Source organism: Sphingobacterium tabacisoli, from assembly GCF_017908035.1.
GTDB lineage: Bacteria > Bacteroidota > Bacteroidia > Sphingobacteriales > Sphingobacteriaceae > Sphingobacterium > Sphingobacterium tabacisoli.
Map to the genome: position 1 here is coordinate 1 of NZ_JAEQMU010000002.1, position 57,671 is coordinate 57,671.

Genomic DNA, 57,671 nt, shown 5'->3' on the forward strand with positions numbered 1-57,671 from the left:
CTACCTCTTCCCATTCCGAACAGAGAAGTCAAGCCCGCCAGAGCCGATGGTATTGCCGTAACAGGTGGGAGAGTAGGTCGGTGCCTTTTTTAATACGAAGCCCCTTCAGGAAACTGGAGGGGCTTTTGTTTTGTGCGTACTTTTCGAGAGAACGCACTGGCCGATAGTATTATTGAAGCCCCTAACTACCTACCTTGCAAAGGCTTTTCGCTGTATTGTGAGAGCTCAGAATGTACTAATTGAAACATAATATTTCTCGCGAATCCAGTAACGTAGAAGGTCTAATTGAAATTGGGGTTTTAAACTAATTGAGATTTGTACCTATTATAATAACAATTTTACATGTTTTATAGGGCAATATAACTTATCTTGTAAGAGGAGTATGAATAAACTACAAACTCCCCAGTAAATTATGAATCGAAAAGTTGGAGTATTTCTATTGATTTTATTTGTTATAGTCGCTGGCTTGGTCAGTTATCGATTATTAAAAAATAAAGAAAAGCAAAGCAGTAATCAAAAAGGTGACGGTTCCGGTCGTACTGAGGCTAAAGTGTATGGAATGGTGGTCAGTGGAAAGCCTTTTTCGGATTTTCTCTCGTTGACTGGTGGTATAGAGGCTAATGAGATAGTAGATTTAAGGGCTGAAATTTCAGGACTTGTAGAAAGTCTGAATTTTGAAGAGGGGGGAAGTGTAGGTGGAGGCCAGGTATTGGTTAAAATTAATGATTCAGAACTTAGAGCGCAGTTGGAACAAGCGCAAACGAGAAGTAATCTTGCGCAAGAAAATGAACGTAGGGCACGATTGCTCTTAGAAAAGGAAGCCATAAGTCAGGAAGAGTACGAAATTGCAAGTGCTGATTATCGTACAGCTAAGTCACAGATACAGCTTATTCAGGCTCAGCTTAATAAGACTTTAATCAAAGCTCCTTTCGCTGGAAGGATTGGGCTGAGAAGTATATCAAAAGGAAGTTATATTACACCAACAACAGCAATTGCGCAGTTGGTTAATTTGTCGCGGATAAAGCTACAGTTTTCTATTCCAGAGAAGTATGCCGTTAAAGTAAGAATAGGTGAACAGGTTCGGTTTACGGTGCAAGGTTCGGATGAGGTGTTTGTTGCCAAAATTTATGCATTGGAACCCTTGATTGAAGAAAGTACCCGTACCTTGCGGGTGCGTGCAATAGCCGATAATGGTAATAATAGATTGATTCCCGGTTCTTTCGCCAATGTGACTTTTCCGTTGGAGACCATTAGTGATGGATTATTAGTGCCTACTGAAGCTTTGATTCCTATTCAGAATGGGAAGAAGCTGTTTCTTAAGAAGAATGGGAAGGCAAAAGAGACATTAGTTGAAACGGGAGGAAGGACTGATTCAGTTGTCTTGATTACTAAGGGAATAGCTGATGGAGATACCGTATTGACATCAGGCGTTATGTCATTAAGAGATGGTAGTCCAGTGAAAGTGACATTGAGATAAGAGATCATATGAGTTTATCAACCTTAAGTATCAAAAGACCTGTATTAGCAATTGTGATGAACCTGTTGCTGATTTTGTTTGGCATCATTGGTTATACCTTTTTAGGTGTTCGGGAATTTCCTTCTATTGATCCAGCTCAGATATCCGTTAGAACTAGCTATGCAGGTGCAAATGCGGAAATTATAGAGTCTCAGATTACGGAGCCTCTAGAGAAATCAATAAATTCCATCGATGGGATACGTAATATTTCTTCTTCTAGTAATCAGGGGACAAGTAATATTACTATAGAGTTTAACCTAGATAAAAATCTTGAAGAAGCTGCAAATGATGTTCGTGATAAGGTATCTCAAGCTCTGCGGAGCCTTCCTCAGGATATCGATGCTGCTCCAGTCGTTTCTAAAGCTGATGCTGATTCAGAACCGATAATCACAATGACGGTGCAGAGCGCTACAAAGAATGTACTTGAGTTGTCTGATTATGCAGAGAATGTAATTGCACAGCGGTTACAAACTATTCCTGGAGTAAGTTCTGTGCAGATTTGGGGGCAGAAGAAGTTTGCTATGCGTCTATGGATTGATCCCATCAAATTGGCTTCTTACGGATTGACAGTTTTGGATGTGCGCACAGCTTTAAATAGCCAGAATGTCGAACTACCATCAGGCAAGCTTACTGGAGCGAATACTGAACTAGCAGTAAAGACTATTGGTAATCTTTCTACTGAAGAGGGATTTAATAATATAGTGATACGTGCCGAAGGAAGCCGTATTATTAGGCTAAGTGATGTGGGACAGGCCACATTAGAAGCGGAGAACTTTGAAACGAAAATGTCAGACTCGGGTTATCCTATGGTAAGTCTAGCAGTGATTCCTCAACCAGGAACTAACTATCTGGACATTGCGAAAGAGTTTTACGAGGAGTATGACCGTTTGAAAGTAGATTTACCTGAAGGTTTTGAAATCAACGTGGCGATTGATAATACCCAGTTCGTCAAGCGCGCCGTATTAGAAGTGGTAGAGACTTTGTTGATCTCTATTGTTTTGGTTGTTATCATTATATATATATTCTTCCGGAATTGGAGTATTGCATTCAGACCATTGATTGATATTCCTGTGTCATTGATTGCTACGTTTTTCATCATGTATCTCTGTGGGTTTTCAATTAATGTATTGACGCTGTTGGCCATTGTTTTGGCGACAGGACTTGTAGTGGATGATGGAATTGTAGTAACAGAGAATATCTTTAAGAAGGTAGAAGAGGGGATGTCTCCAATTGAGGCTGCTATCAAAGGTTCTAATGAAATATTTTTTGCAGTTATCTCCATCTCTGTAACCTTAGCGGCAGTTTTTCTTCCGGTTATATTTTTGGAAGGATTCGTGGGAAGACTGTTTCGAGAGTTCGGTATTGTCATTGGATCGGCCGTGCTGATATCTGCATTTGTATCTTTATCGCTGACCCCAATGTTGAATGCCTACCTCATGAAAGGTGGTGAGCAGAAGCGTTCAAAATTCTACGATAGAACCGAGCGATACTTTGTAGCTATGAATAAAGAATATGAAGGTTCTTTGCGTAGTTTCTTAAATAGAAAGTGGTTAAGTGTTGCTATTATTGGTGCTTGTTTTGTTCTTATCTACTTTTTCTATCAGCTTTTACCTAAGGAGACAGCACCCTACGATGACCGTAGTTATGTCTCGTTACGAGCCACAGCTCCAGAGGGTGTATCTTACGATTATATGAATCGATTTATGACGGAGTTGACCATGTTGATTAATGACTCTGTCCCTGAAAAAAAGGTTAGTTTAGTAATCACTTCGCCAGGATTTGGTTCTTCTTCGGCTAATAGTGGTTTCGTGCGTTTGGGGCTTGTACAGCCTGGAGAACGCGAACGAACGCAAGAAGAAATTGTCAATCAGCTTTCAAGGTTGACAAGGCAGTATTCAGAAGCTCGGGTTGCCGTCTCCCAACAACCTACAATTGCCGTAAATAGAAGAGGAGGATCTCCGATTCAATACATTATCCAAGCTCCTAATTTCCAAAAATTGGAGGAGAAGATTCCTGAGTTTATGGAAGAATTGTCAAAGGACAAGACATTCTCTATGGTAGACGTCAATTTAAAATTTAACAAACCTGAGTTGTATGTACATATCGATAGAGAGAAAGCTCAGGCATTGGGAGTTTCGGTATTAGACGTTGCTCAAACTTTACAAATGTCCTTGTCCGGTCAACGATTCGGTTACTTTATGATGAACGGTAAGCAGTATCAGGTGATGGGACAGTTTGACCGAAAGGATCGCGCTACACCAACGGACCTAACTTCTATTTTTGTAAAGAATAAAGAAGGAAAACTGATTCAGCTCGATAATATAATAGAAGTACAGGAGCATAGTAGTCCTCCTCAGCTCTATCATAATAATCGGTATATGTCTGCTACAGTATCAGCATCTCTAGCGCCAGGGCAAAGTATGGGAAAGGGAATTGAGGCTATGGATGCGATCAAAGAAAGGGTATTGGATGATAGTTTTACGACTGATTTGGGTGGTGAAGCACGTGATTTTGTAGAAAGTGGATCCAATACAATGTTTGCTTTTGGTCTTGCTGTGCTTCTAATATTTTTGATTTTGGCAGCACAGTTCGAGAGTTTTGTAGATCCTATTATTATATTGCTGACAGTTCCTATGGCGGTAGGAGGAGCATTATTTTCTTTATGGCTTTTCGATCAATCATGGAATATCTTTAGTCAGATCGGTACCATTATGCTCATTGGACTAGTGACGAAGAACGGGATTCTGATCGTCGAGTTTGCTAACCAGCTTCGAGAGGAAGGACATGAGAAATTTGAAGCAGTGGTTCTTGCCGCTGAGGCCCGTCTAAGACCTATTTTAATGACTTCTTTTGCGATTGCTTTGGGTGCCTTGCCGATTGCTCTTTCTTTTGGGGCTGCGTCTACTAGTCGTATTGGTATGGGAGTTGTAATTGTTGGAGGGACGCTCTTTTCTTTGTTGTTGACCTTATATGTAATTCCAGGTTTTTATTTGATGTTTTCCCGTAAGCGTAAACATCGTCCAGAATTTGATCAAATAGATGGCTAGTATGAAGTATTTAGCATTATTTTTTATGACTTGGACATCATACAGTCTAGGTGTAGCACAGGAGTTGTTGACTGTCCAAGATGCTGTTGAAGTAACTTTGGTAAATAACTATGATATCAAATTGTCCGAGAACGACCTACAAGTGGCAGCAGAGAATGTGACCTACGGAAACGCGGGAATGTTGCCTTTGGTATCAGGAAATTTTACACAAAACAATAGTATACAGAATTCTAAACAGACCCAAAATGATGGTAATATCCGCGAATTAGATAACGCTAAGAATAATAATATGTCTTACGGTGTCAGTCTGGGATGGACCATTTTTGATGGTTTAGGTATGTTTTCTAGGTATGAATCGTTAAAAGAGCTAGAAAGATTAAGCAGTGTTGAGGCCAAGCGCACACTTGTCATAATGGTATCTGATGTAATTCGGACTTATTATAGTATAGTCGAACAGCAGAATTTGTTAGCAGCTCTAGATTCTAGTATACTGATTTCAAAAGAGCGATTGCGCACCGCTGAAAATCGTTTTTCTATAGGTAAAGCTTCTCGCTTGGAGGTCTTGAATGTACAAGTCAATTTAAATGAAGATGAATCTGCACGCTTGCGGCAATTGGATCTTGTAAATAATCTCAAAACGGCTTTGAATGGTCTGATGGCACGACCATTACTGACTGAATTTAGTGTCATCAGGGATGTGAACATTGATCAATCAATGATATTGACTGATTTATTGAACAAAGCGGCTGTGCACAATCCTGATCTGCTAAGGGTAGGAATCAACAAGCGGATTGCCGAGCTGGAATTGAAAACTGTAAAAGCGAATCGCTATCCTACGGTTAGATTGAATGGAGGATATAATTTTTCGGAATCAGAATCGAGTTTAGGTTTTGTTGCCAAATCTAATGCTAGAGGACTTAATTATGGTGTTACCGCTTCTGTTAATATTTTTGATGGTTTTAATCAGAGACGTAATGAGCGAGTTGCAAAGTTAAAGATAGATAACGCTGATTTAGTAATACAGCAACAACGGAATGTCATAGAGACGGCCTTGACGCAGGCTTTTCAGAGCTATCAGACGAATTTGGCTTTAGTGCATATCGAGGAAGGAAACGAACGTATTGCGAAACAAAACTTAAATATTACGTTGGACAAATATCGTATCGGAACAATTAGCGCAGTAGAATTTAGGGATGCACAGCAAAACTTTATCAACGCAGTCTCCCGATTTAATACAGCTAAGACCCAAGCGAAGTTGTCTGAATCCTTGTTAAAGGAACTCGTGGGGACAATCGATTTCTTATAGTAACGATTGTGTTAAGCAAACGTTTTCGCAATTTAGGTCAAACGTTTGCGTTGTTTTTTCATTTCTTATTATGGTATTTATAGATTATTATTGTGATAGATAATATGAAGTAAATGTCGTTATCTATAACCAATAACCCTTTAATAATAAATTGGTTATTCGACAATAGACTGTTTAGTTTGTTTTAAAATAGGTGATTTTAAAGGGGGCTTTGTGTCCCCTTTGATTTTTGATGAAATAATAACCCTAAGATAGATATGAGTTCAAATAGAAGAGATTTTTTAAAGAAAGCATCGTTCCTTTCTGCTGCAGCTATTACCTTACCTGCATTGAATAATGAAGCATTAGCAGCATCATCTTTTAACATGTGGGGATATGCCGCTCCCAAGATTGACAAAGTACGGATAGCCGTGATCGGTTTGGGAATGAGAGGCCCTGGTGCGGTCGATCGTTTATCTTATATTGAGGAAACAGAGATTGTAGCGTTATGTGATAGACATGCAGACCGTGTTGATAAGGCGCAGAAAATTTTGACCGGTAAAGGTTTGAAAGAGGCGAAATCTTATTCTGGAGATAATGGATGGGAGAAGCTATTGAAAGAAGAAGAGTTGGACCTTGTTTATATTTGTACTCCTTGGGAATTTCACGCACCTATGAGTATTGCGGCAATGAAAGCTGGAGCTCACGTAGCGTGTGAGGTTCCAATTGGTCTAACAGTAAAAGAATGCTGGGAAGTTGTGAAAGTATCGGAAGCAACTAAAAAGCACTGTATGATGTTGGAGAATTGTTGTTATGACTTTTTCGAAATGCTGACTTTAAATATGACACGTCAAGGTATGTTTGGTGAGTTAGTACATGCGGAAGGAGCTTATATTCATGATTTATTGGATTTGAACTTTAATAGCAAAAATGGTTATGATAATATGTGGCGCTTGCGTGAGAATATCAAAATGAATGGTAATCTTTATCCAACTCATGGTCTCGGTCCTATTGCACAATGTTTGAATATTAACAGCGGAGATCGCATGACTCACCTTGTAGCTATGCAGACTGCTGATTTTATGATGGGTGAAACCGCTCGGGAGATGGCGGCTAAAGATTCATTTTACCAAGAGTTTGTAGGTAAGAAGTACCGTGGAAATATGGATACTACTCTGATCAAGACAGAGAAAGGTAAAACCATGATGTTGCAACATGATGTTACTTCTCCTAGACCTTATTCACGTCTTCATTTGCTGAGCGGTACTAAAGGTTTTGCACAGAAGTATCCGAAAGAAGGTATTGCCTTTGGACACTCTTTTGTGAAGGAAGAGGAGATGAAAGGCCTGTATGAAAAATATACACCACAATTAATCAAATTTATCGGAGAGCAGGCAAAACAAGTAGGGGGCCATGGTGGTATGGACTTTATGATGGATTGGCGTCTGATTGACTGTTTGAGAAATGGCTTACCAATAGACCAGCCTGTCTATGAAGGGGCTTCTTGGTCAGTAGTTGTGCCGTTGAGTTGTGAATCTGTCGCTAAGAACAGTAGAACGGTTGCTATCCCTGACTTTACTAAAGGAAACTGGAAAACGAATAAACCTCATGATATTACGTTGAATGGAGGTGGGAGTACAAGGATTCGTCCAAAGGTATCTAAAGATCAAAGTAAACAGTTAAAAATAGATTAATAGGGTATTTCATACCTAAACTCATTTGATGGGAAGATTTCTGAGGATATCTTCCCTTTTTTGTGCCGAATGGGAGAGAGGATCATATACTACTTTTGTGTTATACTTTGGAACTTGCTTGAAGCCTCTTTTGGGGTACAGCCGTAATAACTTTTAAAAACCTTTATGAAATGGGAAACGCTATGATAGCCCAGCAGTACGGCTAATTCATTCACATTATAGTTCTGTAACAGAAGCTTTTTAGCTTTTTCCATTCTTAACTGTACGACATAGGCGTACAGTGTAGTGCCGTAGGTAGCTTTGAAACTTTGCTTAAGCTTCTTTTCGTTCATAAAAAATTTCTTTGCCAGTTCTGCACTTGAAGGTGGGGTGTCTAGATTTAGTGTAAGGTAAGATTTTATTTTTTCTAAACTGTCGGATGGTTGGGATGCGATTTCAGGAATATTTTCTCCATATTGTGTCTGTTGATGTATGGTAAATAGGAGCTCCCGCAACTTAAGTTTAAAAAAGTGATATCTATGTTCAATTATATCCTTACTGTTTATCATATCCTCCATAATCTGTAGCATCTTAAGATTTATGGAGAGAGTCTCATTGGGTCTGTTCTCTGGTGTTCCAGACAGTATATATTGATGAAAACTATCTTCATTTATCCAATCTTCATATTTTATGAGATCAATATAAAAATCGATAGACATTTTTATTATTATATAATGTAACGCCTCTCCTGGTTTCACAATGAGGACGCCCCCACCTCCTTCTGTATCTAAGAAATTTCGTTGTAGCATTCCTGTTCTATGTGTATAAGACTCATTACCTGCTCCATTTTTTACACAAGAATTACCCCCGAGATAGAAAAAAAATCGAACGTGTGGAGTCTCTGCAGACCAGTTATTGGTAAGAATAGTAGCAGTATCTATTTGGGCCTCGACAATATGTAATCCCACTGAATGAAAGATGTCACAATGTATCGACACTTGATGCTGTTTGTAGCTGAAAACTCTATGCATCAATACATCTTCCTCTATATGAGTCTTTTCAACTATATCATCATGTATTATTTTGTCTATCTCAATAATTTCTGATCTCAATCGCATGCCTCTATTTCGCTATTTTTTGTCCTGTTTATCACTATTTGTTAATGGGGTTAGTAACTACATTTGCGAAGTTATTTATAATTAATCTAAATACCAATAGGGTTATCAAAAATGAAAATAGATTTATCTGAAATCAAACAAGTGGTTTGCATATCCTTGATCTTTTCAATATTATTTACAAGTACTTCACTTTTTGCACAATCATTAAAAAGAGACGGAGCAAAGATTATCGGATATGTCAAGGATGCAGATGGAAATGCTGTGCCTAGTGCGACTGTCTATGTTTTAAATACAAGATATAGTACTCAAGTTGACAAAGATGGTCATTATGTCCTGATGGTAGCTTCAGGAGAATATGAGGTAATGAGTTCTGCAGTTGGATTTATAGCGGAGAAGAAAAAGGTATCTATAAGTCGAAATGAGAATAAATATTACCAATTTGTTTTGAAAGTAGACCCGAATACAGCGATAGAGCAGGTCGTAGTCAGTGGTAAATCTGCAATTCAAGAGGTCAGGGAGACTCCTTACAACGTTGCTGTATTGGACGCTACGAAATTTCATAACTCTTCTATGGAGCTTTCAGATTTATTAAATAGAGCTTCGGGGGTTAAAATTCGACAAAGTGGAGGATTGGGATCTGCGACGTCTGTTAATTTGAACGGTTTTTCTGGCAGACATGTGAAGGTATTTATTGATGGTGTACCTATGCAGGGAATGGGATCCGCATTTCAGCTGAATAATATTCCTGTTAATTTGGCTGAACGTATTGAAATATATAAAGGGGTGGTTCCGATTGAATTGGGCTCAGATGCTTTGGGAGGAGCAATCAATATTATTACCAATAAACGTAATAAATCCTATGCAGATGTATCCTATTCTTATGGATCGTTCAATACGCATAAGACTAATATCAATGTTGGATACGCAGCTAAGAATGGATTTACGGTCCAATTAAACGCTTTTCAGAACTATTCAGAGAATAACTATCGAGTTTATACACAAATTAAAGACTTTAAAACCAGCAATTTTACGATGGATAGTGTATGGACAAGGGCCTTCCATAACAAATACCATAATGAGACAGCTATTTTAAAGACTGGCTTTGTGAATACGAGCTGGGCGGATCAATTTCTTATTGGTGTGACTCTTGGTAAAGAATATTCTGATATTCAAAATGCCAACACTATGAAAATAGTATATGGCGAAAAATCGAGAAATGGTAATACTGTAATGCCTTCGTTAACCTATTCTAAGAGAGGGTTGTTAACTGAAGGATTGGACGTCATATTAACAGCTAATTATAATCATAATTATAATCAAAATATAGATACAGCATCAAGAGAATACAACTGGCTCGGTGAATATCGAGAGACTAAAAATGTTGGTGAGGGGAGTAGATCGTTAGCCAAGTTTTACAATGACAATGCTGTTGCGTCATTAAATGTGATCTATAAAATAAATCATCAGCATAGCTTCTCATTTAATGATAACTGGTCAACTTATGAACGTAAAAATGCAGATAATGTAGCGATCAAAGATGAATACTCTAAACCGGAGGATAAAGCAAATAATTATAAAAATGTAGCTGGTCTATCTTATAAATTTAATTACAATAAACGATGGGTCTCTACTATTTTTGGGAAGCACTATAAGCAGAAGACATCAGGAGTAGTCAATGCGGGGGAAAGTGAATCGTTTCCAACATGGAAAAGAGTAACCGCAGAAGCTAGTGCTTTTGGCTACGGGGTGGCAACTACTTATTTTTGGAAAGATTTTCAATATAAAATTTCCTATGAAAAAGCATTACGGATGCCCTCCGACTCTGAGATTTTAGGCGATGCGCTATTAGAGCGAGCGAATGCGGAGCTGAGACCAGAGAGAAGTAATGGCGTAAATATTGGTGCATCTTATCAAAAGGATTTTAATGAAAATCATGCTATTTATATTGATGCGAGTGGTTTGTATCGTGATGTCCAGGATTTTATTCGTCGTACTATCGTACAACGAACCGGAGAAGCACAAAATGTAAATCACGGGAAAGTTCAAAATTTAGGGTTGAATTTTGAAGGTAGGTATTATTATAAGCGATTTCTATCAGTAGGGGGGACCCTAACCTATCAAAGTCTTATCAATAAAGAATTGTATACTAATTATGGGGATAAACAGTTGTCTGCGACTTATAATGACCGTGTGCCTAATCAGCCTTATCTATATGGTAATGGTGAAATTGAAATGCGCTTTCAGGGTATTCAAGAACCTACAGATTTACTAACCATAGGCTATAATTTAAACTATGTTCACTCCTTTTATAGAGAATGGCCAAGTTTAGGGGATGTCAATACTAAACATACAATTGATGGTCAATTATCTCATGATTTTACAGCTTCCTATGCTATGAAAAATGGACGTTATAATATCGCATTGGAGGCAAGAAACTTGAGCGATCAACGCCTATATGATAATTATAGTCTACAAAAACCGGGACGTAGTTTTGGTGTAAAACTTCGATACTTTTTTATGTAATCTAATAAATAATTGAAATTAATAAATTATAATATGATGAGTTCTAAAAACAATGTATTCAGAGGTGCTATTGCATTATTATTGTGCGGCAGTATAATTAGCTGTTCAGATAAGAAAGTTTTCGATGAGGAGCGTGAGTCTAATGATGTCGAGTTCTTTATTTCAGCTTCTGAAAGTGAAACTGCTAGCTATTTATTAGCTGTGCCAGATATCACCGCAAAAGAAAAGTTAACTATTAAAGGTAAAGGGATGGAGTCTGATGCATATGGCTCTTGGTTATTCCCAACGCCTTACGTTGGTATTGGACTACAATACCGAAAGGGCGATCCAGGTATCGGTATCGGTATAGCTTTAGGGCCCAACGGTAAAATTATAAAAAGTGGTAGCGAGTTTCAGATTGTTTCAAGATTTACAACTTATGGTGTCTTTCAAGAAAAAGTATTATCTGTTGTTGAAGGAATAGTTCAGCGAGATGATAAAGGTAATATGGATAATACCAAGTTGTATTCTACCTTCAATTTTATCAACCCGGCTAATAATAATGCGGTTACTACGATAACGAAAAGTACAACAAACTTAACTGGTAATGGTGAGTATTCAATTTTATCAGGAGTAGTTCAATTTGGTGCCAATAACTTTTTAACAGCACTTGTTCCGAGACAATTTAAAGAAGGCTTAGATAGGAATGGAAAGCCTACATTAGTGATGAGTGATACGCAATATCCGGACTCCGTTTGGATCGCATCATTTGACAAAGATCTCAAGATGACCAAATTGTATGGAGATGATCGGATTAGTTACGCTGCAGGAAGACACCGCTCACAATTCTATAATACAATAGGTGGGGATGACGAGGGAAATCTTTATGCCTTCGCTCCCAAGAATGCGATAACATCGAAGGCAAGCGGTGTGCTTAAAATCAATAAAGGCGCTTCAGAATTTGATAAAAATTACTACTGGAATCTTGATGAAGAGGTTGTGAAATCTGGTATATCAAGTAGTCCTTCTTTTAATAGAATACACCATGTAAAGGGAGATTACTTTATTGTAGAATATCTTATAAAGGGCAGTAACCCTATCGAAGGTGATGTACCTAGCTCTAATGCACTCGCAATTGTCAATGTCCGTACAAAAGAGTTTAAATGGGTAAAAAATATCCCGGATTACAATTACTATCCTAAATTCCATACGCCAATTGCCGACGGTGGTAAGTTTTATGTACCAGTAAAAGAAGTGGATAAATTACCTGCAATCTATATTATTGACCCTGTCACAGGTCAAGCAACCAAAGGTCTAGAAGTAGATGCTAAAGATATTAATGGTATCGGCAAGCTTCGTAAAAAATAGGTAGTTCCTTAGTAAATGAATATTACAAATAGAAGGAGTACACCTTCTGTTTGTAATATTCATTTTATAAAACCCACAAGAATATTAATTATGAAACGTCATTTTCTTATAGCCCTATTTTTAGCGGCTTGTTACTTCAATACATCTGCTCAAGAGGCAGTCACTTTCAAACATTCTAAAGGTGAAACCAAGGTTGCAGCAAATCCAAAAAAAGTGTTGATTATGGATTTGGGAGCCTTAGAGACCTATTATGAATTAGGTATCCCTGTGTCTGCTACAGTTGACCAGGTTCCGGAATATTTAAATGAATATAACGATACAAAGTATATACGGGTTGGGAATGTTAAAACGCCAAATATGGAAGCGGTCGCTGCTCTAAAGCCAGATTTTATCCTTATAGGAGGAAGAATGGGGAATTACTATGATTCCTTGTCTATGGTTGCACCTACCGTTATTTTTGGCACGGACGAAAAAGATTTTTGGGGTTCTTTTGAGCAGAGCGTACGTGATATCGCAAGATTGCATGGAAAAGAAAAGATTGCAGAAGCGAAGTTAACGGCGCTACGTCAGAAAGCTGCGAAAGTACAAGAAAAAGCAAAGGCTGATCCCAAGAAAGCAGTGCTGGCTATGCACATGAATGGACGTTTGATGCCTAGCGGTCCTAATTCTCGTTTTGGATTTTTGTATGATGCCTTGGATCTAAAACCTGCGTATATACCAGATCCAGAATCTTCAAATGCTCCTAGAGGTGGTGATCGTCCCCAAGCCCCGAAATTAGCCGATATAAATCCAGATTATTTGTTTGTTTTTGATCGTAACACGGGGATTCAAGGGGTGATGCCCGATCCTAAAGATATCATTAACGACGATATTAAAGCTACTGCAGCATATAAGAACAATAAGGTGTTCATACTTCCTGGATGGATATGGTACCTTTCAGGAAGCGGTTTAACTTCTGTTGATCAAAAGATAACTGACATTGGCGAGAAGCTCTATGGTATTAATTTTTAGAACTAACTTTGTCATAAATAAAAAGCCCGCTATTAGCGGGCTTTTTATTTTATTGAGCATTTAAGAACATTGATTTCTTTAAAACCAATTCTCTAAAATAAGGATCCTTTAAGTCTTTGATGAAACGTATTGCTTCACCTGTTGACTTCATTTCAGGGCCTAATTGTTTATCTACTTCTGGGAACTTAGAGAAGGAGAACACAGGCTCTTTTATAGCCCAACCTTCTAGTTTACGTTCGATTGTAAAGTCTTTTAACTTATTAGCACCTAACATTACTTTGGTTGCGATATTGATATAAGGTACATCGTAAGCCTTAGCTATGAATGGAACAGTACGTGATGCGCGAGGGTTAGCCTCGATAACATATACATTTTCTCCTTTTATAGCAAACTGAATGTTTAAAAGTCCTCTTACGTTTAGTGCTTTAGCAAGTTTGATTGAGTATGTTTCCATTTTATCCTGTACAGCTTGAGAAAGCTCAAAAGGAGGTAATACCGCGTATGAATCTCCAGAGTGAATACCTGCCGGTTCAATATGCTCCATCATCCCGATGATATGTACATCTTCCCCATCCGAAATAGAATCCGATTCTGCTTCTTCTGCACGATCCAAGAAATGGTCAATTAATATTTGATTTCCCGGAAGGTTTTTAAGTAGATTGACAACTGCTTTTTCTAAGTCTTCATCATTGATGACAATACTCATTCCTTGTCCACCTAATACATAAGAAGGGCGTACTAAAACTGGATAACCGACTTCGTTTGCCACTTTGATTGCCTCTTCAGCAGATGTAGCAACACCATACTTTGGATAAGGGATTTCAAGCTCTTTTAATAGATCTGAGAAACGGCCACGGTCTTCAGCAAGGTCCATATCTTGGAAAGAAGTACCAATAATTTTAACTCCTAATTTTTCTAGACGTTCAGCCATTTTCAATGCCGTCTGACCACCTAACTGTACGATTACCCCTTCTGGTTTTTCTAATTCAATGATTTCGCGTACATGTTCCCAGAATACAGGCTCAAAGTATAACTTGTCAGCCATGTTAAAGTCTGTTGATACAGTCTCGGGGTTACAGTTGACCATGATCGATTCGTAACCACATTCTTTCGCAGCCAATAAACCGTGTACACACGAATAGTCAAACTCGATACCTTGTCCGATACGGTTAGGTCCAGAACCTAATACAATGATTTTCTTTTTATCCGAAACAATTGATTCGTTCTCGTCTTCAAAAGTAGAGTAGAAGTAAGGAGTATGTGCCGGGAATTCTGCAGCACAAGTATCTACCATTTTGTAGACACGGCTAATTCCTAATTCTTTACGACGGTCATAAACCTCGTCTTCTGTTACATTGCCTAACAACCAAGAGATTTGCTCATCCGAATAACCTTTTTGCTTCAAGGTCATGAAGAAATCGCGTGGAATATTGGATAGTTGGTAGCGACGTAGTTCTTGTTCTAATTGAACTAGTTCTTGAATCTGTACTAAGAACCATTTGTCAATATGCGTCGCTTTACGGATGGATTCTAGAGGAACACCTAGTTCAAAAGCGTCTTTTACGTGGAACAAGCGGTCAGCACTTGGATGCTCTAAACTGTGCATGATGTCATCTAGATTGCGCAGTTGTTTGCCATCTGCACCTAATCCTGCACGGCCTGTTTCTAGAGACTGACAGGCTTTTTGTAGTGCTTCGATAAATGTACGGCCGATAGCCATAACTTCGCCCACAGCTTTCATCTGAAGACCTAGTTCTTTGTTCGCTCCTTTGAATTTGTCGAAGTTAAAACGCGGAACCTTTACGATTACGTAGTCTAATGTAGGTTCGAAATATGCTGAAGTTGTTTTAGTAATTTGGTTTTGTAACTCATCTAAGTTATATCCGATAGCCAATTTAGCAGCTATTTTCGCGATAGGGTAGCCAGTTGCTTTAGAGGCTAACGCTGACGAACGTGATACGCGAGGGTTGATCTCGATTGCGATGATATCTTCGTTTTCAGGATTTACCGAGAACTGAACATTACAGCCTCCAGCGAAAGTTCCTATCGAACGCATCATCTTAATCGCCTGGTTGCGCATATCTTGGTAGCACTTGTCAGACAATGTCATACCTGGAGCGACTGTGATAGAGTCACCAGTATGTATACCCATTGGATCAAAGTTTTCGATTGTACAGATGATGATTACATTGTCGTTTGTATCACGTAGCAATTCTAATTCGAATTCTTTCCAGCCCAATACTGCCTGTTCTACTAATACCTCGTGAGTAGGTGATGCGTGTAAGCCTCTGTTTAAAGCCGCATCGAAATCTTCTTTCTTATGTACGAATCCACCTCCTGTACCTGCTAACGTATAGGATGGACGGATTACCAATGGGAAACCGATTTCCTGTGCTGCTTCTTTTCCTTCAAGGAAAGAGTTTGCGATTTTTGAAGGAGCTACACCTACACCGATATCAATCATCAGCTGACGGAATTCTTCGCGGTTTTCTGTCTTCTCAATAGCTGCGACATCGACTCCGATCACTTGAACATTGTATTTTTCCCAAAGCCCAATATTTGAGGCTTCAATACATAGGTTTAAGGCCGTCTGTCCACCCATAGTTGGTAATACGGCATCAATCTTTTGCTCTTTTAATATTTGCTCGATACTCTCGCAAGTAAGAGGTAATAGATAGATGTGGTCTGCTACAACCTTATCGGTCATAATTGTTGCAGGGTTAGAATTAATTATGGACACTGTGATGCCTTCTTCTTTGAGAGATAAGGCAGCTTGAGATCCTGAATAATCAAATTCACACGCTTGTCCGATAACAATAGGACCAGAACCTATGATTAAGACAGAGTTAATGGAGGTGTTTCTAGGCATTATTTATGAAATCAAAAAATTAAAATACGAACTAGTTGCTGTTTACAAAGCGGCGAAAATGCCTTTGCTAAAGAAGAGTATTCCGACTGCTTTGTCGGAGTGCAAAGTTATATTTATTTTTTGATATAGGCAAGTATGTTTTGTTAAACATGCCCCCGATAAATAGGAGTTTTTGAAATATGTACTGGAATGGTACATTATTTGCTTTATCTTCGACAAAATTTTCAAAAAACTATAAATACAACTTTATGAAAAAATTTACTTTAGCATTAGTAGCATTATTAGTAGCTGGAGCTTCTCAGGCTCAGGATTACAAGAACTCTATCGGTATCCGTTTAGGTTCTGGTTACTACGATGTAATCTCTGCGTCTTTTAAGACATTTATTAAGCAACCTGCTGCTTTGGAATTTAACTTAGGTTTTGATTCTGATAAATTCGCTGGAAAAAGTTTTACAAATTTAGCACTTTCTGGTGCTTACCAACATCATTTCCCTATCGGAAATATCGATGGATTCAAATGGTTCGTAGGTGGTGGTGCAGTATTGTCCAATACTTTCTCTAATATTGATGAGGTTAAGGGATTCAGTGCAGGTATCTTCCCTACGGGTGGTGTTGATTACAAGTTGAAAAGCGCTCCTTTCGCATTTTCGGCGGATATCAGACCTACTATCCATGTTGTAAATGGTGCAGGACACTATAACGGTTTCTACGCTAATGGTGGTGTAACAGCTCGTTATACTTTCTAAGCGAAAAGAACGATAATAAAAAGGGACTGCAATCTGCAGTCCCTTTTTTATTTACATAGGATTTACTTCTTCAGGTGTAGATCAAAATACTTTGCGATTTTATCATACATATGGATTCTATCCCTGCCACTTACATTGTGTTCGTGTTTTGGGTATAAGAAATAGTCAACTTGTTTTCCTGCTTTTATACATTGTTCTACAAAGTCCATACTATGTTGTTGTACTACTACAGGATCTTGAGCGCCATGGATTATCAGGAGATGACCGTTTAGCTTGTTTGCTTTATTTAGTAGCGAGGTCTTTTTGTATCCTTCAGGATTCTCTTCTGGTGTGTCCATATAACGTTCGCCATACATCGCTTCGTAGTATTTCCAGTCCATTACTGGACCTCCGGCTACTGCTGTTTTAAAGATGTCGTTGTGTTTGGTCATTAATGATGTGGTCATGAAGCCACCATAACTCCAGCCGAATATTCCCATATTGTTACTATCTACATAAGGGAGAGATTTAAGGTATTCTATACCGACCATTTGATCCGCCATTTCAGCCTCCCCTAGGTTGCGATGCGTCACGCGGGTGAAGTCCCTGCCTCTAGCTTCGGAGCCTCTGTTGTCCAAAGTGAAGACAAGGTATCCGTTCTGTGCCATGAACATGTCAAAATAACCTACACCTCCGAGCCATCTGTCTGTAACGAGTTGAGCATGTGATCCTCCATAAAGATATAACATAACCGGATATTTTTTTGAAGAATCAAAGTTTGCAGGATATGTTATTCTAGCGTTTAGAGGTGTTTTTCCATCCGGAGAAACAAATGTTTTGAATTCAATCTTCGGGATGTTTATCTGCCCTGTAAAAGGATTTTCAGCTGTTAGTATGTTAGTTGATTTGCCGTCCTTTTTTGTGATTACGTCTATTTTATTAGGAGTGTTCAGGTTGCTGTATTGGTCAAGAATGAAATTCCCGCTATCACTGATCGAAGCATTATGCGTACCGTTTGTCTGAGTCAGTTGTATTGTTTTACCACTTTTTAGCTCAACTTCAAAAAGCTGACGCTCCATTCCATTATTGGTTGTGCCTATATAATAAGCTTTTGTTCCTTTGCTGTCAAACCCCTGGAAATCGATTACGCTGACATCGTTGTGACCAAGGTGACGAATTAATGTGCCTTGTGTGTCGTATAGGTAGAGTTGATTGTAGCCATCTCTGTCTGTTTGGTATAAAAACTGTTTTGGATTGCTTGGCGTAAAAATCAGTTCATGTTGTGGCTCTACCCATGTGGTTGATTTTTCTTCGAAAAGTGTTTTTACAAGAACACCTGTTTTTGAATCATATTTGTTCAGCTTTAGGTGATCCTGTCCACGGTTTAAGACCCCCACGTAAATATATTCATTATTGGGGTCCCATGAAGCTATAGTTAGGTACTGTTCTTTTGGAGTTCCTGTCTGTAGTGTGGTATAGCTTCCTGTTTGCGTGTTGAAAATGTTCAGTGTTACTTCTTCATTTTTCATTCCAGCCATAGGGTAGCGGATATCTTTTATTGTAGCTACGCGTGTATCCCATTGCGGTAGAGGGTATTTACTGACCATCGTTTCGTCTTTACGGTAGTAAAGCAACTTCTGGTCATCAGGAGACCACCACATCCCCTTCGTTATTCCAAATTCTTGGCGATGGGTAAATTCACTGCCGTTTACAATACCATTCACTGTGTCTTTGGTGACCTGAATTTTCTTTCCGTTTGCAGTTGTGATTTCGATATTGTTGCCTATGAGGTAAGCTGTCTGTACATTTGATGTACTATACTCTACGTTTGTAGCTGTGCTAGGTACATTGGAAGTAACTTGTGCCTCCTTTTTAGTGATATTATAAGTTACACTATATACAGTTTCCTTTCCGCTTACGTTAAATACAAGTGTATTACCATCCTGCCATTGATACTGTGTAGGAAAAGTTCTTAGTGTGAACTGTTCATTAGGGATAACTTTTGTTAATGCGGACTGGAGTTCTGTGATCGAAACTAAATCTTTACTCTGCCAGTTATCTTTTGATGAGCGTATCATTAAGTTTTGATACGAAGCGTCTAGATGTGAAAAAGCATCAGTTCCTTTTACCCATTTTTGACCGAATAGATTTTTGGGTGAAAATTTGCTCGGACCAAATACGGTTTCATCTATTGTGAAACTGCGTTGGCCGTAGGCATAAGTGGAACTAAGTAGTAATAATAACAATAATTTTTTCATCTGTTTGTTTTTATATTAGATGGAATCTTTAGTAGGCATCGCCTGCTGGCGAAATTAGGTAATTGTGTTAATATAATTACTAACGTCAAAAATGTTTTACAAGCCTTTTTTGAGTCTAAGTAGGTGTCACTGTGTTGTGGGAGGACGGTTTTGTTTCTGGAGGGGCTAAATCTATTGTATTTCATCTGTATTAATCTAAAATTTGTGTAATTTTAATATTATGATTACACAGAAGGTCTCCCTGCGGGAGGTGCGATTTTATTCGCCAATTGGTTATTATGAAGAAGAACAGGTTGTCGGAAACGAGTTTTATGTAAGTGTGGATGTGTTTTTCCCCTTTGAGAACTCAGATGCTGAAGATTTAAAGAACACTATTAATTATGAGGAGCTTTATCAGATTCTTCTAGAAGTGATGAGTCCTAAGCGCAAGTTATTGGAGTCTGCATTGGAAGATATGCTTGATTTGATCCTTAAGAAGTTCAATTTTGCTCAAAAGGTTAATGTGGTTATCAAAAAGATTAATCCAGCATTTGGGGGAGATTTGGCAAATTCAGAAGTGAGTCTTATATATGAAAGGGATTGATTGACAGGATTTAGTGTTTGTTTAAATATATTAACGCGACATTTTGTCTGTTGATTTGGTTTTTAAATGTCAAAATGGCTTGTTTTTAACTTTGGTATTTTTATTGAAATAGACTGGCTGTATAAGTTTAGTATATAATTAAAAAATAAAAATAATTGGAGGACAAGAAAATGGCATTAATTAAATTCCCTACAAAAACAGTAAACACAGACAGTGTAAATCCATTTGTTAATAGCGTATTTGACAATCTTTTTAACGATTCATTTATCTCTGACCGTTTGGTAACACGTGTTCCAGCAGTAAATATCACTGAGACAGCAGAGGCTTTTGCTATAGAATTGGCAGCTCCTGGATTACAGAAATCTGATTTTAAAATCAATGTAGATAAGAACATCATCTCTATCAGTGTAGATAAGGTTGAAGAATCAGCATCCGATGATAAGTTGTACAGCAAAAAAGAATATAGTTATAGTTCTTTCTCTAGGTCTTTTACTTTGCCTGAGACTGTTAATTACAGTGATATTGATGCAGCTTATGTGGATGGAGTGTTGCAGGTTAAGATTGGGAAGAAAGAGGAGGCTATTGTGGCCAAACGCCTAATCGAGGTTAAGTAAGATAAATTATTAAAGTGTATAAAAGAGCCCCTTATTGGGGCTTTTTTCATTATGTCCTGCGACGTAACATTGCTTTTTGAAAAAAAATTGCAGTATTGAATATAATAATCTATCTTTGCGGTTCATTAAATAATTAACATTATTAATAAATAACAATGTACGCAATAGTAAATATAGCAGGGCAGCAATTCAAGGTTGCAAAAGACCAGTATCTTTTTGTACACCGTTTACAGGGAGAAGAAGGCGCTAGTATTGAATTTGACAATGTATTGTTGGCCGAAAACGGTGGTAAATTCACTGTAGGTACACCAAGTATCTCAGGAGCTAAAGTTTCAGCTACGATTTTGTCTCATTTGAAAGGTGATAAAGTAATCGTTTTCAAGAAAAAACGCCGTAAAGGTTACAAAAAGAAAAACGGTCACCGTCAACAATTCACTAAAATCCAGATTACTGGTATCAGTTTATAATCGAATTTTTAATCCTGACGCAAGTCATAAATTAAGATAAAGAAATGGCACATAAAAAAGGTGCGGGTAGTTCCAAGAACGGCCGTGAGTCACATAGTAAGAGATTAGGCATCAAGATTTTCGGTGGTCAGAAAGCTATCGCTGGTAACATTATCGTTCGCCAACGTGGTACTGTACATAATCCAGATGCTAACGTAGGTGTTGGTAAAGACCACACTTTATTTGCTCTAGTTGATGGAACAGTTGTTTTCCGTAAAAAAGCAAATAATAAATCTTATGTTTCAGTAGTTCCTGCTGAGCAAAACTAAGGTTTAGTTTAATCCTATTTAAAAGCCGCTAAGTACTCCTTGGCGGCTTTTTTTCTGCAAGTGTCTATTTTTAAATGGCCATCAAGAACTTTCATATCTGTTGGTGATTCAAAGGAATTATGAAAGTTTTTTCTGAAAGTGTTTTGTTTTCAATAGACATAACGAACCCTCGAGACATTTTCATAGCTATTTAGGGTGTTATTACAAGAGGGTTTGTTTTTACTATAGAACATATTGATGAAAACTTTCAATGATTTAAAAATCAGCTCGCCTATATTGGCCGCTGTAGAGGCGCTTGGGTATCAGAATCCGACACCTATTCAAGAGCAGGCTATTCCTGAGGTACTTAAAGGAAGGGATCTGTTAGGGTGTGCACAGACAGGTACAGGTAAGACCGCGGCCTTTGCAATACCTATTTTGCAATTACTTAATAATAATAGGCCTCAGGGGCTTAAGCGTGGTACCATTCGCTCATTAATTCTGACACCTACGCGTGAATTGGCTATACAGATTGGTGAATCTTTTAGTGATTACGGTAAGAATCTTAAATTGAGGCATACTGTTATTTTTGGTGGTGTCAATCAGTTCAGCCAGGTCAATGAAATTCGTCAAGGGGTAGACATTCTAATTGCAACTCCAGGTCGGCTTTTAGATTTAATGAATCAGCGTATCTTATCAATTAATCAGATCGAAATCTTTGTGTTGGATGAAGCCGATCGGATGTTGGATATGGGTTTTATACACGATGTGAAGCGAGTGTTGAATGCTATTCCCGACAAGCGTCAGACCCTGTTTTTTTCAGCTACGATGCCTAAAGCAATACAGTCTTTGGCGGACAGTATCTTGACCGACCCTGTCAAAGTTGAGGTCACCCCGGAGTCTACGACTGCAGAAACCATTCAACAGACTTTGTACTATATTGAAAAGGCCAATAAACCGAAGGCGTTGATGCATTTGTTGAAAAAAGAGGTAGATGATAACGTATTAGTCTTTACACGTACTAAGCACGGTGCGGATCGATTAGTGAAGCTACTGCATAGACAAGATATTTCAGCGGCTGCCATACATGGTAACAAATCTCAGAACGCACGTCAGAATGCTTTGGAAGGTTTCAAAAAGAAAGAGATTCGCGTCTTGGTCGCTACTGATATTGCCGCAAGAGGAATTGATATCGATCTTTTAAAGTACGTTATCAATTATGAAATCCCTAATATGCCCGATGCTTATGTGCATCGTATCGGCCGTTCTGGTAGAGCAGGGGCAGAGGGCTTTGCAATTTCGCTATGTGATGTAGAGGAGATTCCATACATCAAAGATATACAGTTTACCATTGGATTTGAACTCCCAGTAAAACGAATGGAGGACCTGAGTATGTCTCCTCAGTTTTTAGCGAAAGCTACTTTAGAGGCTGGTAAAGGAAAGACTAAAGGTAAAGCAGAGGCGTCTAAGCCGGGTGCTAAGCCTGACTATCGCCATAAAAAGAAATCATCTTCAGGTGGTAGAGGTCAATCGTCAGCTGGCCGTGGTCAGTCTTCGTCAGATGGTAGAGGTGGAGCTTCTTCTGGAAGAGGAAGATCTTTTGGAGGAAAGAGAGGATCCGGTAATTCAGGGAAGACATTCTAATAAAACAAGAAAAGGGCAGATTTATTTAAATCTGCCCTTTTTCATCGTGGAGAATAACGGATTCGAACCGATGACCTCTTGCCTGCCAGGCAAGCGCTCTAGCCAACTGAGCTAATTCCCCATTAGCTGATGCAAAGATATAAAAATATTAATCTGTTGCAAGTGTAAGCGTAAACTTTCCTCGATCTGTTTCCGAAACCTCTCGCATAAAGTTGTAGAATTGTGCATAGCTTTCGGGAGGGTAAGTACCTTCTTTAATTTCCAGTTTACGATAATATAGAAGCTTGCTATCTTTCAGGCTGATTTGAAGATGATAGGCGCCCATAGGAGAGTTTATAACTTTAGTGGTGGGCTGAAATTTATCTTTAATCTTCTCATGTATACTATAACTAATGCTATCAATATCTGTATAGCCCCGGTTGATGTAAAGGGGATTCATCCTGTTTTTTGATTCAGGGATGGTTGTGGCTAAACTGAAAAGATTAGGATGGAATATAAGTTGATCTTTATTCTTTGCAATATAGTTCTTTATATAGATGTCTGTTTTTTCAATAACTGTCGGTTCTAATTGGTCTTCTACGCTATAAGTATTATTTGAAAAGCTAATGTTGTCAATGTCATAAAACTGCTTTAGTAACTCTTGTTGCTCACGTTGCCCCTTAGAAACATTTTGAAAATGATTGTCAAATTGAGTCCCAGTGAATGTTGTTGTTATAGTTCCTTCGATATTACCGTTTTCTTTCACATTAATATGTCCTGTTCGGTTTTGCAAATTCTTAGTCGATGGATATTGAGTTGTTCGCAATATTTTCCCCCCATCAGGTGTACAGGCAAGAACTAGCCTGTCATCCGTAAATTTACCCAGGTAACCGAATGGGTGTTTGTTACTTGTGCACTCAATCCAGGTTGTGTCGTTTTCTAAAGGAAGGCATAGTATAATATGATTACCATCAACGGCATTTGCAAAATCAATATCTAGATTCTTTTTTTGATGACCAGCCTCTACAATACAGTATAAAGATTCGATACCCGCTTCTTTTAATAAAGCTTGGGTGTAATTTACTAGTGCCTTACAGTCTCCATATCCAAGTTGTTCTACATAAGAAGCTGGATAAGGCTCGAGCCCTCCGATTCCTATTTGGATACTAACATATCGTGTTTTATCCTGCATGTAGGCGAATAAGACTTTAGCTTTTTCTTTGTCTGAATCTAGTTGTGCTGTAAGTTCTTTTACTTTATTTTTAGTTTCGGGAGATAGCTCTTGCTTACCTATCAGAAGATTTTCATATACCCATTTCCCAAAATCAGACCAGCTTTTTACAGTTCCTTTTTTCTTGAAGTAGTGGAAGTTTTCAGGGACAGCCTTGATCAGGATCGCATCTTGTCGATCAAATGGTCTTAAAGGTTCTTCTTTCCGTGCTTTTATATTTTTTGCAGTCCATTTGTAAGTTTTCGATTTTTCTGTTGTTGTTACATGAGCAGCTTGAGGTAGATTCTTAGTTTTTATCCGCAGAGATTGATCTGGTTTACAGCTTAACTCATACGTGCTATTGACTACAGCAAGATCAGACATGTAGTCCGGTTGCCAATACGGAATAAATAGGGTTTGACTATGTTTTACCTCATAACTATATACAATGGTATAAGGGAAGGTGTGTGAGTTTGGGGTATAATGTTTAACCCGTATATCATCAAACATACTGACTTGACTTGTGGCACTGTGATCTTTGAAATCCTTCTGATTGAATTTGTTAATTTGATTGCCAAACTCATCTAAAATCTGCCCCTTGATATCTTTAATTGTTTTGCTTTTGTCATAGTATAAAACCAGTTCTGCATGTTTTTCTCCTGCTTTATTAAGTATTGTTATCGCTTTGCGAACGGTTTGTAATGCGTTTGAATAGTCTATATCAAAGGATATATGCTCTTCTTGTACTACAGCATTAGCGCGACTTAAGAGATCTTTTGATATGTCCGCGACCATGTATTTTTGAGCATCTGTTTGTAGGATGCACGAAGTCATTAATAGGGTGAAAATAATTCTATAAAGAAGCATCTGCAGTGTAATTGAATGAATGGTCTATCTTTAGTTGTTGGATGACTCTTGAGAACAATTCTTTTAATCCGAAATATTCATCTGTATTGTATATGGCCTTTTTAAGTGATAGCTGTTGCGTCACATGTAAGCTGTCGTCTACGAGTTCACTTTTATAGTTGTAGCGGGCCGTATTCTCCGGTAATACAAGACTTACATTTTTTGGTGAAGTCTTTACATTACTTCCCTTTGGAAGCTTTATGGTTATTGTATGACTCTCGTCTCTTCTGGAACCGATATCTACATGGTAGTTTCTTTCATTGAGATTGAAAGGGTTTTTAATAGTGCGGTTTATAAAGATAGGGTTGAAGTAAAAGGCGTTCCCTTTTATTTCATCACAGACTTTGGTTTCTATAGTAAAGTTTTCAATAAGAGAAATTTCATTGTTATCCAGATTTTCTATGTTAAGTTCTTTTACAGTTATACTTGTTAATTGATCATCAATAGCTTCTTGATATTCTTCCCTTGAAGGATACTCAAGTATGTTTCTGCGTTTACTTACGGCGTCCATTCCATTGTATATTATAGTGAGGCTACCTTTTAACACTCCACTGGGATCTAGTGAGCCATCGAAATTGTAATGAGTTGATGATATTTGATTGTTGATTAAAGGAATCCATTCCGAGGATTTTTTTGAAAAAACAATCCGCCCTTTTTCGTTAATACAGCGCATAGGGAGTTCGCCAAAAGGAAGCAGAGGGTCAGTCGCATCTGCTAGGTAGGTTTCATTCTGAATCTTAACTCCTGCTATTACATAATTAAAATCAGAGATGACAGGATGAAGGCTGTTAGGAATTCCATTATCTCGTGTAGAAACAAGAATAGGGTAGGATTCTATGCCGGCCGCATTGAGTGCTGTGATTAGAGAGAGGTTGATGTCTGCTGAGTTCCCCTTTTTGTTTTTTAAAGCGTCTTCAATGCCATTTTGTGCATATTTTCCATAGGTATTGTTCCATTTTATGTTCTGTTGAACCCATTTGAATACATTTTTAGCTTTATCAAGTTGATTATAGGAGGTGTCTCCTGATTTGGTTAACATTTCTTCAAGTAGATTTGTTTTCTTTAATTGTCCTCCAAAGTCTTTATCTGTCATGAGTTCTCTATCGACATCGCTCCATTTTTTTGTGAAAGATTTGACACCTCCTCCCGACATAGCCATTTCTTCTAGTTCAAAGCTGACTGCGGAGATGTAGTTTTTTGGAGCTAGCATATAGGCCTCCGCCTTAAAAGCTGGTATGCCTTCCATAAAGTACGTAATGTCAGAACAGTCTATTTTATTGCCGTTTAAAACTAGGCACTCGCGTTGTAGTTTTGATTTTGTGTCAGAAAGTTTCAGTGGACCTTTTAATGTAATGTTGTATTTATATATAGCTGGAATCAGTATTCGATAGTCACTTTTTAATTTTGGAATATCTGTTTGGAATTGCCACGATCTAAAGTTGAATATATCAGGTGAGACTACAGTGTATTCAAGTTCTACTATCGACCCAGTCTGAATATCCGGCATTGTAAATTTGTTTAATTTCACAAAATCGTTTCTATGTTCAAGAAAGATGTCTTTGTTTTTGAGGGGGGTGCTTTCGATTTTACCGTTTACAAGGTTATAGGTGGTCGCTTTTATATTGGTTATATACTCAAAGGTCGAACCATATTTATACAATGGAATTGTGAAGTTAGCCTGCTCATATCCTTCCTTTGTTAGGATTTTGAGTCGGGTCTTATAGTGATGGAATACCATTAAGGAGCGATCAGACTCGCTTTTATCAATGTGAGTCTTTCCATGTTCAAAGAGTGTTATGGCGTGAGCGCTAGAATCTATATCGTATACATTTGTTTCAAAATCGGAGAATCCTATTGTGGGAGTGCCCTCTAATTGTGCCATCAGCCGTGCTGAAAACAGCGTGAAAAGAGCTAAAAGAATATATCTCATAACTGAACAAGTGGGTTGGTATCTTCCCGAAAGGTAGATAAATATTACCCGAATTGCAAACTACAATTGTTACTCCGTACTCTGCAATAGCTGTTTTTCATAGAGTTCGGCATACTCCCCATTCGCCGCCAGTAAGCCGCTGTGGTTCCCTTCTTCTATTATTTTTCCATTTTCAAGAACAATGATGTGATCTGCGTTCTTTATTGTGGAAATACGGTGCGCTATAAATATCGTTGTTTTGTTCTTCATGATACGTCCCAGGTTGTGCAGTATTTCCTCTTCTGTTTTAGTGTCGACTGCAGAAAGGCAATCATCAAATATCAGCATTTGCGGGTCCTTTACCAATGCTCGGGCGATGGATAACCGTTGTTTTTGACCGCCTGAAAGTGTAAGTCCACGTTCGCCTATATGCGTCTGAAACCCCTCTTCAAAAGCAGCAATGTTTTCATATACAGCGGCATCTTTTGCGGCAGCTTCCACTTTGTCGATTTCGCAGGTGTCCAGGCCAAAAGCTATATTATTGGCAATAGTATCCGAGAATAGAAAAACTTGTTGTGGGACAAAGCCTATCTGATGGCGTAGTGACTTTATATTCAGGTCTTTTATGTCGTTTCCATCAAATGTTATTTGGCCTTGATCTGCGTCATACATCCTCAATAGAAGGTTGGCCAGTGTTGACTTTCCAGAACCGGTCTTCCCGATTATCGCTAGTGTCTGTCCCGCCTTAATATCTATGTTAATGCCGCTCAATGCCTGTATACCTGTTTCGGGATACGTAAAAGATAGATTTTTAATACGGATATTTCCAGCTAGTTCGTCGGTGATATTTCCGCTAATAATCTCAGGTTTGGTGTTTAAAAACTCATTTATTCGTTTTTGTGAAGCTGCAGCGCGTTGTATGAGCGACGTAACCCAGGCAAGTGCCATCGCTGGAAAGGTCAGCTGATTTACGTACATGATAAACTCAGCGATGTTACCGGCAGTGATAGTTCCTTTATTGACTTCAATTCCGCCAATATACACCGTTATTATTGTGCTAAAACCTACGAGGAATATAATCAACGGAAAGAATATCGCCTGCACTTTTACTAGGTCAAGAGAACTGTTGCGGTACACATTACTCTCATGCGCAAATTCTGCCATTTTTTGATCTTCCCTCACATAGGTCTTAATTACTCGTATGCCAGAGAATGTTTCCTGTACAAAAGACGAAAGCTTCGATAGTTGTGCTTGAATCTTCGTGCTACGTTTGTTTATTATTCGGTTTACCATTAGAATAATCAACGATATCACAGGAATAGGCAATAGCGCGTAGGTGGCCAAAGTCGGATTTACATCATACATAGCATATATGATCATCACAGAGAGTGTTACCGTGTTGATTGCATACATGATTGCTGGGCCAAGATAATTGCGCACTTGGTTTACATCTTCTGTAGCGCGATTCATTAGGTCACCCGTATTGTTTTTTCTGAAAAAAGAGAAATCCAGCTCTTGGTAGTGATTGTATATCTCGTTTTTTAGGTCATATTCGATATGCCTAGAGATAAGTATAATCGATTGCCGCATCAAGAAGAGAAAGATTCCTCTAAGCAATGCCAGGACAAGGACTACAATTCCGAAAAAAAGCAAGCTACTTCCGAAGACTTGATAGATGAGATTTTGTCGTTCGAAACCATCATAGAGCCTGTATAGGTCTATGTTTTCCTTGACTAGGTCAAAAGCTTCCCGTATTACTTTCGCAGGTAATATTCCGAAGTAGTTGGAAATAATAACGAAGATTACTCCTGGGATCAATCTCCATTTGTATTTGTAGAAATATTTATTGAGGTAGGATAGTTCTTTCATGTTGCGTCTCTATTACAAATGTAATGGTTTCGGTTTAATATCTTTTGGCTGTTTCTTTCTAATTCGTCATATAATTCTGTAAAAGCGACATATTTCAATAAATCACGGATAAAACGAATTAATTTTTTATTTTTGTAAAGCTTTTTAGAATAGTTTTTGAATTATTTTTTTTGATATGCAAAACGCTTCAGTTTTCGATTTGATGGCCTCTTCAGAACATCAGAATTTGTTTTTTTGCAATGACCCATCGGTCGGCCTGAAGGCCATCATTGCGATTCATGACACAACTTTAGGTCCTGCTATTGGAGGGGTTAGGATGTTGCCTTACGAGTCAGAAGGAGAGGCCGTTGAAGATGCGTTGCGTCTATCGAAAGCTATAACCTACAAATCTTCATTGGCCGGATTGAACTTAGGAGGAGGATGCGCTGTTATTATTGGTAATAACCGTACCGAAAAATCAGAAGTACTTATGCGTCGCTTTGGTAAATTTGTCAAAGGTTTGAATGGTAACTTTATAGCTTCTATCGACGTCGGTACCACTCAAAAAGATTTAGAATATATCCATGCAGAGACCGATTACGTAGCAGGTCTTCCTACTTCTATGAATGGAGGTGGTGATACTACCGTTTTTGCTGCTCGCGGTGTTTTTTATGGAATCAAAGCTTCTATAAAGGAATTGTACGGTGATGATTCCCTTGCGGGGCGTAAGATCGCGGTGCAAGGGGTTGGTTCTGTAGGGGAGCAGTTGGTTTCTATGTTGCGTGCGGAGAATGCGCGGGTTTACGTATCGGATATGACCGAAGAGCGTAAGATGAAAGTCGCCGCCAAATATAAAGCCGAGCCTATTCAGTATGCAACAAGTTATGAGTTGGATGTTGATGTGTATGCACCCTGTGCATTAGGAGGTACGGTCAATGTGGATACAGTGCCCAAGATGCGTTGCAAGATTATTGCTGGATCAGCCAATAACCAATTGAAAGATGAGGAGCGTACTATTCAATTGTTGAAAGAGCACAATATCCTTTATACCCCTGATTTTTTAATTAATTCAGGAGCATTAATTAGTTGTTATTCCGAGTTAGAGGGCTATGGTACAGATCGTACAGAGTCTTTGATACGTAATATATACAGCGCTACGCGCCACGTCTTACAGACGTCCCGAGAAGAAGATATCACTACATTCCAAGCCGCCAAACAGTTGGCAGAAAAGCGTATCTCTGATATGGCCAAGCTTAGAAGATAGTGTGCGTTCTTAGAATTTCGTTCTTATAAAATTATCGTTCTTATTACATATGTTAAACAGAAGACACCTTAGAGTTAAGGTATTGCAGACGCTTTACGCGTACAGTTTATCCGAAGATAAACAGGTTAAAGATTTTGAAAAGGCTCTTTTCAAGAATGTGGAAGAGGTCAATGAGATGTATATCTGGACATTGAACCTATTGGATGAGGTAGCAGAGTATGTGGTTTTGGATCAGGAGAGTCGTGCAGCTAAATTTCTGCCTACCGAACAGGATAAAATCTTAACTGCAAAGTTGAATAGCAACACTTTTATTGAGTCGTTGCGTCAGAATCGGACATATTTAGAGTTGGTTAAAAAGTACAACGTATCTTGGGGATTTGACCCGGAGATTGTTCGTTCTATTTTTGCTCAACTCAAGGATTCACCTGCTTATTTAGAGTATTTAGCTTCAACGGATCATAGTATCAATGCCGAAAAAGATATTATCAAATATATCTTCAAGAAAATAATTCTTAAGTCTGTGGATATTGAGCAGGTTTTTGAAGATAAATTCATCAACTGGCCAGTGGATAAGGAAGTTCTTCAGGCAATGATTGCTAAGACTTTTAAAAACTTCAGTTCAGAGAACCCTTCACAGAATAAATTGGCTGATCTTACACCAAGCTGGAGTGAAGATGAAGAGTTTATCTCTGAGTTACTGAAAACATCTATCCGCTACGGTGAAGAGTATCAGGCTCTGATTGCAGCAAAGACGAAGAACTGGGAGGCTGATCGTATTGCCCTAATGGATATTCTATTGATGCGTATGGCGATCAGTGAATTAATAAACTTTCCCTCTATACCGGTGAAGGTAACCATAAATGAATATATTGAACTTTCTAAATCGTTCAGTACATTGAAGAGTAATACTTTTATTAATGGTATTTTAGATAAAATCCTAGCTGATTTAACGAAGGAAGGACGTATTCGGAAAGCAGGTAGGGGATTAAAAGATTAACTTATGATATTTAAAAACACACTTTTGGCTTTTGCTGTTATTGGGTTATTGGCCGGTTGTGGCAATCAAACTGCAACTAATACAGAACAAAATGCGGAACAACCTGTAGTTTCTTCGGTAGCTGATACAACAGCCTCCAAGCAACAGGGCGTTATCGAATTTGAAGAGTCTGCCTTTGATTTTGGTAAGGTGAAAGAAGGAGCTGTAGTGGAGCACATCTTTAAATTCAAGAATACAGGAGCTGCTCCCGTTATTTTGTCTCAGGTTTCAGCCTCTTGCGGATGTACTACGCCAGATTTTACCAAAGAGCCGGTTTTACCTGGCAAAGTTGGTGAGATTAAGGTGAGTTTTAATAGTTTAGGGCAGGTCGGTAATCAACAAAAGATTGTGACTGTAAGCTCTAACGCAGAGAATAGAGTGACAACAATTCAGATTAAAGGAATTGTCGAAAAATAGAACAGTAATCAATAACTAAATAAATAATAAAATGATATCAACATTTTTTTTACAAGCTGCAGGTGGTGCAGGCGGAATCATGAGTTTCTTACCAATGATTTTAATCGTTGTTGTATTTTATTTCTTCATGATCAGACCGCAGATGAAAAAGCAGAAAGATCACAAGAAATATATTCAAGAGTTAGATGTTAATTCAAAAGTAGTAACTACAGCAGGGATACATGGACGTATCGTTGAGGTTAGTGAGGCTACTTTTTTGATTGACGTAGGTTCGGGCGTTAAGATGCGTTTTGATAAATCGGCAATCTCTTTAGATGCATCACGCGCTGCAAATACAGAAGTAAAGAAAGATTAATTTTTCTTGTTGCAAAGAATAAAGGCCATTCATGTTTTGAATGGCTTTTTTTTCGATAATACAACTCATTTTTTCTAAGTTTGTATATAAACAATCAAGGTACTACAAGCTGTGTAGATGTGATTTGAAGGCTTGTTCGAAAAGCGTGGAACAAAGAGAGCAAAGCCCCTTGTCGACTATAGAGCGTGTAATAATTATTTACCGATGAAACAAAGGAGAATAAATAAAATACAACGGCGGAAAATTTCCATTTTCATACGTTGCCTTGTTATTTCTTTTGTCGCTTGGTTGCTGATTGCTGTTTCCAATAAATATACCTTTACTGTTAAAGCAGGGATTGAGTACGTCAATATACCAGAGAAGCGAGCATTTCACCCTTTACAATCAGATACGGTCAGTGTGCGCATCAAAATGAGCGGTTGGAACGTCCTAATGTCCCGTCTAAACCCTGATACGGCAAATATCCAGGTTGACCTAAGCAGTCTGAGTAGCCGTAATTATATTGTTTTTTCAAATCAGATCGGTTTTATCAATAGGCAGTTTCCTGTGGATAAACAAGTCATTAGTGTAGGGCCGGATACTTTGTATTTTGATTTTTCCAAACAAACCCAGCGCAAAGTACCCGTTCGTGTACCGATGCATATTGCTTTCAAAAAACAATATGGTGTGGTTGGGCCTACTCGCACCAGCCCCGAATACGTAACGATTACAGGACCATTGGAAGATGTTGCAAATATAGAGTTTCTAGAGACGGACAGCGTATTTGGCACGCAGGTGCATACGGATATTAGGACTGTCTCCAATATCAATAGAAAGCAACGTACCAATGTTACCATCTATCCTACTTTTGCAGAGGTGACTATTCCTATTGGTGAATTAACAGAGAAGATTATTGAAATTCCCATAAAAGTGGAGAATGAAGGACGCTACACCTCCGTACGCACTATTCCGAGCAAGGTGACGGTTACAACATTAGTTTCTTTAAAAGACTTTAGCAAATGGACTGCACGCGATTTTGAAGCTATTGTTGATCTGGACAATTGGGCGGAAAATCGGGTTAAAAGTTTGCCCATTCTGATGACCAAAGTTCCTGATTTTGTTAAAATCATAAAGATAGAACCCCAGAACGTTGATTTCTTCGTTCGTAAATAAATCATAATGGGAATAAAAGTCGGTATTACGGGAGGAATTGGCTCAGGTAAGAGCTATATATCCCGCATTTTTAAAGCCATGGGAGTCCCCTTTTACGATGCGGATAAGGAGGCCAAGCAGCTTATGAATCACGATCCCGATATCCACAAAGGATTAGTGAATGCATTTGGCACAGAGGTTTACCAAGCCGACGGAGTATTAGATCGCAAATGGTTGGCTGAACAGGTCTTTAATAACAATGACAAATTAGAGATACTGAACAGTATTGTCCATCCTTTAGTCATCCGACATGGAGAAATGTGGGCGTTGCGTCAGACTGCGGCTTATAGCCTCAAAGAGGCGGCATTATTAATAGAGAGTGGATCTTATAAGAGCTTAGATTGCCTTATCCTGGTATCAGCGCCAGAAGAATTAAGGATTGAGCGTGTTATGCACAGAGATGCCGTGTCGCGGGCTGAAGTCCAGGGACGGATCGATAAGCAGATGCCTGAGTCTGAAAAAGAGAAATATGCGGATTTCATTGTTCATAACGATGGGGTGAGTCCTTTATTGCCGCAAATATTACATATACATCAACAGATTTTACAAAGAGAATGGTCGAAATAATTGACGACTTTTTAGTGGAGACCGCTTTAGGATACTATTGTCGGTACGGAGATTTTTATATTGATCCCAAACAGCCTGTACAAAAGGCCGTCGTTTCCCACGCTCATGGTGACCACGCCATACCTGGAAACCGGAATGTGTATTGTACAGCTGCTACAGCTGCTTTTATGCAGTATCGTTTTTCGAGGCACAGCCAGTCAAACTATTTCATTAAGGACTTTGATGAGAGGTTTGATTTAAATGGCGTAGAAGTTACCTTTATCCCTGCAGGACACATATTAGGATCAGCTCAGGTATTAATGGTTTTCAAGGGAGTGCGTTATCTCTATACAGGAGATTATAAGCTCCAGGAGGATCCTACTTGTGAGCCTATAGCTTACGTCCCAGCTGATGTATTGATTACAGAGACGACATTTGCAGACCCTGCTGTGATGCATCCCGATCCTATAGAAGAGATTAAAAAGCTACAGGCAGTGTCGACACATATTATGCTTGGATGTTATGCATTGGGCAAGTCTCAACGTCTTACACATCTACTCAATACCTATTGTCCAGAGAAAACAGTGCTTTTGCATCATAGTATGTTGCCTTTGCATCGTATATATGACGAGTTGGGCTTTGTTAAGTTAACGTACGAGACCTATCAGCGAAAATCTCTAAAAGAGGGAAAAGATAAAGTATATCTGGTTCCTCCGATGACCTTTAATCATTATATCCGGGCCAAGAACGTAGTTCGTGTTTTTGCATCAGGCTGGAAACGATTGCAACGGCAGAATGATCTTTCCCTGTATATTTCCGATCATATTGATTGGGCAGATCTACTGACGTACATTGGGCAGGTAGAACCGACCGAGATTTGGACAGTTCATGGTGAGGGTACACACTTACGTGAGTTCTATAGTGATAAAATGAAAGTTCGGAATATCTTAAAAGGATAGGAGAGCGCCGAAAATAAAAAAAGACTATCTGATGAGATAGTCTTTTTTTGTGGTGCCAGCTGGATTCGAACCAGCGACACAAGGATTTTCAGTCCTTTGCTCTACCAACTGAGCTATGGCACCTTACCAAGTTTTTGTTTTGAATCTGTTACTTGTCAGATTTTTTGTGGTGCCAGCTGGATTCGAACCAGCGACACAAGGATTTTCAGTCCTTTGCTCTACCAACTGAGCTATGGCACCTTTTTTTGCAATCCGTTTTACCGTTCTTGCGATGCAAATATAGCTTCTCTTTTTGGATTCTAAAACATTTACACAAAAAAAAATGCGATATATCTACAATCGATTGATTTTGATAGAGATAAAATTACACGAAATAAACACAGGGATAAATGATTTTAGGGTATCTTTGCACTTTATTAAAATAGTATGAGTAAAAAAGGAAGAGTATTAGTGGCTATGAGTGGGGGGGTGGATAGTTCGGTAGCAGCTGTTATGCTACACGAACAAGGTTATGAAGTGATAGGGATAACCATGAAGACTTGGGATTATGCGAATTCTGGAGGCACATCCAAGGAGACAGGGTGCTGTAGCTTGGACAGTATTAACGACGCACGGTCTCTGGCTGTAAATTATGGTTTTCCCCATTTTATATTAGATATTCGGAATGAGTTTGGTGATTACGTAATCGATAATTTCGTAGACGAATATATCGCTGGCCGCACACCCAATCCCTGTGTATTATGTAATACCCATATCAAATGGGAGGCACTTATTAAAAGGGCAAATAAGCTAGACTGTGAGTTTATCGCTACTGGGCACTACGCCAATATCCGTCAGCACGATAATGGACGTTATGTGATCTCTAAAGGGCTAGATGAGCACAAGGATCAATCGTATGTTCTTTGGGGCGTCACACAGGAGAATCTTGCCCGTACACAGTTCCCATTGGGTGGTTTCCATAAATCGGAGATCAAGCAGATGGCATTGGATATGGGACAGAAAGAACTGGCCAACAAATCGGAAAGCTATGAGATCTGTTTTGTTCCCAATAATGACTATAGAGAGTTTTTAAGACATAAAAAGCCAACATTAGACCAAGAGATCGGTCCGGGTAATTTTCTACTCTCTGACGGCACCGTAGTGGGGCAACATATCGGATATCCTTATTTCACTATTGGACAGCGTAAAGGATTGGGGATTGCTCTAGGCAAGCCTATGTTTGTGATTGAGATTTTGCCGGAGAGTAACTCTGTCGTCTTGGGCGAAGAACATGAGTTGGAGCGTTCTCAAGCTTTTGTTCGGAATATTAATTTAGTGAAATATGCTTCTTTAGAAGAACCTATGGAGGCGATTACAAAAATCCGATATAAAGACGCTGGAGCTATCTCTACATTGACACAGCTGGGCGATATGATGCAAGTTGACTTCCCACATGCGGTCAAAGGAATTGCACCAGGGCAATCTGCTGTTTTCTACGAAGGCAATGATTTACTGGGTGGTGGTTTCTTGATGAAGTAACAACAACCTTAAGCAAAATTCTTACCTTCATACTACAAGAAAAGCCTCCAAGTTTATATCTTGGAGGCTTTTCTTGTAGTATGGCTAAGTGAACTTATAGTTTACTTTCTTTTTTTACTTTACGCTTAGTTACTGGTTTTAGCAGTTGCTTTGCTTCATACTGTCTTTCGAGATACTTGATAATTTCGGTAGCGATATCTTTGTTTGTAGCCTTCTCAATACCTTCAAGTCCTGGCGAAGAGTTTACTTCTAGTATCAACGGTCCTCTAGTCGAGGGGAGCATGTCCACTCCAGCCATTGTGAGTCCCATCGCTTTTGCCGCTGCTACCGCAGTTTCTCTTTCCTTACGTGTCAATGTCACGATTTCTGCCGTACCTCCTCGGTGTAGATTAGAACGGAATTCCCCCTCCTTTGCTGTACGTTTCATGGCACCCACTACTTTACCATCTACTACAAATGCGCGTATATCAGTACCCTTCGCCTCTTTGATATACTCTTGGATCAGGATATTATTGCCCAAACCATAGAACGCTTCTATTACAGAGGAAGCCGCCTTCTTTGTTTCGGCCAATACCACACCGATGCCTTGCGTACCTTCTAATAGCTTGATGACTAGAGGGGCTCCACCGACCATATTAATAAGATCGTCCACATCGGAGGTCGTTCGTGCAAAACCAGTAATCGGAAGTCCTAATCCGGCACCGGAAAGAATCTGCATGCATCTCAGTTTATCCCGTGATCGTGTAATGGCTTGGCTAGGGTTTGCAGATATTACATCCATCACCTCAAATTGACGTACGATGGCCGATCCGTAAAAAGTAACCGAAGCACCGATTCGTGGAATGATAGCGTCTATATCCGTTATATTTTCTCCTCTATAATGTATGCTTGGTTTTCCCTGTTGTATTCCTACATAACACTTGCTGTGATCCATCACAATACATTCGTGACCTCTCGATTGAGCGGCCTCGACGAGACGTTGTGTGGAGTATAAGTTTTTATTTGTAGATAGTATTGCTATTTTCACGAATGTGCTTATTTAAAATATAAAACAAATGGGTAGGCTAAAGGTTTGATTAAAAGCTATTTCTAGCGAGCCCTTTTTTAGAAACATCAACAAGAAACTTTCCGCTGATGAAGTTCCTCCCCAGTAACATAGGGTAGGACATAGATGACCTATCTCTCAATGATAGCTTGATATCAAAAAGCTGGTCAAACATACGTATTTTAGTCAAAAATATATGGCGCGTTTCGGTTTGGCCAAAGGAGCTTTTGACGACACGCTCCCTATGAACGGGGAAGGTCAAGGTTAAAATCTCCTCTTCCTCCAAGTGTGGCTTAATATGACAGTTGATGAACCGATGTCCATCTTTTTCTATGATCTCAAAATCTTCACAATGCAACACCGAGGTCTCCGCCCCGGTGTCGATTTTTGATTCTATATTGTACATTCCCAGTTCGGGAAGGTCCACGATCTCATACCTGCCTATAGTCAGCTTTTCTTTCACGTAGCTTATTCGTAGATAAATGTACCATAGGGAGAGTTGATAGTGACTTGCTTTTTGTCACTTTCTTCCACTCTTCCAATAATTTGTGCCGGTATACCAAAAGACTCTGATATCTTAATAATGTCGGCTGCTATTTCTTCAGGGACGTATAGCTCCATGCGGTGCCCCATATTGAATACTTTGTACATTTCCTGCCAGTCCGTGTTAGATTCTTTTTGAATCAACTCAAACAACGGCGGGATTGGGAATAGGTTGTCTTTGATGACATGCACATGGTCTACAAAGTGAAGTACTTTAGTCTGTGCACCACCAGAACAATGCACCATTCCATCGATCTGCTTTCTGTATTTGTCCAATATAACTTTGATCACAGGAGCATAGGTCCGAGTCGGAGAGAGCACAAGCTTTCCTGCAGTGATTTCCTCTCCTGTTTCTACCTTCACCGTGTCGGTCAGTGCTTTACTTCCTGCAAATACCAAGTCATAAGGAACGGCAGGGTCAAAGCTTTCAGCGTATTTCTCCGCAATATATTTGCCGAATACATCGTGACGGGCAGATGTAAGACCGTTAGATCCCATACCTCCATTGTACTCCTTCTCGTAGGTAGCCTGTCCGTAGGACGCTAATCCCACTATGACATTTCCGCCTTTGATGTTATGATTAGAGATTACATCTTCACGTTTCATACGACAGGTAACCGTACTGTCTACAATAATTGTACGTACTAGGTCACCCACGTCTGCGGTTTCACCTCCAGTAGAGTATATACCTATTCCCAGTTCACGTAGTTCAGCAAGGATTTCTTCCGTTCCGTTAATAATCTCTGCAATGACTTCACCAGGGATATTGTTCTTATTACGACCTATCGTAGATGACAATATGATATTATCGATTGCGCCTACGCAGAGTAGGTCATCTAGGTTCATAATGATTGCGTCCTGTGCGATACCTTTCCATACAGAGATATCACCCGTTTCCTTCCAATAAACGTAAGCTAAGGAAGATTTTGTACCGGCACCATCCGCGTGCATGATATTACACCAATTCTCGTCTGCTCCCAGAATATCAGGAATTATTTTGCAGAAAGCTTTTGGGTATAAACCTTTATCGATATTCTTTATCGCGTTGTGTACATCCTCTTTTCCAGCGGACACACCTCTTTGATTGTATTTTAAATCTGACATCTTGCCACAAAAATAAACATTGCTTATGATTATAACTAAAGTTTTTCGGTAAGTATTCGTTTTTTAACCCCGTTAGTACAGCTACTGACAATACAGCGCTATAGGGGGAACTAAAGTCATTGTTTTTTTACACACTTGTGCCTGATACTGCGAGGCGATTTAGTCAATGGCAGCTTATTGCTGTGATTCCATCTCAAATACCGAATCTATTTTCCAGTTGGGTTTATCCTTGGACGCGGCCACCGCAAGTCGGTCACACCGTTCATTTAAAGGGTGCCCGGCATGCCCCTTGACCCAAACTAATTTTACATCATGTATCTTATAGGACTGCATTAGGCGTAGCCATAGATCCTTGTTTTTTTTGCCTTCAAAATTCTTTTTCATCCAGCCGTGGACCCATTTTTTGTCTATTGCATCGATGACATATTTTGAATCGGAATAGATAGTGACTTTTTGTCGATTGTTCTTGAGCGCTTCCAATCCAATGATTACTGCCAAAAGTTCCATTCGGTTGTTGGTGGTTTTACGAAAACCTCCGGAAAACTCTTTTTCTATAAGTTTACCATGAAACTCGGGGTTACTGCCCGTATAGATAGTTCGTAATATCGTACCATATCCTCCTGGACCAGGATTTCCGCTAGAAGCACCGTCTGTATAAAGTTCTATCATTGGCACAAAAATACATTATAAATCGTTATTCGATAGTAAAATTTGTCAATACTACGGATATATCCTATTTTAGTCTATCCTACTTTAAACTTATGATCAAGAGACTTTTTATTGGATTGATGTTGTTTTCTTTATTTGCTAAATCGTATGGGCAAAATAGTCTTCCCAAGGATGAGAAGATGTTATGGTTTGATGATGCCAAACTCGGTATTTTTGTCCATTGGGGTGTGTACGCTGTCGATGGTGTTTCTGAATCTTGGTCATTCTTCAATAACTATATGAGCCATGATCGTTATTTGAAGCAACTCGACGGTTTTACCGCAAAAGAATACAAGCCTCAAGAGTGGGCTAATCTGATTAAGGAGTCAGGAGCACAGTATACCGTAATCACAACCAAGCATCACGATGGAATCGCATTATGGGATAGTAAAACAGATAAAGCGCTGACCGTGCCTAAACATGCTATTGCAAAGCAGGATGTCTTGACACCTTTTATAACCGCTGTTAAAAAGACAGGATTGAAAACGGGACTTTATTATTCCCTGCCCGATTGGAGTCACCCATATTATGATGTGGTTACACGTTCGCGTAAACGTTACATGCTAAAAGATGAGCCTAAGCGTTGGGGGCAATTTGTTGATTACTATCAGGGGCAGCTCGCTGAGCTGTCATCGCAGTACAAACCTGATCTATTGTGGTTTGATGGTGACTGGGAACATAGTGCCGAAGAATGGCAAGCAGAGCAGACACTGAGCCTATTACGCAGATACAATCCGAATATCATTGTAAACTCAAGATTGAATCATCATGGCGACTATGCTACTCCAGAACAGGGGGTACCCGTAAAGCGGCCTGCTGACCGATATTGGGAACTGTGTTATACCATGAATGATTCTTGGGGATACCAGCATTTCGATACAAATTACAAAACCCCGAATATGATTGTAAGGACCCTGATCGATTGTATCGCCATGGGAGGTAATTTGCTTTTAGATATAGGGCCTAAGGCAGATGGTACCATCCCCGAAGAGCAAGTGACAATTCTAAAAGAATTGGGACGTTGGACCAGCAAGTACAAAGAGGCCATTTATGGCACTAGGGCAGGAGTATCGCCTGCTTTTATACAAGAAAAAAACAGCTTCTCTAAGGATGGCAAGACCGTGTATGTATACTTAGATGAGGTGCAAAATTATCTTCAGATAAATGGTTTACAATCAAAGCCTCTTCAGGTTCGTTTTGTCGCTAGTTCCGATAAAATAGACTATAAGTATGATGGTTATACGTTAAGTCTGAACATGACTACGACGGATTTCGACCCAACAGCTTCCGTAATTGCGATAGATTTTGCAGATCGTCCTCATTTTGAGTTTGATCATGCCGAGGTTAAACCTGTTCTAGCCGATGTACTGCGTGTCAACGATACTCCGGGTGCTATACGTGATATTGTAGAGTTTACTTCTACGGGAGCTAATTTGTTTTCGGGGCAGATGAATGATGATGGCAGTATATTATCAAAAGACCTCAAATTTACAGACCAAAAAACGAAGACTTGGGTTTTGAAACATGCAGAGGTTTTACACGACGCTCAGCAGGGGATCGCCGATGGGCATTATATCGGAAATACCGCTTTATCCCGAGACCGTCAGACATTGTATCTATTTATTGAAGGACAGCCTACCGGACCTATCGCTATTAAAGGATTGAAGAATACTATTGCACGAGTACGGATAGTAGGCGAGGGCTCGATGATAGGGCACAAGATTTATAATAAGTTATATTGGAGTGCTATTCCTGGAATTGTCTATATAGACGTCCCAAAAGATAGGTTAGATAGCTACTGTACGGTTGTAGCAGTACTATTGGATAAACCGGTAGAACTGTATGCAGAGGAAGTAAAAGCAATAGAAAGCAATCTTTAGTCCATAAAAAAGGTCTGTATCATTTTTTGATACAGACCTTTTTTATGAAAGTATCCGTTCATTAAGGACACCAGAAGCTCTCTTGATTATTGGTGGCTACCCATCGGTGTTTATGATCCGAAAGAATCATTAATATTTTATTTACTACGGATAGTTACCTTTCCCTCTTTACCTGGAGACCCAGAATAAATCTGTCCTTGCGGCAGTCCACGAAGGCCAGGAGCAGAGGTCGCTATTCTGGAATAGATATTTGTTATTTCAGAGCTGGGTGTTACATGTAGTCCCCCTGGTGAGACATCTACAAAAAGATAGTTTTTCTGTTTTTTATTCTCTGTTTGTGGTGTTATACCAGTAGGTTCATATACTAAATTCACATTACCTGCATCCCCATTTGGATAGGTTCGTGTGCCATTATTAGCATCCTGGCCACGGGCGATTACATAAAGCGAGCCTAATTTTGCAAAATTGATATCGATGTCAAAGTCAGAAGCATTGTTTTGTGCCCCCTGCCCGGAGATAAAGGCTCTATCGCCGATTTCCGCATGTTTGACAATCAGTTTTACATCTTTCTTTCCATAAAATTGAAGGGATGATCTATCCTTCATGATCAAAGTATCGATGTAAATAACAGTTGAAGAGTCACGGTCGTTGAAAATCTTCTTCTCCTTTTTGTTGAGTACTAGTTTTTCGAAACGCAGTTCGTTCGTCTGCCCAATTGCAATGGAACATAGCGCAATCATGAAAGCGATAAGTCCCGTTTTTTTGTTTACTTTCATCTCTTTGTCTTTTTTGTTATTAATAATTATTTCCCTTTACAAAAAGGGAATCTTACCTTATAATACAAGTTAGACTGCAGTTAGGTAGCTAAAGATTAATTTAGCTGTTTTTTCTGATGCACCTGGAGTTCCTAACTTTTCTGCTAATACGTCATAGTTCTCTAAAATATTGTCCCTGTGTTCCTTCTCTGTGAGGATTTTTCCGATTTCATCCCGTATGTTTCCTGGATTACAGTCCTCTTGTATCAATTCGATTACAGACAAATAATTGTTTATCAGATTCACAAGAGCGATAAATTTTACCTTGACCAACTTACGGGCTAGCCATACGCTTACTGCATTAGCCTTATAAACAACTACTTGCGGTACTTTTAATATGCCAGTTTCCAGTGTCGCTGTGCCACTGGTCACCACCGCTGCTTCTGCATTTTTGAGTAGATCGTAGGTCTGGTCAAATACGACAGGTATCTCCATGTCTCCAAGATAGTTTTGGTAGTAAGAGCTGTCAAAGTTAGGGGCTCCTGCGATCACTAATTGATGTTTTGGAAAGGAATAATACAGCTCGATCATGTTTGGCAGTATCTGCTCAATCTCCATCTTCCGGCTACCTGGAAGTAATGCAATGATGGGGGCATCAGACAGCCCATTGTCTGTCCGAAAATCGGGATTAAATGTATAGTTGCTGATTGCATCCAATAGTGGATTACCCACGTAGTCTACTTTCATCCCAAACCGTTTATAGAAGTCCACTTCAAAAGGGAGGATGCAAAACATATGATCTACTATTTTCTTTATTTTATGAACTCTACCCTGGTTCCAGGCCCATATTTTTGGAGAGATATAGTAACAGGTCTTTATTTTATGTTGCTTGGCGAATGATGCTATTTTTAAGTTAAAGCCAGGAAAGTCGATGAGGATCACTGTATCAGGTCGAAACTCAAGGATGTCTTTTTTTACGGACTGCAGGTTTTTACGGATGGCTCCGAGATTCTTGATTACTTCTACAAATCCCATAAAGGCCATTTGTAAGGTATGTATCAAGGCCTGCTGTTCTGCAGCCTGTTGCATTCCGTCGCCACCCACAATTTTGAATTCGGCATTAGGATCCTCTTTTTTTAAGGCTTTAATAAGGTTTGCACCGTGCAGATCTCCAGATGTTTCTCCCGCTATAATATAGTACTTCATGCGTATATCGTCTGTTTATATATAGACACCACTTCATCAATACCGATTATATTTTTTAAATACTTTATCCACATTGTAAGAGTAGTGAGCTTTTTTTAAAGGTTAAAGATAAGTATTCTTTATTTAAGGATGTCTTCTGCCGTTAGATTCCGTAATATTTAAGAGCATGCTCACCTTTTAGCTTTTAGGCTGAGCATAAAAAAAGGCCAACATCCGTCGACCTTTTTTGTAAAGCATGTATTTTATCTAGATTCCCAGTTCTACTTGGAACATACCTCCCCAGGAGTTCTTTTTATGTGAATTGTCATAAGCTCCATCTTTAACCATATAATTGGCATTGAGTTGGAATTTGAGGCGGTGTGCTTTCATGTATTTGGTCAGGCCCACCTCAAGAACTTCTGTCTGCACCTCGAATGTCGAGATTTGTTGATGCGGTTTGAGGTATGTATATCGACCCGCAATTTCGTAACCATGATTCAGCAGATAAGAGGTTTGCTGATTCAATCCCCATCCTTTGTATGCATAGGTATCCTCCGGTTTGTCGCCCGTTGTTTTGTTCAATGGGTTGTCTACATCCCGACGCATATATTCTGCTTGATACGCAAAACCCTGGTATTTGAATATGGCATCTGCAAAGGCTGTTTTTAAGGTGAAGGGATCTTGCACGTATTTTCCGGTTTGTCCACCCTCGCGTACCGTGCGGTCATTATAGCTGTATCCACCGCCAATCGATAGCTTTGGAGTAACTTCTCGTTCAATATCACCTTCGGAATAGTCGCCTCCATTTTTAAATTCCCCTAAAGGTAAGAATTCAACACGTCCAGTGTAAGCCAGTCCATCGTCAGTGGAGTTTGCAGGTCGTCCTTCACCAGTTGAAATCGCTGCTTTCGCATTGATAGGCATTGCGCCGAGTTTCTTGCTTAAATTGAAGCTAATTCCGAAGTCACGGTCTACTGTAAAATTGCTGTTTACTAGGGATCTGTCGGCAAACTGCAACGAACCTGACGAGTTTACACGCTGTCTGTTTCCGGGGAGCTTGTTCTGCCCAAAAGAGATATAGAAATCATCCGAGAAATTATAAAATATAACCGCGTCACGTACGATGTTCGGCACCCCTGTGTCGTCAAAGTCCTGATCGCTACGCGTAAATGCTAACTGTACCGAGTAGGATATTTTTGGAGTATAGATATAACCATCCATCCGCATGCGTAGTCTACGTATTCTAGCGTCAAATTTTCCATTGTTTTCGCCATCTAATACATTGCTATATCCCAGCCTGTTCTGCATTCTAAACCTAAAGTTTGTATAGAAAAGAGAATCTTTGGAGGTGTATTGAATTCCCTTAAAGTTGAGGATCGTCGCACGGTCATCCCGTTCCTGTGCTTTTAAAGCGCCAAGACCTAGAAAAAGGAACAAAGGCGTTGCTATAAAAGTTTTTTTACGAAAAAAAAACGTTCGAAAATTGGGGTACTGCATTGTTATCTTTAAATTTAAAATCTAATTTGGGGTTGTAGTGTTAAGTCTTTAGGTCTTAACATTAACTTTACGCAAATATAAGATTAATGAATTGAGGACAAAGGCTTAATGTTTAAGGTAATCATTTCATAATACTCAATTAACATTGGCTTAACACACTTGGTCGATTACCTGCTTTTTTTGACTAAAATCGTTGCATTACAACATGAGAAAAATTATCCATGTGGATATGGATTCATTTTATGCTTCAGTCGAGCAAAGGGATTTTCCCGAGCTCCGTGGCAAACCCATTGCCGTGGGAGGTTCGCCGGATGGACGGGGAGTGGTTGCCACTTCCAGCTATGAGGCTAGGCGCTTCGGGGTGAAATCTGCCATGTCCTCAAGACAGGCACTACAGCTGTGTCCAGATATTATATTTGTATATCCACGGTTCGATGTCTATAAAGAGGTTTCGATACGTATTCGCGAGATTTTCAGACGCTACACCGATCTTATCGAACCGCTTTCGCTGGACGAGGCTTATCTGGATGTAACTGAGGATAAGAAGGGAATCGGTTCCGCTATAGACATCGCTAAAGAAATAAAGGCCGCAATCAAGGGCGAGCTTAATCTGACCGCTTCAGCAGGAGTTTCGGTCAATAAATTTATAGCAAAGATCGCTTCCGACTATAACAAGCCCGATGGATTGACCTTTATTGGACCTTCAAAGGTTGTGAAATTTTTGGAGTCTTTGCCTATTGAACGCTTTTTTGGAGTAGGTAAGGTGACTGCCGAAAAAATGAAGGGAAAGGGAATACATTGCGGACTTGACTTAAAAATGTTTTCCGAGGCGCAGCTGATAAAGGACTTTGGTAAGTCTGGAAGCTTTTTTTATAATATGGTCAGGGGCAACGACGAACGCCCAGTGCGCCCTAACCGCGTAGCCAAATCTATTAGTGTAGAGGATACTTTCGAGCGTGATATCTTCGAACTCGATCAGATGAAGGAAGAGTTAGACCTGCTTTGTTTGAAATTGAGCAATAGGATAGATTTAAAATCAGTAGCCGGAAGGACCCTTACCTTAAAGGTGAAGTTTGCCGATTTTACCTTACTGACGAGGAGCTATACCGGAGTCCATTTTTTATCCTCCTATCAGCAGTTGAAAGAAGAGGCTGGATTGCTTTTGGATAAGGTTGATTTTGAAGATCGTAAAGTGAGGTTATTGGGAGTTACGATATCCAATTTTTTTGAACATGAGTTTGATGCACCACGGAATGGTCAATTGAGTTTGTTTGACGATAGCAACTACAGGACCTTATAAAAAAGCGCGCTAGATCTTTAAGATACTAACGCGCCAACATTTTTTAATTTTGGGCTTTTTCAGTGAAACTACAGCCACAGCCTTTACCACAGCCACCGCTTTTTGTTTTTGATGGCCAGAACTTTTTAACCATAAATACGATTGCAATGATAAAAACAAGTGCAATTATAGCGTATTGAATGTACATCATAGCTTAAATGTTTATTTTAACAGTTGATACGCAATCAAGGCTGCGATATACGCTAGTCCTGTCATAAATCCTGCTTGGATCAATGTCCACTTCCATGATCCCGTCTCTCTCTTAACAACGCCAATTGTCGCCATACATTGCATCGCAAATGCATAAAATAATAAAAGTGAGATGCCTGATGCAAGATTATAGGTTGGCTGACCTGTATTTCGGTTTATTTCGGACTTCATACGGGTAAAGAGCGTTTGTTTTTGCTCATCATCTTCAATGTCCAGATCTTCTCCCAGTGAATAGACTACAGCTACCGTTCCGACAAATACTTCGCGTGCCGCAAATGAAGCTATTAAGCCGATTCCTATTTTCCAGTCATAGCCTAGAGGTCTGATCGCAGGTTCAATACCTCTACCTAAATAACCTAGATAGGAATATTCTGTCTTATAGGCCGAAATTTCATCTGCCACTTGCTCTTCCGTAAAGTGTGGGTTTTCCTGTACGATGTATTTTTCCGGCTCCGAGAATTTGTCGTTAGGGCCAAAGTTGCCTAATACCCAAAGGATAATCGATATGGCGAGTATAATCTTACCTGCACCGAATAAAAAGCTCGAAGATTTTTCCCATACTGTATTCAGTACGTTTTTCCAATCTGGCATTTTATAGGTTGGTAATTCAAAAATCAAGTACGAGTTACGTACCGATTTAATAATCTTGTTAAGTATTAACGCTGAGAATAGAGCAGCTACGATACCAAGGATATACATCGCAAATAAAACTATACCTTGTACATTAAATCCTAGAAAGTCCGTGTCAGGTATGACCAAGCCTATGATTACCACGTAAATCGGTAGTCGGGCCGAACAGGTCATAAACGGTGTCACTAACATTGTCAAGAGACGCTCCTTGGGGTTTTCTATATTTCGGGCAGACATTACTGCAGGTATCGCGCATGCTACGCCCGACATTAATGGAATCACAGACTTACCATTTAGGCCGAATGGTTTTAACCAACGGTCCATTAAAAAGACCACACGGCTCATATATCCCGTTTCTTCCATCAAGGATATAAAAAGGAATAAGATAATGATCTGTGGGAGGAAAATTACGATACCTCCGATTCCTGCGATGACTCCATTCACCATGAGGTCAGCCAAGGGGCCTTCAGGGAGCAGAGCTGCCGCAGATTGACCTAGACTTGCAAAAAGCTCATCTACACCATCCATCAATGGGCCAGACCAAGTGTATATAGCTTGGAATATCAAAAATAGCAGTCCGAAAAAGATAATATATCCATACACAGGGTGGATTAGTATATTATCTATTTTTTCCGTGATACTAAGCTTTTTGTTCTCTTTTTTCTGAAGGATTGGCTTTAGATCGTTATTAATCTTTTCTTGACGCAGGATTGCTTCCGCTTTTTGCAGCTGCTGTATGTTGATGTCATACTTGCTTCTTATGGCGGATAGTTTGTTGTTTTCTTCCTCTGATAGAACTTTAATATTTTCTTGGGCCAAATATTGCCAGGTCCGATATTCGGTTTCCAATGGAAATATTTTTTTCGCTTCATCAAGTGGCTGTTGATAGTCTACAGGAAGTGGTAGACTATTGAAATAAGGACCTGCCTGTATATCGAAATTTTGAATCAGGTTGTCTACCCCCTCTCCAGTACGGGCATTCGTTTTGAAAACAGTAGTCTTTAGGTAACTTTCTAACCCCGCATGGTTGATTTGGATGCCCTTATCTTCAATTTCGTCCATCATGTTCAGCACGAATATTGCCGGAAGACCAGACTCACGTACCTGTTGATACAGTACGATTCCTCTATTTATCGTACTTGGTTCGGAAACGACTACAACAAGATCAGGAGCACCATTTACGCTTTTGTTGGTCAGTGTATTGAATACAACTTCTTCATCCAAGGAATTGGGAAATAGGGTGTATGTACCTGGTAGATCAATGACCTTATACTCTTTATCGCCTTTTTTTGCTGTTCCTTCTCTTTTCTCGACAGTGATTCCGGGATAGTTTCCTACTTTTTGGTTAAGCTTCGTTATACGGTTGAACAGGGACGTCTTGCCTACATTGGGATTCCCTAATAATGCTATTGTCTTATTCTTCATTATATTTTATTTGTCAGAATTAAAGAGGCTTCTGACTTTCTGATTGCTACTAAGGTATTGTCTTGAATAATGTTAATACAGATGGGGCCATGCAACGGAGCTTTATGCTTGATTTGTATAGCAGTACCCGGGGTAAAACCCAGTTCGTAAAACTTGGCTGGCAGATCATCTTTTTCAAAAGAGTGAATAATTGCCTTTTCACCTTTTTTTAGTTTATCCAGTGAGATTTTATTTTGCATTATTTTTGTAACTTTAGATGATTTCAATACCTCGAAATCCCCCAAATATAGGTAAAAGGAGTGAATGTAGAGGTGTTGATTCTGTCACATAGTTGTTTTATTTAGATTTATTAAAAGCATGGGGATTGAGGATCGGATTAAGACTAGTCGATTTCAGGATGATTGGCATAAGGCCACGATTAATATTCTTTATACCAATAATTGGTTGAGTAATCTGTTGGAGGACAGAGCAAGTAGAAAGAGTATTACCCTGCAGCAATTTAATGTACTTCGTATCTTACGTGGACAATACCCCAAGCCTGCTTCCAATTCTACTATCCGTGAACGTATGATAAATACTACGCCTGATATTTCGAGGTTAGTTGAGCGGATAGTGACCAAGGGGCTAGTGACCCGTACCAAGAATAAGGCTGATAAACGGGCGGTAGACCTCCTTATTACAGAAAAAGGCCTCCAACTCTTAGAAGAATTAGAGGCCGATATGAATCTTTCTACGATATTATCCAAAAATCTTACGGCACAAGAGGCACAGCTTTTGAGCGACTTGCTGGACAAAATGCGTGGCGAAGTTTAATCCACATGATTAGTGCTGATGTCCTTTGTGGTCATCATGCTTATGCGTTTCGTCTTTACTATGGTCATGCCCGTGATCATGTCCATCATGGTTGTGGTCATGTGTGCCATCTGTATGCTCATGGTCGTGACCGTCGTGGTTATGACCATCATGGTTATGGTGTTCATGTCCATGTGCGCCATGACTGTGGTCGTGTGGCAATAAAAAGGTAGTAAGTGATACGGCTAGACCTAAGAATACAGCAGCCATTTTCTTCTTGTTAAATTTGTGGTGATCTGCAGATCCGGACTCAAATAATATGGTCGTCGAGATATGTAAGAATATACCGATTACTACAGCCATTATTTTATCAAAATGTTGAGAGATGTTTCCGATTTCTCCTTCGCTTAGTACCGAGCTTGTAATAAATCCTAGCGGCGTCATCGCGGCAAAGATTACTAACATAATGATGATAGTCTGTTTTTTAACTGTAGAGCTCAATAGTAAACTACCTAGTGCAAATGCCGCTGGTATATGATGGATCGCAATGCCAAATACAAGTTTGGTCTGTTGTCCCGATATGAGTGGCATCCCTTCCAAAAATGCATGGAGACATAGACTGATCATGATCCCTAATGGAAAACCCGTGTTCTCCTGATGATGGATATGTCCATGCTCTATTCCCTGGGAGAACTGCTCCAATAGCAATTGGAATATAAAACCACCCAGTATATACAAGCCAATTACTTCTGGGCTGGTTGTATTTGCGTGATAGACGTGCGGGATGAGGTGTAATACCGTAATCGCAAATAGATAGGCTCCACTAAAGGAAAGTATCAATTTGAGATAACTGGTGTTATCACGTTTGACAAAAAACACCGCCATACCACTGATGAAGGCAGATAAAAATAAGATAGCTACGATTAAAGTAAAGCTCATATAGTATTATGTTATTGGAATTGTTTCCTTAAAGAAAGATGGCACAAATCGCTTGAACAGGTTACCATTGACAATCCCGATCAGAGTTCCGAGTAGGGCCCCGCAAAGGATATCAAAAGGATAGTGTACCCCGACATAGATTTGTGAAACAGAGACAAGTGACGCCCATAGTATACAGAGCCATAGGGTATGCTTCCATTTACGTCTGAACAGTACGATCCAGAAAAAGGCCATTGCAAAATGGTTCGTAGCGTGCGAGCTGGTGAAACTAAAGCCCGACCCACACCTTACACGGAGATTGATATCATGTTTGAACTCAATATCATTGCAGGGGCGTATACGTTTTACATTCTTTTTGATCAGGTGCGAGGATATCCCATCGGACACACCAAAATTAATCAATGTGCAGAGTACTACTAATATACCTAGTTTGCCATAGTGCTTGATGAAAAAGATAACCACAAAAAGGTAAAGCGGGGCCCAGGTAAACGGGTTACGTAAAATAGGTAACAGCCAGTCGAATACCGGGTTGCTTAGTCCTTGATTTATCAGCAAGAATATTTCTTTATCTAGATCAATTATCTGTTGCCACATAGTTTTTATGTTTTGTGTATGAAAAGCTAAAATACATTAATTGATATAAAACGTAAAATAGTATTTTGATATTAAAATACACAAAGTTGCAACAAAGATATGTTTTTAATTTTATATCCAATCAAGATACTTGTATTTATTTAGGAATAGCTTATTTTTACGGTTCACTATAATTGATTACGTATATGACTTTAATAAAATCTATTTCGGGTATCCGTGGTACTATTGGAGGCCGTTCCGGAGAAGGATTGACACCTATTGATATTGTCAAATTCACGGCAGCTTTCGGTAATATTCTTATGCAGAAGACTGGTCTTAAGAAGATTGTGGTCGGTAGAGATGCCCGAGAGTCTGGGGAGATGGTTAATAACCTAGTCGTCGGTACGTTGCAGAGTATTGGTGCCGAGGTGGTCGATTTAGGACTGTCTACGACGCCGACTGTGGAGATAGCCGTTCCTTTAGAGGGAGCAGCAGGCGGGATTATATTGACTGCTTCCCATAATCCGGGGCAGTGGAATGCCTTGAAATTATTAAATGCAAAAGGCGAATTTATTTCTGATGCCGAAGGTCAGGAGGTGTTAAGTCTTGGCGAAAGTCTGGATTTTGATTTCGCAGAGGTACAGGATCTTGGAAAAGTAGTAAATGATAGCAGTTACCTTCAAAAACATATCGATGCGGTATTGGCTCTTGAATATGTTGATGTAGATGCAGTCCGAGGAGCGGGATTCAAAATTGCTGTGGATGCCGTTAATAGCACAGGAGGAGTTTTTATTCCAGCGTTGCTGGAGGCAATGGGCGTGGAGATGATCTATAAGATACACTGCGAGCCTAACGGTAAGTTCCCACATAATCCAGAGCCTTTGAAAGAACACTTGACCGATCTTTCTGCTGCAGTATTGAGCAATAAAGCCGATTTAGGGATTGCTGTAGATCCTGATGTAGACCGTCTGGTATTTATGATGGAAGATGGCGAGCTTTTTGGTGAAGAGTATACCCTGGTTGCTGTTGCCGATTATATCTTGTCCCAGCAAAAAGGAAATACGGTTTCCAACCTGTCTTCTACACGTGCTTTGCGCGATGTCACTGTGCGTCATGGAGGTGAATACTTTGCTGCAGCTGTTGGCGAGGTGAATGTCGTGACCAAGATGAAAGAAGTGGCCGCGGTTATTGGTGGCGAAGGCAATGGTGGTGTGATCTATCCTGCATCGCATTATGGACGTGACGCCTTAGTCGGTGTAGCGATTTTTTTGACACATCTAGCGAAGATAGGTAAGAAGGTTTCGACTTATAGAGCCGAGTTGCCACAGTATTTTATGTCTAAAAATAAAATCACCTTGACCCCAGGGTTGGATATCGATGGGTTGTTGGCAAAGATGCAGGCTAAGTATGCACATGAGCAACATTCTACGATCGACGGTCTGAAGATTGATTTTGAAAATGAGTGGGTACACTTGCGGAAGTCGAATACGGAGCCAATTATCCGTATCTACTCCGAGGGGCCTACACCTGAAGCTGCGGAAGCGATAGCACAGAAGATAATCAGAGAGATCGAAGAGATCATCTCTTAAATAAAGAAAAAGCCTTCTATTACGAAGGCTTTTTCTTTAGCATCTATTTAGACGGTCGATTCGCTGCTTGTTCTTTGCATCCAGTCGGGAGGCTACCGCCCATATCGCAGCGGGCAACCATCCTATTAAGGTTATCTGTAGTACTAAACATAAGATTCCCGATAAAATTTTCCCTCTCAGAAAGAAGGAGAGCCAAGGGAATAATACAGCGATCAATATCATTTTATCTGTTCTGTTAAAATTAAACTAGGGGATTATCTTCTTGTTCTGTTTCCGAGTCGTTTTCTTTAGGCTCGGCATCTTTACGCTCGACGATGATTTTGCATTCTGCGATTACAGCGGCCAATGCACCTACTGCCGCAAAAATAGGCGCGAGTATCAGTCCTACGATTCCGATAGTTACCGGAAAGCTGATTATTTCCTTTTCATGCTTATCAGCGATAGTGATTTTCGTCACATTACCATCGTTGATCAGTTCTTTGATTTTCTTTAATAGGTTCTCTCCGGAGATATTATAAGTTTCTTTGAATGCCATGATTTCTCTTTTTTTAATTTATATCCTTTGTTTGTATGTTATCAAAGATAGGAGAGAATATATAGACAGCCCACTCCAAGTAGGTAAACCTAGGCAGATTTTCGGTGAAAAATATATTTTTATCGGTGTGTTTCCCGGTTATGCTTCTTTTCCGATCAGCTCGCGAATAGCCACAGAGGCAATTGCTCCTCCAAATGCAGCAGGCAGATAAGACATTGTCCCGTAGGCTGATTTTTTAAAGTTACTGCCATCTGTATAGATTAGCGAAGATTTTTCCGGTAGTTCCGTAGAGAAGGCGACCTTTACACCTTCACGGATATCGTGTTTACGTAGTTTTTTGCGGATATGTAAAGCCAGTTTACAGTTATAAGATTTGCTGATATCGGCAATTTGTATTTTTGTAGGATCTACTTTTCCACCGGCTCCCATCGAACTGACAAAAGGAATCTTTGCAGCATAGGCGCGTCGGATCAAAAATAGTTTAGGTGTGATACTATCTATGGCTTCGACGATATAATCAGGTTTGGCTTCCAATAGAGTTTCCAGGCGTTCCGGGATAATGAACTCCTCTAGTACAGTGAGGTCTAGCTCTGGGTTGATATCCAGCAAACGCTGTTTCATAATCTGCGCCTTAGAAATTCCGTGGTTGGTAGCTAGTGCTGGCAACTGTCGGTTGCGGTTTGTAGGATCTACCGTGTCTCCATCTATAATTGTCATTTTTCCTACACCTCCACGACAGATAAATTCGGCAGCATAAGAGCCTACACCTCCAAGTCCCAATACCATTACGTGCGATGAGGCTAGTTTTTCTAAAGCCTCGCGGCCTATCAAAGCTTCCGTTCTAGATAACCACGATAAATCTTTCATTCTTCAATCCTGTAATTAAATACCCGCTCAAAATTGTCCATCAACTGTTGCTTTAGTACAGCGATAGGAAGTTTTCGGGCGGCACAAAAGTAAGAAAAAATAGCTACTATATCGATCGCTTTATCATCTGTTTCTAGGAATAGCCTATCCAATGGGATTTCAGAGATCAAGGCGTCCTGTCTACCACTAAAGATATCTGCACCTAAGCTTAAGTAGTAACCTGCATCGAGTAACTGTTTGGCCAGTTTTATGTTTTTGTTGAAGCCGTGAAATATTACAGGGAGATCGAATTGTTGTACCCGTAATAATTGGGCGATCTCCTGATAAGCTCTTACACTATGTAGGAGGAGTGGTTTACCCGCTTTCTTTGCTAATTTGATTTGCCTCTCAAAAATACCTAGTTGTAGATCCCAATCCGTATTGCAGTGTTTGTCCAATCCACACTCACCGATACCGATTACCTGAGGGGTACCTACTACAGTCTCTAATAGTTGCCATTGTAAGCTAGGGTCAGCATCTATATACCAGGGATGTATACCTGCCGTGTATAGACTTTCATTATCCATCGCCTCCCGCCCTATAATATAGTTCTGGACACTTAGGATATCTGGATAGCGGACGGTACTATGCGTGTGTATGTCTAAAAAAGGTAGAGACATCGGCGTTTACTCAGGTTTTTGTTTTTCATCCTCCTTAGTATCCTCCGTATAGGGGATATCCTCACTCTCATATATTTCTTTATAGTTTAGCTCCGACTGAGGAGCTGCATTGGATTCCGCTGTATTTATCGTAATGTCCACTTTGACTTTATTTTCTGTTTTCGGTGTGCGTACGATTCCCCATTTCATGAGCAATTCTTGCGTTGAGTTCCGTTTGAGATGTTGTTTTTCTGGCTCACCGATTAAAAATCCAAAAGCCTCCATACTTGGTATAGCGTCAAAAATAACTTTTAATGTAGCGATAAATGGGAGAGCCAAGATCAGACCTGCAAGACCAAATAACATTCCTCCCAGTAGGATGCCGATAATTGCCATTAGCGGATTTATGCTGACTTTACTACCTACGATATTTGGAGTAATTATATTTCCTTCTAAAAACTGTACCACCTGAAACCACGCTACGACACCTAGTGCATACCAGGCGGTGTCTTTGGTTGCTAGCGCGAAAAGGGCGGGCAGTATAGAGCCTATTGCTATTCCGATGTAAGGGAGTAGCATCAGTAGTGAGGCCAGCGTGCCGAAAAACCAGGCGTATTCAATGTCCATAAGCATGAGCCCTACCGTATTCAGTACAGCGACAATCCCCATAACCGTGATAAGTCCGACTAGGTAGCTCTGTACGACCGTGTAGATCTTGTTCAGGACCTCGTCGACTTTAGTCTGCGGAGTTGATTTGAAGGCTTTGAAGAAAAACTCGCGGAAGAAGTCACGGTAATAAAGCATGAAAAAACTGTACAGCGGTACAAGTATCGCACTCGCAAGCATGTTGCCAATCGAACCAAATGTGGCTGTTATAACTCCGCCGGCATTTTCCAGGGTTTTGTTTCCCTGCTCCTTAAGTTTGTCAAGCACTTGGTTCCTTTCTATGCCGAATCGATCCTGAAGCCAGTTTTGGCCATTTTCAAGGACAGAAAGGACCTTATCTGTGATAGCCGAAGCATCTTTTCCAATGATGATACTCTGATGGACGATAAACCATAGTATCGACGATATTACAGTTATAGCGACAATAACGGCTAGTAAAGCGGAGAAGGCTTTTCCAAGGCGTAGCCGTTCGAAAAATCGGGCTAATGGAAACAGTGAGATCGAAATCAGCGTCGCAAACAGTATCGGTAGTAGCACATCTTGAGCTACGTACAGTAAAGCGAGTATTAATACAAGGGCAAATAAGCTAGCTGCTAGATTAATTGCATACGGTTTGTTCGACGGAGTTTTCATACCTTTTATAACAAGCGGTTGCTTCTTTCTGTTTTGGTATTATCCCAATATAGCACATAAAAAAAAGCAAGAAAAATAACGATAGCATTCCCATACATGATATAAGGAATACGGGGAATGAAATCTTGGTAAATATAACCTGCTAATAAAGCTCCTCCTCCGATTCCGATTTCCAGTGCGATGTACATTGTAGCCATTGCTTTTCCCCTATACTGGGGCAGGGAGAGGTCGATTGTCCAAGCGTTGAGCGCAGGGGAGAGGATACCTGTTCCTATACCATACACACAGGCGCCCAGAATCAGTCCGGATACACTGTCTCCTTTTCCAAGCAGTACCAGTGAAATGACAATAACTATAAGTCCAACGAGCATGACCCTTATTCTTCCGAATCTATCCGATACCTTGCCGGATACGAATCGGATGCCGATAGAGGCTAGTGTATAAGCCGTGAAAAACAAACCTTTGTTGCTTATCTCAAGGTGTTCACTCCAGTCGGGTATCAGCGTGAGTATAACACCATATGCGGAATAGGAAAGCAGGGTGACTATACCCGCTGGGATAGCCCTTTTTTCCAGGATATCCGAACGGGATATCTTTAACATGCTTGTCTGGAATTTACGCTTCGGATGCAAGGTTTCTTTCATGTTCAGTACGATGACGATAGAAAGAAATGCAAAGAGCGATGAAGAGAAAAACATGGTATTGAGGCCAAAGTTTTGAGCTACAAAGCTACCCACAGCGGGACCTACCGCACCACCTATACTAAAACACAGCCCATGCATACCCAGTGCTTCTCCCCATCGTTCCTGAGGGATGATATCTGCTACATATGCCGATGTGGCGGTGGGTTTGAATCCCGTTGAAAATCCATGAACCAGACGTAGCATGAAGAAGCCCGACAGTGTCGTCAAGATAGGGTATAGAAAGCCACATAGTACACATACAATAGAACCTATGGCCATTACCGGGACACGTCCCCATTGGTCAGTCAGTCTTCCGCTAAAGGGACGTGATATACCAGCTGTAAGCGTGAAGAGTGCGATAATAAGGCCTTTGTGTTCGGCTCCTCCCAGGCTGCTGAGGTAGTTCGGGAGTTCTGGTATGATCATGTTAAAGCTCGCTGAAAAAAGGAGAGAGCTCAAGCAGAGTAGTGCAAATTGTAGGGTGTAGATCGATTGTTTAGATTCTTGCATTATAGATTTATTCTGCTTTTGTTAGTTGTCTCCGGGCTATCTCCGAACAGAATATCGTAGTTGCTACTGCAACATTCAGGGATTCTGCCAGCCCGATTCGTGGTATAGTTACGGCTGTTTTTATCGAAGGGATCAGTTCCGGGCGTATGCCATTTCCTTCATTCCCCATGATGATCAGTCCCTGTTTGCCGAAATCAATATCGTAGATCGATTTGCCTTCCAACAGGGCGCCGTAGGTAGGGATTTCTTGCTGCTGAACCAATTCTTCGATGGCTGTATAATGTAGTTTTACCCTGGCGAGAGAGCCCATCGTTGCCTGTACCACTTTAGGATTGTAAGCATCTACAGTATCCTTCGAGCAGATAATCTGCTGTATACCGAACCATTCTGCGGTACGGATAATTGTTCCTAGATTACCTGGATCTTGTACACCGTCCAGTACCAGTGTGTGTTTGTTTTTTAGCGACTCGATGTCAAAGTGTTGCGGTTCAGGTATTTCTACTAATGCTAATGCGCCTTGTGGGCTTTTTAAAGCCGATATTTTATTGAAATCATTTTCAGAGAGTGCAATCGGTTTTATAGTTTGCGGTATTTTGAGCAACTTTGCGCAAGCCTGATCGGTGGTGAATATTTTCTGTATCTTGTACGACGAATCGGCAAATTCGGTTACAGATTTGATGCCCTCGACAATAAAAAGGCCATGTACGGTACGAAATTTTTTGTGCTGTAGAGAAGTTATCAGACTGATTTGCGCTTTTGACAACATTGGATTAATGACTAAAGAAAGAAGACTTTTATTTTTTGCAAGTATAACACTTTT

51 protein-coding genes, 3 tRNA genes and 1 rRNA gene (1 of these 55 running past the window's edge) are annotated in these 57,671 nt (G+C 39.8%); 27 read left to right on the forward strand and 28 right to left on the reverse strand.

Annotated elements, in window-relative coordinates; translation table 11 throughout:
- The 5 genes from rrf to JKG64_RS10910 form a co-directional block, all read left to right on the forward strand.
- Positions 1 to 89, forward strand: a 5S ribosomal RNA gene (gene rrf / locus JKG64_RS10890); the annotation flags it as partial.
- A 323-nt stretch (positions 90 to 412) separates the two neighbouring features.
- Complete coding sequence (locus JKG64_RS10895; RefSeq protein WP_210354355.1) at positions 413 to 1,477, forward strand: efflux RND transporter periplasmic adaptor subunit; 1,065 nt, start codon at positions 413 to 415, stop codon at positions 1,475 to 1,477.
- An 8-nt stretch (positions 1,478 to 1,485) separates the two neighbouring features.
- Entirely contained in the window at positions 1,486 to 4,563 is a 3,078-nt protein-coding gene (locus tag JKG64_RS10900; protein ID WP_210354356.1) for an efflux RND transporter permease subunit, read from the forward strand.
- 1 nt (position 4,564) lies between these two features.
- Positions 4,565 to 5,869 carry a TolC family protein gene (locus tag JKG64_RS10905; protein WP_210354357.1) on the forward strand — a complete coding sequence of 435 codons (1,305 nt, stop codon included), beginning with the start codon at positions 4,565 to 4,567 and terminating at the stop codon, positions 5,867 to 5,869.
- Positions 5,870 to 6,126: 257 nt separating this feature from the next.
- Positions 6,127 to 7,542: a Gfo/Idh/MocA family protein gene (locus JKG64_RS10910; protein WP_210354358.1), complete on the forward strand. Its 1,416-nt coding sequence runs from the start codon at positions 6,127 to 6,129 to the stop codon at positions 7,540 to 7,542.
- 89 nt (positions 7,543 to 7,631) lie between these two features.
- On the opposite strand, the gene JKG64_RS10915 is transcribed toward JKG64_RS10910, so the two are convergent.
- A complete protein-coding gene (locus JKG64_RS10915; RefSeq protein ID WP_210354359.1) occupies positions 7,632 to 8,639 on the reverse strand; it encodes an AraC family transcriptional regulator in 1,008 nt (335 codons plus the stop codon).
- A gap of 111 nt (positions 8,640 to 8,750) precedes the next feature.
- Between JKG64_RS10915 and JKG64_RS10920 the strand changes: the two genes are divergently transcribed.
- The 3 genes from JKG64_RS10920 to JKG64_RS10930 all read left to right on the forward strand — a co-directional run bounded on the left by JKG64_RS10920 (position 8,751) and on the right by JKG64_RS10930 (position 13,520).
- On the forward strand, positions 8,751 to 11,162 hold the full coding sequence (locus JKG64_RS10920) for a TonB-dependent receptor (RefSeq protein WP_210354360.1): 2,412 nt from the start codon (positions 8,751 to 8,753) through the stop codon (positions 11,160 to 11,162).
- A gap of 33 nt (positions 11,163 to 11,195) precedes the next feature.
- A complete protein-coding gene (locus JKG64_RS10925; RefSeq protein WP_210354361.1) occupies positions 11,196 to 12,509 on the forward strand; it encodes a DUF4374 domain-containing protein in 1,314 nt (437 codons plus the stop codon).
- A 90-nt stretch (positions 12,510 to 12,599) separates the two neighbouring features.
- Positions 12,600 to 13,520: a siderophore ABC transporter substrate-binding protein gene (locus tag JKG64_RS10930; RefSeq protein ID WP_210354362.1), complete on the forward strand. Its 921-nt coding sequence runs from the start codon at positions 12,600 to 12,602 to the stop codon at positions 13,518 to 13,520.
- 49 nt (positions 13,521 to 13,569) lie between these two features.
- On the opposite strand, the gene carB is transcribed toward JKG64_RS10930, so the two are convergent.
- Positions 13,570 to 16,389: a carbamoyl-phosphate synthase large subunit gene (gene carB / locus JKG64_RS10935; RefSeq protein WP_210354363.1), complete on the reverse strand. Its 2,820-nt coding sequence runs from the start codon at positions 16,387 to 16,389 to the stop codon at positions 13,570 to 13,572.
- A 248-nt stretch (positions 16,390 to 16,637) separates the two neighbouring features.
- Here carB and JKG64_RS10940 point away from each other — a divergent pair, with 248 nt between their 5' ends.
- On the forward strand, positions 16,638 to 17,135 hold the full coding sequence (locus JKG64_RS10940; RefSeq protein WP_031301836.1) for a hypothetical protein: 498 nt from the start codon (positions 16,638 to 16,640) through the stop codon (positions 17,133 to 17,135).
- A gap of 62 nt (positions 17,136 to 17,197) precedes the next feature.
- On the opposite strand, the gene JKG64_RS10945 is transcribed toward JKG64_RS10940, so the two are convergent.
- On the reverse strand, positions 17,198 to 19,372 hold the full coding sequence (locus tag JKG64_RS10945) for a S9 family peptidase (RefSeq protein ID WP_210354364.1): 2,175 nt from the start codon (positions 19,370 to 19,372) through the stop codon (positions 17,198 to 17,200).
- 220 nt (positions 19,373 to 19,592) lie between these two features.
- Between JKG64_RS10945 and JKG64_RS10950 the strand changes: the two genes are divergently transcribed.
- From JKG64_RS10950 to JKG64_RS10970, 5 genes are all read left to right on the forward strand, one after another.
- Positions 19,593 to 19,955: a dihydroneopterin aldolase gene (locus JKG64_RS10950; protein ID WP_210354365.1), complete on the forward strand. Its 363-nt coding sequence runs from the start codon at positions 19,593 to 19,595 to the stop codon at positions 19,953 to 19,955.
- Positions 19,956 to 20,125: 170 nt separating this feature from the next.
- Positions 20,126 to 20,569 (forward strand): Hsp20/alpha crystallin family protein, encoded by a 444-nt coding sequence (locus JKG64_RS10955; RefSeq protein ID WP_210354366.1) that lies wholly within the window; start codon positions 20,126 to 20,128, stop codon positions 20,567 to 20,569.
- Positions 20,570 to 20,724: 155 nt separating this feature from the next.
- Positions 20,725 to 21,036: a 50S ribosomal protein L21 gene (gene rplU / locus JKG64_RS10960; RefSeq protein WP_133582728.1), complete on the forward strand. Its 312-nt coding sequence runs from the start codon at positions 20,725 to 20,727 to the stop codon at positions 21,034 to 21,036.
- Positions 21,037 to 21,080: 44 nt separating this feature from the next.
- Complete coding sequence (gene rpmA / locus JKG64_RS10965) at positions 21,081 to 21,344, forward strand: 50S ribosomal protein L27 (protein ID WP_021070981.1); 264 nt, start codon at positions 21,081 to 21,083, stop codon at positions 21,342 to 21,344.
- 237 nt (positions 21,345 to 21,581) lie between these two features.
- Entirely contained in the window at positions 21,582 to 22,967 is a 1,386-nt protein-coding gene (locus tag JKG64_RS10970; RefSeq protein ID WP_210354367.1) for a DEAD/DEAH box helicase, read from the forward strand.
- A gap of 47 nt (positions 22,968 to 23,014) precedes the next feature.
- On the opposite strand, the gene JKG64_RS10975 is transcribed toward JKG64_RS10970, so the two are convergent.
- The 4 genes from JKG64_RS10975 to JKG64_RS10990 form a co-directional block, all read right to left on the reverse strand.
- A tRNA-Ala gene (locus JKG64_RS10975) sits at positions 23,015 to 23,088 on the reverse strand.
- Positions 23,089 to 23,115: 27 nt separating this feature from the next.
- Positions 23,116 to 25,023, reverse strand: coding sequence for a DUF3857 domain-containing protein (locus JKG64_RS10980; protein ID WP_210354368.1), 1,908 nt, complete (start codon positions 25,021 to 25,023; stop codon positions 23,116 to 23,118).
- The gene (locus JKG64_RS10985; protein ID WP_210354369.1) at positions 25,010 to 26,944 is read right to left on the reverse strand and encodes a DUF3857 and transglutaminase domain-containing protein; all 1,935 of its coding nucleotides are present in this window, start codon (positions 26,942 to 26,944) and stop codon (positions 25,010 to 25,012) included. Before JKG64_RS10985 ends, JKG64_RS10980 begins: the two co-directional genes overlap by 14 nt.
- 117 nt (positions 26,945 to 27,061) lie before the next feature.
- A complete protein-coding gene (locus tag JKG64_RS10990) occupies positions 27,062 to 28,840 on the reverse strand; it encodes an ABC transporter ATP-binding protein (protein ID WP_210354370.1) in 1,779 nt (592 codons plus the stop codon).
- A gap of 175 nt (positions 28,841 to 29,015) precedes the next feature.
- On the opposite strand from JKG64_RS10990, the gene JKG64_RS10995 reads away from it, so the two are divergent.
- From JKG64_RS10995 to JKG64_RS11025, 7 genes are all read left to right on the forward strand, one after another.
- Complete coding sequence (locus JKG64_RS10995) at positions 29,016 to 30,083, forward strand: Glu/Leu/Phe/Val family dehydrogenase (protein WP_133582722.1); 1,068 nt, start codon at positions 29,016 to 29,018, stop codon at positions 30,081 to 30,083.
- 49 nt (positions 30,084 to 30,132) lie between these two features.
- Positions 30,133 to 31,080 (forward strand): transcription antitermination factor NusB, encoded by a 948-nt coding sequence (gene nusB / locus JKG64_RS11000; protein ID WP_210354371.1) that lies wholly within the window; start codon positions 30,133 to 30,135, stop codon positions 31,078 to 31,080.
- Between the two features lie 3 nt (positions 31,081 to 31,083).
- Complete coding sequence (locus JKG64_RS11005; RefSeq protein ID WP_210354372.1) at positions 31,084 to 31,536, forward strand: DUF1573 domain-containing protein; 453 nt, start codon at positions 31,084 to 31,086, stop codon at positions 31,534 to 31,536.
- A gap of 31 nt (positions 31,537 to 31,567) precedes the next feature.
- Positions 31,568 to 31,891, forward strand: coding sequence for a preprotein translocase subunit YajC (gene yajC, locus JKG64_RS11010; protein ID WP_210354373.1), 324 nt, complete (start codon positions 31,568 to 31,570; stop codon positions 31,889 to 31,891).
- A gap of 204 nt (positions 31,892 to 32,095) precedes the next feature.
- Positions 32,096 to 33,043, forward strand: a complete 948-nt coding sequence (locus JKG64_RS11015; protein WP_210354374.1) for a CdaR family protein — start codon at positions 32,096 to 32,098, stop codon at positions 33,041 to 33,043.
- Between the two features lie 6 nt (positions 33,044 to 33,049).
- Entirely contained in the window at positions 33,050 to 33,649 is a 600-nt protein-coding gene (coaE, locus tag JKG64_RS11020; protein ID WP_210354375.1) for a dephospho-CoA kinase, read from the forward strand.
- Positions 33,637 to 34,587 (forward strand): MBL fold metallo-hydrolase, encoded by a 951-nt coding sequence (locus JKG64_RS11025; protein ID WP_210354376.1) that lies wholly within the window; start codon positions 33,637 to 33,639, stop codon positions 34,585 to 34,587. Before coaE ends, JKG64_RS11025 begins: the two co-directional genes overlap by 13 nt.
- A 50-nt stretch (positions 34,588 to 34,637) precedes the next feature.
- Here the strand turns inward: JKG64_RS11025 and JKG64_RS11030 are convergent.
- Together JKG64_RS11030 and JKG64_RS11035 are read right to left on the reverse strand one after the other, a co-directional pair.
- Positions 34,638 to 34,710, reverse strand: a tRNA-Phe gene (locus JKG64_RS11030).
- A gap of 44 nt (positions 34,711 to 34,754) precedes the next feature.
- Positions 34,755 to 34,827: transfer RNA gene (locus JKG64_RS11035), tRNA-Phe, on the reverse strand.
- Positions 34,828 to 35,013: 186 nt separating this feature from the next.
- On the opposite strand from JKG64_RS11035, the gene mnmA reads away from it, so the two are divergent.
- The gene (mnmA, locus tag JKG64_RS11040) at positions 35,014 to 36,105 is read left to right on the forward strand and encodes a tRNA 2-thiouridine(34) synthase MnmA (RefSeq protein WP_133582716.1); all 1,092 of its coding nucleotides are present in this window, start codon (positions 35,014 to 35,016) and stop codon (positions 36,103 to 36,105) included.
- Between the two features lie 94 nt (positions 36,106 to 36,199).
- Here the strand turns inward: mnmA and rimK are convergent, their stop codons facing one another.
- The 4 genes from rimK to rnhA form a co-directional block, all read right to left on the reverse strand.
- Complete coding sequence (gene rimK / locus JKG64_RS11045; protein ID WP_133582715.1) at positions 36,200 to 37,132, reverse strand: 30S ribosomal protein S6--L-glutamate ligase; 933 nt, start codon at positions 37,130 to 37,132, stop codon at positions 36,200 to 36,202.
- A 49-nt stretch (positions 37,133 to 37,181) separates the two neighbouring features.
- The gene (locus tag JKG64_RS11050; protein ID WP_210354377.1) at positions 37,182 to 37,613 is read right to left on the reverse strand and encodes an ATP-dependent zinc protease family protein; all 432 of its coding nucleotides are present in this window, start codon (positions 37,611 to 37,613) and stop codon (positions 37,182 to 37,184) included.
- A 5-nt stretch (positions 37,614 to 37,618) separates the two neighbouring features.
- Positions 37,619 to 38,797 carry an AIR synthase related protein gene (locus JKG64_RS11055; protein WP_210354378.1) on the reverse strand — a complete coding sequence of 393 codons (1,179 nt, stop codon included), beginning with the start codon at positions 38,795 to 38,797 and terminating at the stop codon, positions 37,619 to 37,621.
- A gap of 174 nt (positions 38,798 to 38,971) precedes the next feature.
- Complete coding sequence (rnhA, locus tag JKG64_RS11060) at positions 38,972 to 39,466, reverse strand: ribonuclease HI (protein ID WP_210354379.1); 495 nt, start codon at positions 39,464 to 39,466, stop codon at positions 38,972 to 38,974.
- A 92-nt stretch (positions 39,467 to 39,558) separates the two neighbouring features.
- On the opposite strand from rnhA, the gene JKG64_RS11065 reads away from it, so the two are divergent.
- On the forward strand, positions 39,559 to 41,385 hold the full coding sequence (locus JKG64_RS11065) for an alpha-L-fucosidase (protein WP_210354380.1): 1,827 nt from the start codon (positions 39,559 to 39,561) through the stop codon (positions 41,383 to 41,385).
- Positions 41,386 to 41,522: 137 nt separating this feature from the next.
- On the opposite strand, the gene JKG64_RS11070 is transcribed toward JKG64_RS11065, so the two are convergent.
- The 3 genes from JKG64_RS11070 to JKG64_RS11080 all read right to left on the reverse strand — a co-directional run bounded on the left by JKG64_RS11070 (position 41,523) and on the right by JKG64_RS11080 (position 44,822).
- A complete protein-coding gene (locus JKG64_RS11070) occupies positions 41,523 to 42,161 on the reverse strand; it encodes a hypothetical protein (RefSeq protein ID WP_210354381.1) in 639 nt (212 codons plus the stop codon).
- Positions 42,162 to 42,230: 69 nt separating this feature from the next.
- On the reverse strand, positions 42,231 to 43,346 hold the full coding sequence (gene lpxB / locus JKG64_RS11075; protein ID WP_210354382.1) for a lipid-A-disaccharide synthase: 1,116 nt from the start codon (positions 43,344 to 43,346) through the stop codon (positions 42,231 to 42,233).
- 246 nt (positions 43,347 to 43,592) lie between these two features.
- Positions 43,593 to 44,822: a porin gene (locus JKG64_RS11080; protein ID WP_210354383.1), complete on the reverse strand. Its 1,230-nt coding sequence runs from the start codon at positions 44,820 to 44,822 to the stop codon at positions 43,593 to 43,595.
- Between the two features lie 205 nt (positions 44,823 to 45,027).
- On the opposite strand from JKG64_RS11080, the gene dinB reads away from it, so the two are divergent.
- On the forward strand, positions 45,028 to 46,122 hold the full coding sequence (gene dinB, locus JKG64_RS11085; protein ID WP_210354384.1) for a DNA polymerase IV: 1,095 nt from the start codon (positions 45,028 to 45,030) through the stop codon (positions 46,120 to 46,122).
- A gap of 43 nt (positions 46,123 to 46,165) precedes the next feature.
- Here dinB and JKG64_RS11090 read toward each other — a convergent pair whose 3' ends face one another.
- The 3 genes from JKG64_RS11090 to JKG64_RS11100 are packed head-to-tail and all read right to left on the reverse strand — an operon-like array spanning position 46,166 to position 48,665.
- Positions 46,166 to 46,312 (reverse strand): FeoB-associated Cys-rich membrane protein, encoded by a 147-nt coding sequence (locus JKG64_RS11090; RefSeq protein ID WP_210354385.1) that lies wholly within the window; start codon positions 46,310 to 46,312, stop codon positions 46,166 to 46,168.
- Between the two features lie 11 nt (positions 46,313 to 46,323).
- Positions 46,324 to 48,426 (reverse strand): ferrous iron transport protein B, encoded by a 2,103-nt coding sequence (gene feoB / locus JKG64_RS11095; RefSeq protein ID WP_210354386.1) that lies wholly within the window; start codon positions 48,424 to 48,426, stop codon positions 46,324 to 46,326.
- On the reverse strand, positions 48,426 to 48,665 hold the full coding sequence (locus tag JKG64_RS11100; protein WP_021070960.1) for a FeoA family protein: 240 nt from the start codon (positions 48,663 to 48,665) through the stop codon (positions 48,426 to 48,428). Before JKG64_RS11100 ends, feoB begins: the two co-directional genes overlap by 1 nt.
- A 118-nt stretch (positions 48,666 to 48,783) precedes the next feature.
- On the opposite strand from JKG64_RS11100, the gene JKG64_RS11105 reads away from it, so the two are divergent.
- Positions 48,784 to 49,239: a MarR family winged helix-turn-helix transcriptional regulator gene (locus tag JKG64_RS11105; protein ID WP_021070959.1), complete on the forward strand. Its 456-nt coding sequence runs from the start codon at positions 48,784 to 48,786 to the stop codon at positions 49,237 to 49,239.
- Positions 49,240 to 49,248: 9 nt separating this feature from the next.
- Here JKG64_RS11105 and JKG64_RS11110 read toward each other — a convergent pair whose 3' ends face one another.
- Together JKG64_RS11110 and JKG64_RS11115 are read right to left on the reverse strand one after the other, a co-directional pair.
- Positions 49,249 to 50,157, reverse strand: a complete 909-nt coding sequence (locus tag JKG64_RS11110; protein ID WP_210354387.1) for a ZIP family metal transporter — start codon at positions 50,155 to 50,157, stop codon at positions 49,249 to 49,251.
- 6 nt (positions 50,158 to 50,163) lie between these two features.
- Positions 50,164 to 50,751, reverse strand: a complete 588-nt coding sequence (locus JKG64_RS11115) for a phosphatase PAP2 family protein (RefSeq protein ID WP_210354388.1) — start codon at positions 50,749 to 50,751, stop codon at positions 50,164 to 50,166.
- Positions 50,752 to 50,936: 185 nt separating this feature from the next.
- Here JKG64_RS11115 and glmM point away from each other — a divergent pair, with 185 nt between their 5' ends.
- Positions 50,937 to 52,319, forward strand: a complete 1,383-nt coding sequence (gene glmM / locus JKG64_RS11120) for a phosphoglucosamine mutase (RefSeq protein WP_210354389.1) — start codon at positions 50,937 to 50,939, stop codon at positions 52,317 to 52,319.
- Positions 52,320 to 52,355: 36 nt separating this feature from the next.
- Here the strand turns inward: glmM and JKG64_RS11125 are convergent, their stop codons facing one another.
- From JKG64_RS11125 to JKG64_RS11155, 7 genes are all read right to left on the reverse strand, one after another.
- A complete protein-coding gene (locus JKG64_RS11125; RefSeq protein WP_210354390.1) occupies positions 52,356 to 52,541 on the reverse strand; it encodes a YqaE/Pmp3 family membrane protein in 186 nt (61 codons plus the stop codon).
- A gap of 19 nt (positions 52,542 to 52,560) precedes the next feature.
- Complete coding sequence (locus tag JKG64_RS11130; RefSeq protein WP_210354391.1) at positions 52,561 to 52,854, reverse strand: DUF4342 domain-containing protein; 294 nt, start codon at positions 52,852 to 52,854, stop codon at positions 52,561 to 52,563.
- Positions 52,855 to 52,992: 138 nt separating this feature from the next.
- Positions 52,993 to 53,721, reverse strand: a complete 729-nt coding sequence (locus tag JKG64_RS11135) for a tRNA threonylcarbamoyladenosine dehydratase (RefSeq protein WP_021070954.1) — start codon at positions 53,719 to 53,721, stop codon at positions 52,993 to 52,995.
- Positions 53,718 to 54,380, reverse strand: a complete 663-nt coding sequence (locus JKG64_RS11140; RefSeq protein WP_210354392.1) for a TatD family hydrolase — start codon at positions 54,378 to 54,380, stop codon at positions 53,718 to 53,720. Before JKG64_RS11140 ends, JKG64_RS11135 begins: the two co-directional genes overlap by 4 nt.
- Positions 54,381 to 54,386: 6 nt before the next feature.
- Positions 54,387 to 55,658, reverse strand: a complete 1,272-nt coding sequence (locus JKG64_RS11145) for an AI-2E family transporter (RefSeq protein WP_246512567.1) — start codon at positions 55,656 to 55,658, stop codon at positions 54,387 to 54,389.
- Positions 55,659 to 55,663: 5 nt separating this feature from the next.
- Entirely contained in the window at positions 55,664 to 56,851 is a 1,188-nt protein-coding gene (locus JKG64_RS11150; protein ID WP_210354393.1) for an MFS transporter, read from the reverse strand.
- Positions 56,852 to 56,858: 7 nt separating this feature from the next.
- Positions 56,859 to 57,617, reverse strand: a complete 759-nt coding sequence (locus tag JKG64_RS11155) for a TrmH family RNA methyltransferase (protein WP_210354394.1) — start codon at positions 57,615 to 57,617, stop codon at positions 56,859 to 56,861.
- 7 nt (positions 57,618 to 57,624) lie between these two features.
- Here JKG64_RS11155 and tamL point away from each other — a divergent pair, with 7 nt between their 5' ends.
- Positions 57,625 to 57,671: the 5' end (the start) of a translocation and assembly module lipoprotein TamL gene (gene tamL / locus JKG64_RS11160; protein ID WP_210354395.1), read on the forward strand. 2,317 nt of this gene lie beyond the right edge of the window; 47 of the gene's 2,364 nt are visible here — the first part of the coding sequence; it begins with the start codon at positions 57,625 to 57,627; its stop codon lies off the right edge, out of view.

Bases quoted from the DNA above. Each gene is read 5' to 3' on its own strand.
- JKG64_RS10895 (WP_210354355.1), top strand. From the start codon at position 413: ATGAATCGAAAAGTTGGAGTATTTCTATTGATTTTATTTGTTATAGTC.
- JKG64_RS10900 (WP_210354356.1), top strand. From the start codon at position 1,486: ATGAGTTTATCAACCTTAAGTATCAAAAGACCTGTATTAGCAATTGTG.
- JKG64_RS10905 (WP_210354357.1), top strand. From the start codon at position 4,565: ATGAAGTATTTAGCATTATTTTTTATGACTTGGACATCATACAGTCTA.
- JKG64_RS10910 (WP_210354358.1), top strand. From the start codon at position 6,127: ATGAGTTCAAATAGAAGAGATTTTTTAAAGAAAGCATCGTTCCTTTCT.
- JKG64_RS10915 (WP_210354359.1), bottom strand. From the start codon at position 8,639: ATGCGATTGAGATCAGAAATTATTGAGATAGACAAAATAATACATGAT.
- JKG64_RS10920 (WP_210354360.1), top strand. From the start codon at position 8,751: ATGAAAATAGATTTATCTGAAATCAAACAAGTGGTTTGCATATCCTTG.
- JKG64_RS10925 (WP_210354361.1), top strand. From the start codon at position 11,196: ATGATGAGTTCTAAAAACAATGTATTCAGAGGTGCTATTGCATTATTA.
- JKG64_RS10930 (WP_210354362.1), top strand. From the start codon at position 12,600: ATGAAACGTCATTTTCTTATAGCCCTATTTTTAGCGGCTTGTTACTTC.
- carB (WP_210354363.1), bottom strand. From the start codon at position 16,389: ATGCCTAGAAACACCTCCATTAACTCTGTCTTAATCATAGGTTCTGGT.
- JKG64_RS10940 (WP_031301836.1), top strand. From the start codon at position 16,638: ATGAAAAAATTTACTTTAGCATTAGTAGCATTATTAGTAGCTGGAGCT.
- JKG64_RS10945 (WP_210354364.1), bottom strand. From the start codon at position 19,372: ATGAAAAAATTATTGTTATTATTACTACTTAGTTCCACTTATGCCTAC.
- JKG64_RS10950 (WP_210354365.1), top strand. From the start codon at position 19,593: ATGATTACACAGAAGGTCTCCCTGCGGGAGGTGCGATTTTATTCGCCA.
- JKG64_RS10955 (WP_210354366.1), top strand. From the start codon at position 20,126: ATGGCATTAATTAAATTCCCTACAAAAACAGTAAACACAGACAGTGTA.
- rplU (WP_133582728.1), top strand. From the start codon at position 20,725: ATGTACGCAATAGTAAATATAGCAGGGCAGCAATTCAAGGTTGCAAAA.
- rpmA (WP_021070981.1), top strand. From the start codon at position 21,081: ATGGCACATAAAAAAGGTGCGGGTAGTTCCAAGAACGGCCGTGAGTCA.
- JKG64_RS10970 (WP_210354367.1), top strand. From the start codon at position 21,582: ATGAAAACTTTCAATGATTTAAAAATCAGCTCGCCTATATTGGCCGCT.
- JKG64_RS10980 (WP_210354368.1), bottom strand. From the start codon at position 25,023: ATGCTTCTTTATAGAATTATTTTCACCCTATTAATGACTTCGTGCATC.
- JKG64_RS10985 (WP_210354369.1), bottom strand. From the start codon at position 26,944: ATGGCACAATTAGAGGGCACTCCCACAATAGGATTCTCCGATTTTGAA.
- JKG64_RS10990 (WP_210354370.1), bottom strand. From the start codon at position 28,840: ATGAAAGAACTATCCTACCTCAATAAATATTTCTACAAATACAAATGG.
- JKG64_RS10995 (WP_133582722.1), top strand. From the start codon at position 29,016: ATGCAAAACGCTTCAGTTTTCGATTTGATGGCCTCTTCAGAACATCAG.
- nusB (WP_210354371.1), top strand. From the start codon at position 30,133: ATGTTAAACAGAAGACACCTTAGAGTTAAGGTATTGCAGACGCTTTAC.
- JKG64_RS11005 (WP_210354372.1), top strand. From the start codon at position 31,084: ATGATATTTAAAAACACACTTTTGGCTTTTGCTGTTATTGGGTTATTG.
- yajC (WP_210354373.1), top strand. From the start codon at position 31,568: ATGATATCAACATTTTTTTTACAAGCTGCAGGTGGTGCAGGCGGAATC.
- JKG64_RS11015 (WP_210354374.1), top strand. From the start codon at position 32,096: ATGAAACAAAGGAGAATAAATAAAATACAACGGCGGAAAATTTCCATT.
- coaE (WP_210354375.1), top strand. From the start codon at position 33,050: ATGGGAATAAAAGTCGGTATTACGGGAGGAATTGGCTCAGGTAAGAGC.
- JKG64_RS11025 (WP_210354376.1), top strand. From the start codon at position 33,637: ATGGTCGAAATAATTGACGACTTTTTAGTGGAGACCGCTTTAGGATAC.
- mnmA (WP_133582716.1), top strand. From the start codon at position 35,014: ATGAGTAAAAAAGGAAGAGTATTAGTGGCTATGAGTGGGGGGGTGGAT.
- JKG64_RS11055 (WP_210354378.1), bottom strand. From the start codon at position 38,797: ATGTCAGATTTAAAATACAATCAAAGAGGTGTGTCCGCTGGAAAAGAG.
- rnhA (WP_210354379.1), bottom strand. From the start codon at position 39,466: ATGATAGAACTTTATACAGACGGTGCTTCTAGCGGAAATCCTGGTCCA.
- JKG64_RS11065 (WP_210354380.1), top strand. From the start codon at position 39,559: ATGATCAAGAGACTTTTTATTGGATTGATGTTGTTTTCTTTATTTGCT.
- JKG64_RS11070 (WP_210354381.1), bottom strand. From the start codon at position 42,161: ATGAAAGTAAACAAAAAAACGGGACTTATCGCTTTCATGATTGCGCTA.
- lpxB (WP_210354382.1), bottom strand. From the start codon at position 43,346: ATGAAGTACTATATTATAGCGGGAGAAACATCTGGAGATCTGCACGGT.
- JKG64_RS11080 (WP_210354383.1), bottom strand. From the start codon at position 44,822: ATGCAGTACCCCAATTTTCGAACGTTTTTTTTTCGTAAAAAAACTTTT.
- dinB (WP_210354384.1), top strand. From the start codon at position 45,028: ATGAGAAAAATTATCCATGTGGATATGGATTCATTTTATGCTTCAGTC.
- JKG64_RS11090 (WP_210354385.1), bottom strand. From the start codon at position 46,312: ATGATGTACATTCAATACGCTATAATTGCACTTGTTTTTATCATTGCA.
- feoB (WP_210354386.1), bottom strand. From the start codon at position 48,426: ATGAAGAATAAGACAATAGCATTATTAGGGAATCCCAATGTAGGCAAG.
- JKG64_RS11100 (WP_021070960.1), bottom strand. From the start codon at position 48,665: ATGCAAAATAAAATCTCACTGGATAAACTAAAAAAAGGTGAAAAGGCA.
- JKG64_RS11105 (WP_021070959.1), top strand. From the start codon at position 48,784: ATGGGGATTGAGGATCGGATTAAGACTAGTCGATTTCAGGATGATTGG.
- JKG64_RS11110 (WP_210354387.1), bottom strand. From the start codon at position 50,157: ATGAGCTTTACTTTAATCGTAGCTATCTTATTTTTATCTGCCTTCATC.
- JKG64_RS11115 (WP_210354388.1), bottom strand. From the start codon at position 50,751: ATGTGGCAACAGATAATTGATCTAGATAAAGAAATATTCTTGCTGATA.
- glmM (WP_210354389.1), top strand. From the start codon at position 50,937: ATGACTTTAATAAAATCTATTTCGGGTATCCGTGGTACTATTGGAGGC.
- JKG64_RS11125 (WP_210354390.1), bottom strand. From the start codon at position 52,541: ATGATATTGATCGCTGTATTATTCCCTTGGCTCTCCTTCTTTCTGAGA.
- JKG64_RS11130 (WP_210354391.1), bottom strand. From the start codon at position 52,854: ATGGCATTCAAAGAAACTTATAATATCTCCGGAGAGAACCTATTAAAG.
- JKG64_RS11135 (WP_021070954.1), bottom strand. From the start codon at position 53,721: ATGAAAGATTTATCGTGGTTATCTAGAACGGAAGCTTTGATAGGCCGC.
- JKG64_RS11140 (WP_210354392.1), bottom strand. From the start codon at position 54,380: ATGTCTCTACCTTTTTTAGACATACACACGCATAGTACCGTCCGCTAT.
- JKG64_RS11145 (WP_246512567.1), bottom strand. From the start codon at position 55,658: ATGAAAACTCCGTCGAACAAACCGTATGCAATTAATCTAGCAGCTAGC.
- JKG64_RS11150 (WP_210354393.1), bottom strand. From the start codon at position 56,851: ATGCAAGAATCTAAACAATCGATCTACACCCTACAATTTGCACTACTC.
- JKG64_RS11155 (WP_210354394.1), bottom strand. From the start codon at position 57,617: ATGTTGTCAAAAGCGCAAATCAGTCTGATAACTTCTCTACAGCACAAA.